46 protein-coding genes (1 of these 46 running past the window's edge) are annotated in these 57,671 nt (G+C 41.2%); 15 read left to right on the top strand and 31 right to left on the bottom strand.

What is annotated here, in order from left to right:
- Positions 1-546 carry the 3' portion of a hypothetical protein gene (locus tag F607_RS0105720; protein WP_027707315.1) on the top strand. 75 nt of this gene lie to the left of the window's left edge, so 546 of the gene's 621 nt are visible here — the last part of the coding sequence; its start codon lies off the left edge, out of view; its stop codon occupies positions 544-546.
- A 477-nt stretch (positions 547-1,023) separates the two neighbouring features.
- Here the strand turns inward: F607_RS0105720 and F607_RS32560 are convergent, their stop codons facing one another.
- The 5 genes from F607_RS32560 to prlC all read right to left on the bottom strand — a co-directional run bounded on the left by F607_RS32560 (position 1,024) and on the right by prlC (position 8,331).
- Positions 1,024-1,545 carry a tail fiber domain-containing protein gene (locus tag F607_RS32560; RefSeq protein WP_027707314.1) on the bottom strand — a complete coding sequence of 174 codons (522 nt, stop codon included), beginning with the start codon at positions 1,543-1,545 and terminating at the stop codon, positions 1,024-1,026.
- A gap of 555 nt (positions 1,546-2,100) precedes the next feature.
- Positions 2,101-4,731, bottom strand: a complete 2,631-nt coding sequence (locus F607_RS0105710) for a hypothetical protein (protein WP_027707313.1) — start codon at positions 4,729-4,731, stop codon at positions 2,101-2,103.
- A 670-nt stretch (positions 4,732-5,401) separates the two neighbouring features.
- Positions 5,402-5,872, bottom strand: coding sequence for a hypothetical protein (locus tag F607_RS0105705; protein ID WP_027707312.1), 471 nt, complete (start codon positions 5,870-5,872; stop codon positions 5,402-5,404).
- Positions 5,873-6,011: 139 nt separating this feature from the next.
- On the bottom strand, positions 6,012-6,293 hold the full coding sequence (locus tag F607_RS0105700; protein WP_027707311.1) for a YheV family putative zinc ribbon protein: 282 nt from the start codon (positions 6,291-6,293) through the stop codon (positions 6,012-6,014).
- Positions 6,283-8,331 (bottom strand): oligopeptidase A, encoded by a 2,049-nt coding sequence (gene prlC / locus F607_RS0105695; RefSeq protein ID WP_038290241.1) that lies wholly within the window; start codon positions 8,329-8,331, stop codon positions 6,283-6,285. The genes F607_RS0105700 and prlC overlap by 11 nt, the downstream gene beginning before the upstream one ends.
- A gap of 352 nt (positions 8,332-8,683) precedes the next feature.
- On the opposite strand from prlC, the gene F607_RS0105690 reads away from it, so the two are divergent.
- Both F607_RS0105690 and F607_RS0105685 read left to right on the top strand, forming a co-directional pair.
- On the top strand, positions 8,684-9,223 hold the full coding sequence (locus F607_RS0105690) for a gamma carbonic anhydrase family protein (protein WP_027707309.1): 540 nt from the start codon (positions 8,684-8,686) through the stop codon (positions 9,221-9,223).
- 31 nt (positions 9,224-9,254) lie between these two features.
- Positions 9,255-9,674, top strand: a complete 420-nt coding sequence (locus F607_RS0105685; protein WP_027707308.1) for a DUF1801 domain-containing protein — start codon at positions 9,255-9,257, stop codon at positions 9,672-9,674.
- A gap of 162 nt (positions 9,675-9,836) precedes the next feature.
- Here F607_RS0105685 and F607_RS0105680 read toward each other — a convergent pair whose 3' ends face one another.
- Complete coding sequence (locus tag F607_RS0105680) at positions 9,837-11,774, bottom strand: hybrid sensor histidine kinase/response regulator (protein ID WP_027707307.1); 1,938 nt, start codon at positions 11,772-11,774, stop codon at positions 9,837-9,839.
- Positions 11,764-13,182: an ABC transporter substrate-binding protein gene (locus F607_RS0105675; RefSeq protein WP_027707306.1), complete on the bottom strand. Its 1,419-nt coding sequence runs from the start codon at positions 13,180-13,182 to the stop codon at positions 11,764-11,766. Before F607_RS0105675 ends, F607_RS0105680 begins: the two co-directional genes overlap by 11 nt.
- Before the next feature lie 579 nt (positions 13,183-13,761).
- Between F607_RS0105675 and def the strand changes: the two genes are divergently transcribed.
- Entirely contained in the window at positions 13,762-14,370 is a 609-nt protein-coding gene (def, locus tag F607_RS0105670) for a peptide deformylase (RefSeq protein ID WP_051310958.1), read from the top strand.
- A gap of 14 nt (positions 14,371-14,384) precedes the next feature.
- Here the strand turns inward: def and F607_RS0105665 are convergent, their stop codons facing one another.
- Complete coding sequence (locus F607_RS0105665; protein ID WP_157365385.1) at positions 14,385-14,921, bottom strand: hypothetical protein; 537 nt, start codon at positions 14,919-14,921, stop codon at positions 14,385-14,387.
- Between the two features lie 254 nt (positions 14,922-15,175).
- Between F607_RS0105665 and F607_RS0105660 the strand changes: the two genes are divergently transcribed.
- Both F607_RS0105660 and F607_RS0105655 read left to right on the top strand, forming a co-directional pair.
- The gene (locus tag F607_RS0105660; protein WP_027707303.1) at positions 15,176-15,715 is read left to right on the top strand and encodes an RNA 2'-phosphotransferase; all 540 of its coding nucleotides are present in this window, start codon (positions 15,176-15,178) and stop codon (positions 15,713-15,715) included.
- A 491-nt stretch (positions 15,716-16,206) separates the two neighbouring features.
- Positions 16,207-16,641 carry a SitI3 family protein gene (locus F607_RS0105655; RefSeq protein WP_027707302.1) on the top strand — a complete coding sequence of 145 codons (435 nt, stop codon included), beginning with the start codon at positions 16,207-16,209 and terminating at the stop codon, positions 16,639-16,641.
- 17 nt (positions 16,642-16,658) lie between these two features.
- On the opposite strand, the gene F607_RS0105650 is transcribed toward F607_RS0105655, so the two are convergent.
- The 14 genes from F607_RS0105650 to F607_RS0105585 form a co-directional block, all read right to left on the bottom strand.
- Positions 16,659-17,117, bottom strand: a complete 459-nt coding sequence (locus F607_RS0105650) for a hypothetical protein (RefSeq protein ID WP_027707301.1) — start codon at positions 17,115-17,117, stop codon at positions 16,659-16,661.
- Positions 17,118-17,152: 35 nt separating this feature from the next.
- A complete protein-coding gene (locus F607_RS28300; protein WP_051310956.1) occupies positions 17,153-18,523 on the bottom strand; it encodes a hypothetical protein in 1,371 nt (456 codons plus the stop codon).
- Between the two features lie 10 nt (positions 18,524-18,533).
- Positions 18,534-19,400 (bottom strand): outer membrane lipoprotein-sorting protein, encoded by an 867-nt coding sequence (locus F607_RS0105640; protein WP_051310954.1) that lies wholly within the window; start codon positions 19,398-19,400, stop codon positions 18,534-18,536.
- The gene (locus F607_RS0105635) at positions 19,384-21,744 is read right to left on the bottom strand and encodes an efflux RND transporter permease subunit (protein WP_027707299.1); all 2,361 of its coding nucleotides are present in this window, start codon (positions 21,742-21,744) and stop codon (positions 19,384-19,386) included. Before F607_RS0105635 ends, F607_RS0105640 begins: the two co-directional genes overlap by 17 nt.
- Before the next feature lie 12 nt (positions 21,745-21,756).
- On the bottom strand, positions 21,757-22,962 hold the full coding sequence (locus F607_RS32555) for a CDP-alcohol phosphatidyltransferase family protein (RefSeq protein WP_051310952.1): 1,206 nt from the start codon (positions 22,960-22,962) through the stop codon (positions 21,757-21,759).
- 22 nt (positions 22,963-22,984) lie between these two features.
- Positions 22,985-24,592, bottom strand: a complete 1,608-nt coding sequence (locus tag F607_RS0105625) for an AMP-binding protein (RefSeq protein ID WP_027707298.1) — start codon at positions 24,590-24,592, stop codon at positions 22,985-22,987.
- An 18-nt stretch (positions 24,593-24,610) separates the two neighbouring features.
- A complete protein-coding gene (locus tag F607_RS0105620; protein ID WP_027707297.1) occupies positions 24,611-25,873 on the bottom strand; it encodes a GNAT family N-acetyltransferase in 1,263 nt (420 codons plus the stop codon).
- Entirely contained in the window at positions 25,870-28,707 is a 2,838-nt protein-coding gene (locus tag F607_RS28290; protein WP_051310949.1) for a PEP/pyruvate-binding domain-containing protein, read from the bottom strand. Before F607_RS28290 ends, F607_RS0105620 begins: the two co-directional genes overlap by 4 nt.
- A complete protein-coding gene (locus F607_RS33445; protein WP_084611119.1) occupies positions 28,697-31,129 on the bottom strand; it encodes a phosphotransferase in 2,433 nt (810 codons plus the stop codon). Before F607_RS33445 ends, F607_RS28290 begins: the two co-directional genes overlap by 11 nt.
- Positions 31,130-31,469: 340 nt before the next feature.
- The gene (locus tag F607_RS0105605) at positions 31,470-32,402 is read right to left on the bottom strand and encodes a UbiA family prenyltransferase (RefSeq protein ID WP_027707296.1); all 933 of its coding nucleotides are present in this window, start codon (positions 32,400-32,402) and stop codon (positions 31,470-31,472) included.
- A 679-nt stretch (positions 32,403-33,081) separates the two neighbouring features.
- Positions 33,082-34,368: a phosphate regulon sensor histidine kinase PhoR gene (phoR, locus tag F607_RS0105600; protein WP_027707295.1), complete on the bottom strand. Its 1,287-nt coding sequence runs from the start codon at positions 34,366-34,368 to the stop codon at positions 33,082-33,084.
- Between the two features lie 20 nt (positions 34,369-34,388).
- Positions 34,389-35,078 carry a phosphate regulon transcriptional regulator PhoB gene (phoB, locus tag F607_RS0105595; protein ID WP_027707294.1) on the bottom strand — a complete coding sequence of 230 codons (690 nt, stop codon included), beginning with the start codon at positions 35,076-35,078 and terminating at the stop codon, positions 34,389-34,391.
- A 133-nt stretch (positions 35,079-35,211) separates the two neighbouring features.
- Positions 35,212-36,081 carry a 4-hydroxybenzoate octaprenyltransferase gene (gene ubiA, locus F607_RS0105590; protein WP_027707293.1) on the bottom strand — a complete coding sequence of 290 codons (870 nt, stop codon included), beginning with the start codon at positions 36,079-36,081 and terminating at the stop codon, positions 35,212-35,214.
- 12 nt (positions 36,082-36,093) lie between these two features.
- Positions 36,094-36,738 carry a chorismate--pyruvate lyase family protein gene (locus tag F607_RS0105585; protein WP_027707292.1) on the bottom strand — a complete coding sequence of 215 codons (645 nt, stop codon included), beginning with the start codon at positions 36,736-36,738 and terminating at the stop codon, positions 36,094-36,096.
- 186 nt (positions 36,739-36,924) lie between these two features.
- On the opposite strand from F607_RS0105585, the gene F607_RS0105580 reads away from it, so the two are divergent.
- The 4 genes from F607_RS0105580 (at position 36,925) to F607_RS0105565 (ending at position 39,011) form a co-directional block, all read left to right on the top strand.
- Positions 36,925-37,101, top strand: coding sequence for a rubredoxin (locus F607_RS0105580; protein ID WP_038290231.1), 177 nt, complete (start codon positions 36,925-36,927; stop codon positions 37,099-37,101).
- Positions 37,102-37,154: 53 nt separating this feature from the next.
- Positions 37,155-38,279: an FAD-dependent oxidoreductase gene (locus F607_RS0105575; protein WP_230400366.1), complete on the top strand. Its 1,125-nt coding sequence runs from the start codon at positions 37,155-37,157 to the stop codon at positions 38,277-38,279.
- Between the two features lie 81 nt (positions 38,280-38,360).
- Positions 38,361-38,636: an HU family DNA-binding protein gene (locus F607_RS0105570; protein WP_027707289.1), complete on the top strand. Its 276-nt coding sequence runs from the start codon at positions 38,361-38,363 to the stop codon at positions 38,634-38,636.
- Between the two features lie 6 nt (positions 38,637-38,642).
- On the top strand, positions 38,643-39,011 hold the full coding sequence (locus tag F607_RS0105565; RefSeq protein ID WP_211233598.1) for a helicase: 369 nt from the start codon (positions 38,643-38,645) through the stop codon (positions 39,009-39,011).
- Here F607_RS0105565 and F607_RS0105560 read toward each other — a convergent pair whose 3' ends face one another.
- From F607_RS0105560 to F607_RS28270, 4 genes are all read right to left on the bottom strand, one after another.
- Positions 39,012-40,394 carry an HDOD domain-containing protein gene (locus tag F607_RS0105560; protein WP_027707287.1) on the bottom strand — a complete coding sequence of 461 codons (1,383 nt, stop codon included), beginning with the start codon at positions 40,392-40,394 and terminating at the stop codon, positions 39,012-39,014. It abuts the gene before it with no gap.
- A gap of 227 nt (positions 40,395-40,621) precedes the next feature.
- A complete protein-coding gene (locus F607_RS32550) occupies positions 40,622-42,010 on the bottom strand; it encodes a serine protease (protein ID WP_051310948.1) in 1,389 nt (462 codons plus the stop codon).
- 396 nt (positions 42,011-42,406) lie between these two features.
- A complete protein-coding gene (gene recG / locus F607_RS0105550; RefSeq protein ID WP_038290228.1) occupies positions 42,407-44,515 on the bottom strand; it encodes an ATP-dependent DNA helicase RecG in 2,109 nt (702 codons plus the stop codon).
- Positions 44,516-44,530: 15 nt separating this feature from the next.
- The gene (locus F607_RS28270; protein WP_084611118.1) at positions 44,531-45,529 is read right to left on the bottom strand and encodes a hydrogen peroxide-inducible genes activator; all 999 of its coding nucleotides are present in this window, start codon (positions 45,527-45,529) and stop codon (positions 44,531-44,533) included.
- 209 nt (positions 45,530-45,738) lie between these two features.
- Here F607_RS28270 and F607_RS0105540 point away from each other — a divergent pair, with 209 nt between their 5' ends.
- On the top strand, positions 45,739-46,578 hold the full coding sequence (locus tag F607_RS0105540; RefSeq protein WP_027707285.1) for an SDR family oxidoreductase: 840 nt from the start codon (positions 45,739-45,741) through the stop codon (positions 46,576-46,578).
- 81 nt (positions 46,579-46,659) lie between these two features.
- Here the strand turns inward: F607_RS0105540 and F607_RS0105535 are convergent, their stop codons facing one another.
- The 5 genes from F607_RS0105535 to gmk all read right to left on the bottom strand — a co-directional run bounded on the left by F607_RS0105535 (position 46,660) and on the right by gmk (position 51,269).
- Positions 46,660-47,409 (bottom strand): substrate-binding periplasmic protein, encoded by a 750-nt coding sequence (locus F607_RS0105535; RefSeq protein WP_027707284.1) that lies wholly within the window; start codon positions 47,407-47,409, stop codon positions 46,660-46,662.
- A gap of 142 nt (positions 47,410-47,551) precedes the next feature.
- Positions 47,552-47,944 (bottom strand): RidA family protein, encoded by a 393-nt coding sequence (locus F607_RS0105530; RefSeq protein ID WP_027707283.1) that lies wholly within the window; start codon positions 47,942-47,944, stop codon positions 47,552-47,554.
- A 52-nt stretch (positions 47,945-47,996) separates the two neighbouring features.
- A complete protein-coding gene (spoT, locus tag F607_RS0105525) occupies positions 47,997-50,117 on the bottom strand; it encodes a bifunctional GTP diphosphokinase/guanosine-3',5'-bis pyrophosphate 3'-pyrophosphohydrolase (protein ID WP_027707282.1) in 2,121 nt (706 codons plus the stop codon).
- A gap of 208 nt (positions 50,118-50,325) precedes the next feature.
- The gene (gene rpoZ / locus F607_RS0105520) at positions 50,326-50,574 is read right to left on the bottom strand and encodes a DNA-directed RNA polymerase subunit omega (RefSeq protein WP_027707281.1); all 249 of its coding nucleotides are present in this window, start codon (positions 50,572-50,574) and stop codon (positions 50,326-50,328) included.
- A 77-nt stretch (positions 50,575-50,651) separates the two neighbouring features.
- Entirely contained in the window at positions 50,652-51,269 is a 618-nt protein-coding gene (gmk, locus tag F607_RS0105515; RefSeq protein ID WP_027707280.1) for a guanylate kinase, read from the bottom strand.
- Positions 51,270-51,675: 406 nt separating this feature from the next.
- Between gmk and tssI the strand changes: the two genes are divergently transcribed.
- The 4 genes from tssI to F607_RS35965 form a co-directional block, all read left to right on the top strand.
- Positions 51,676-55,974 (top strand): type VI secretion system tip protein TssI/VgrG, encoded by a 4,299-nt coding sequence (gene tssI, locus F607_RS0105510; RefSeq protein ID WP_027707279.1) that lies wholly within the window; start codon positions 51,676-51,678, stop codon positions 55,972-55,974.
- Positions 55,958-56,680 (top strand): hypothetical protein, encoded by a 723-nt coding sequence (locus F607_RS0105505; RefSeq protein ID WP_027707278.1) that lies wholly within the window; start codon positions 55,958-55,960, stop codon positions 56,678-56,680. Before tssI ends, F607_RS0105505 begins: the two co-directional genes overlap by 17 nt.
- 112 nt (positions 56,681-56,792) lie before the next feature.
- Complete coding sequence (locus tag F607_RS0105500; protein ID WP_027707277.1) at positions 56,793-57,395, top strand: hypothetical protein; 603 nt, start codon at positions 56,793-56,795, stop codon at positions 57,393-57,395.
- Positions 57,396-57,503: 108 nt separating this feature from the next.
- The coding region (locus F607_RS35965; protein WP_038290221.1) for a transposase at positions 57,504-57,671 on the top strand (168 nt) is incomplete at its 3' end.

The following is a 57,671-nucleotide window of genomic DNA, read 5'->3' as shown; positions in this document are numbered from 1 at the left end:
TTTTTGCAAAGCGAAGCTGAAGATTTAAGCTTAAAACTGCGGATTCCACAGAATGATGTACAACTCTATGTGTTCAGCCTTACGCTTGATTACGTCAGACTAGTACCAAAATTTCTGGAAGGTATAGATAAGTTATTTAAAAAATACCATATTTTAGATGACTGGTTGCCAGTGTTAAAAGTGATTGTTAACTTTTTTATTTCACCAATGGACTTGGTGAAGTGTAAGTCTGATATTCATCAATTAATGCTAGAATCTTATCTCGCAATGAGAATACTAGAAGAAATAAGTGATTTTTTTTTAGAAAGAACATTTACGCCACTGCTTCCTGAAAAAATTGTTTACTTGAATGCAACAATGCACAGTATCATTGGTGATTCTGTCGCTCAAGTTCTTGATGCAGTGGTCATAGATATAGTTAATTCAAAATTTCCTGGCCATCAACAGCTAAGTGCTGAACTACACGATTTTTTACTGAAGTTAACAAACAAAGAACAAGAATTACTTCCAAAATGGCCTAACATAAACTATCTTGGTTTCAAGTAATAACTGCAATTCTTAAGACCCTGAAAATATTTCTGTGTATCCGCCCAGTTTTAGATATAGGGTTTAAGTCTATCTTCAAACTCAATCATAAAACGATTGAGTGCAGCCTTCAAGTTTCGAATCGGCATTGTCCACTTTTTTTATGCTTGGTTTCTAGGCTTTGTTATCTTTATTTTTCACCCCAATCACCTATTAATATAATCTCATGAGACTTTGTTACTCTATAGCCGCACATAAAACCATTCGTATTGGGTATACGTGAAACCAAGCATTAGTTTTTGGTTTGTGTTTTACTAAAAACGAATGAAGTCATGTACTGAATACCAATTGTTATCCTCACTTTTTGGATCATCTAATGCGTGACAAGGTTTAAATGTCATTAGTGTAAATATAATTATTAGTGAGTAATATTTATTCATATGTTTATTCCATTTACTATATAGATCAGCGTACGATAGAGGTTATAAAAGATTAATGTTAATAAGCTTTATCAAGATTGCTTGTTTTTAAGTCATTAATTTCCTGTTTTAGTTCTTTAATGGCTTCAATCATTATGGGAATTAAGCCAACATAGTCCACTTGCAAATAACCACATTTATTTGATACTAGTTCAGGGAAGACAGTTTGAACATCTTGAGCAATAACACCGAGCCGTTCACTCTGTATTTGTGCTAGCTTATTAAACTTTGCAGAGCAATTTTTTTGGTCAGATACAGGTAACGATTGAATTAAGGCATTGTGTTCTTCACTCATGGGTATGTCATAGTTATAAGATATGCTATTGATTATTAATTTATCTAAGCTCTTTTGAAGTGGAAGGACATTAGTTTTAAGTCTATAGTCGCTATATCTAAGCATAGCTTCTTTTAATTGTTTCATAACGTGATTGATATCGCTATTAACTTTCTCGCCATTTATTAACGCTGTATCTGTGTTGGCATAGACCTGATTAAAAAATAAAAGTACTAAAGTAATAAAACTAGCGTATAGTCTAAGCATTTTCTGAAAACCGCCTAGTTGTCTTACAATTTAAAAAGATATTACTTGTTAGATGTTTTTGGGAATTTGATATACATCACTATAAAAGGCTGAGGTTTAAATGAATACGATCGTTTTACTTGAAACCAAGGTTAATGATTTAGGAAAATATTTGAGTTTGTTCATGGTGCCTCTTCTAGCTGTGACTTTAGGTTTGTCACTAGCTGAATACATGGCATGCTTTTGGTGTGATTCAAGTAGTGTGAGTTTTCACTTCCTTAACTATGTAAATAATTAGTAAGATCTCGACTTTGGCCATTATTGAATACATATGGCAGCTAAAAATAAGCTATTAGAAACAACAGGCTAGAATTAATTCATATCATGGTTTTCATTAGACATGAGTTAATTCAGGCTATAATCTCAAATAGTATTGCTCTACCTACAATGACTTAGCTTCTAAATGGCCAAAGTCGAGTATATATAAAACTGTTTTGTGATAGACTTGATCTATTGATTAATTTTTTCCTAATTTTTTGGTTGCAGCATCCTTGCGATACAACCAAAAATAATAACCTAGCTATTGTTTATGGGTAAGGACACAGCTTCATGGCTAGTGCGGGAAAGGTCAACAGAAACTCCACTGGAGTCTGAAGACTTATCTGTGAAGCTTGCCATTGATTGAACTAGCTGTTTACTGTTATCTTGAATTGATGTGGTTTCAGATAGTTCATTTGCAGGCCGCCAAGGTGTCATTTCGACAATCTCTGCTGGAATATCACCACCCATGTAGAAAATCTCTTGCTCAGTTCTACTGCTATATACATGGATAATGGCATTTTTCAAACGTCCAGGTGGTAATTTCCCTTCTTTTACTAAACGCGGTCCTTCTTCTAACAAAATGTCTTCAATACTACGAAACATATCTGGGTTTTGAGTTGTATCAATTTTATATACTCGTCCACTAGGGCGAGTATTTGCCACTGAGCGAGCCAAGCTCGCATCACTGGATAAAGAAAGGCTTTTTCCTCCACTACCCCCTGAGTTTGATGTATGTTTGATAAGGTCTACTAAAAACTCATCAGTTGTAGGCGCTGCTGCTCCTAATGCCCGGGGTAGTCCTGCTCCTGAGGGGGCTCCAGATTGGCCTCGATAAAGTGTATCTGGGATAGACCGATTAGCTCCTTCCTGTAGGCTTGCTTTGAGTCGGGCTAAGGTTATGCTGCTCGGGACATGGACATGTTTACCGGCTAAATTGACTACTTCTGAATATAAATGATCTAGAATTTGAGTGTTTGTGGCTTCTCCAAAAGCAAATCTACTCACTGAGCCTAAGAGATCAACAGATTCATCACTAGCCTTTAAAACAGACCTAAGCTTAGTTACTAAGCTTGTGGTACCTGATACTCCAGCCCTGACTACTGTTGTTGCAGCATTTTTTGCTGTAAATACTGGTAGCACAAAGTCTGTTAATTCTTTGCCGGCTCTGCGTAAAAAGGAGCTGGTTTTTGTCGATTTTAATAAGGTGCGGATAGCTGCAGAGGCTTTGGCGGCTCGGCTAGCTCCTTGCAACGTTTTGGCTGCAGTAATAGCAGCTCGGATTGCTTTGATACCACCTACTGCCCCAACTCCAACAGTGGCTAAGGTAAATGTTAAATCAGCGACATCAAGCGCAATATCTTTAAATTCAAAATTGTAGTCTTGATCAAAAATTTCATTATGAATAACTTCATAAAAGGGGATAATCGCTCTACAAAATAACTCGAAGCCATCGGCCTGATAATGGCTTGTTTTCCATTGGCGGATGACTTTCTGATAATAAATAGATGTATTATGCTCTATTACTTTGTTGAGTGAATTTAAATGAGCATGTTGATTTATTTTGTTTTCTTCTACAGTATTGTTAAGCTGATTAATTGGATAAAAGTCTCGTTTCCAGCCTATATGCTTTTCACTTGGCTTGAGGTTTAAGGCTATAGCGATTGATGTATAACCGGGTTCTCCTTTCACCAGTGGATTATAATCTTTGTTGTACCAAAAAATTGAGTTATCGGGCCTAACTAAACCAAAATACCCAAATTTGGTTTCAAATAAAATAGAAGGTGGACCTGATAAACCTCCACCGACAACGATGTCCTTTTGTGTTTTTCCAAAATTATTTACATTAAGCCCATCCATAGGGTTATATTTAAATTTTACTGTTTCAATAAACAGCGGAATTTGCCAAGCTCGCTTAAGGCTGCCATCAATTGATAGACGTTCACATTCAATGTTTATTTTCAATGAATTAGCTGTTTTAGGAATAGCTAGGCCTAATCTAACTGCTTGTTCAGTCGGAATATTATTATGGACAAGTTGAGACTCTTGATATGTTTTTGGATAAAAGTATAAATTACCGTCAGGTTTCACTAATCCAAAATGTCCATCTGCGTCTTTGAATAAGTAGCTTTCTCCATCAAGACGGTCGATATCTTCTGAATCAATTATAAGACGACCATCTAAAGAAGCTGGCATTGGTATTGTTTTTACTTTTTCTGTTATCCTGGTTATTTTCCAAACAGCTTGAAAAGGCTGATCTCGAAGAGTCCACTTAACGCCATTTCTATTTAAGATGCTGTAGGCCTTTCCACTCACATAGCGCTCTAAATTCTGTGAAATATAGTTTGAAAACTGGTCGTAGTACTTATGCAACACACTGGGATCGTTTTTATAATGTGTAATGACCTGCTGTTTAGTGAGAATTTCAGTTGATAAATTCGTTCCACTTTGGGGTCTGAGTAATTCAGCTGCATAATTCTCATCAGGATAACGACGATTTACCTCTTCTTCCGCTAATTGGGTTCTACTTTTAAACAGTGGTAATATTGGCGGTTCAAGCGCTAAAGACCAACTGTCTTTAAAAGCCTGTAACCGTTTTTCAGTATTATCGTTGCCTAAAAGCCCTGTAAAGTCATTATTTTTAGCCCAAACTAAGCTTTCTTGATTATAGAGTAAAACTGATTCATCTTTTTCTAGTTGTGTAGCATTTGCTTGCTCTGCTTTAGAATGAATATCATTGGCTATTTCAAGAAGTTGTTCATCTTCTTTGTTGGCTGCTGCATCACCTAAAATCTTTTTTACTGCAAATACTCTAGCGGCAACCAATGATTTCTGGTCTAATTGTAAATCTCCATTCAGAGTAGGTTGTGTTATTGTTACATCTGTCATAAAAAAAATTTTCCTAAAAATACATTATTGAAAAAATAAATTGCACGATATTGCAAATATATAAAAATATTTATATGATGGCTGTGTTAATAAGTTATATTTCTCAATCTATGGGTTAACTTAATACAAGGCAATGATGATTAATGACTAAGATGAAATCCGCTTGGTTGCCACTTTTATAATCTAATAAATATGCTGCTAACTTTAATGAGTTAGTCTTTAAGGGCAAATTTATATTTTGGACGAGTAAGAAAGTCAAAAAATAAACGGTTAAAACATAGCCTTCTTAGTCGTTAATTTTTATATGATGTGTTTTTAAGGGGAGTTGTTGGGAGCTTTTACAATATATAATGTATTTTTAAGTTCTAATTTTGCTTGATAGGCTATAGTGATTAGATATTCAGTATTGAATAATATAAAAGTTAGAAGATGGTATGATGATAAATAGTTGGTTTTCATCATTTTAAGTAGTGCCAAGTATTAAATGGTTTATGATATAAAAAAATGAATGTTATATTGAGTCGTTTAATTTTATTAACTCAAACTGTTATTTGATTGTTACATAGATTAAAAGAAAATGATATTTTAAAATGGAGTACTTAATTGCCAGTATTATTTCTTGTTGATTTGAGTCAAGAAATGGGTTTTCAGTAATATGTGATTACTCGAATTAATCAATCCACTTAACCGTTGTAATTATGTGTGTTTTTTGGTCATCAAGCAGGTTGGATAATGACCGAACACATGTTTGCTCATTTCTGAGTATAAACAGCTTATTTTTTTTCAAAGAGGTGGTATTGTCGGTGATTGATAGATCCTCATCATCGCTTAATTCTATCAGATATAGGTGAGTATTAATGTATTTTTTCTCATTTCCTGTAATACTACCAGCGACAGTAATTTTCATGGTTGGTGTTTCAATATAGCGGTGAATAGTTCCTGTTGAGTTTGCAGGAACAGTAACTGTTAATAGCTTACGAAAGCTACTCATATCTGGCTCTGCAAAAGATACAGTATCTTCTAATTTATCACTTAAATTTTCACAGTTAACAGCATGAGACTCAAACCACGAAAATTCTAATTGGTAAGCTAGCGCTGGGCAGGCAGCAAACCAAACTAAGGTCAGACATAATTTATTCATATAGAATCCTGAAATGCTATATTTTTGAGTTACCCATATAGCATATATATGGTTCTTTATAAATATATGAAATATACCCTTTTAAGCTATATAACTGATAAAAAGGGTATAGTATTACTGGTGGTAAACTCAGTATGAATTAGTCAGTTTTATTGTTTTTTTCTGACTGTTTTTTTAGCCGAGGATTTGGGAAGAATTTAATAGGTTGAGGAGGGACATCTTCTTTCTTTTTATCCTCAGGAGTGACTCGGGTGGGTATTTCTACTTGGTCAGGCTTGATGATAAGGATATCGGAATATCCACAGGCCACACATTCTCGTCGTTGTTGGCCTTCTTGCTCGAATACAACTATTCGATCCATTTCTGCACAGCGCGGACAAACCGCGCCAGCAATAAAACGTTTCTTGATATTATGCGACATCAGCAATAATCCCACTGTGTCTGAGTAATGGTGTTATGTCGGGCTCTCTGCCTCTGAAGCGTTTGAAGAGGTCCATGGGTTCTTCTGAACCACCACGTTCTAAAATAGATTCAAGGAAACATTTACCTGTTTCTTTATTGAAAATCCCTTCTTCTTCAAAACGCGAAAAAGCATCCGCAGATAAAACTTCTGCCCATTTGTAACTGTAGTAACCTGCCGCGTAGCCACCTGCAAAAATATGACTAAAACCATGTTGAAAGCGATTAAATGCTGGGGCTGGTACAACCGCAACTTCTTCTCTTACTTGGTCTAACACCTGTTGTATATTGATATTGGGTGTGTAGTCTTTATGTAAAAGAAAATCAAAAAGTGAAAACTCTAATTGACGAACCATAAACATCGCTGACTGAAAGTTTTTCGCTGCCAACATACGCTCTAACATGTCTTGAGGTAAGGTTTCACCCGTTTGATAGTGACCTGATATTATTTGTAGTGCTTCTGGCTCCCAACACCAGTTCTCTAAAAACTGACTGGGAAGTTCCACTGCATCCCAGGCGACGCCATTGATTCCTGACACGTCAGAGTAATCAATTTTGGTCAGCATATGATGCAGCCCATGGCCAAACTCATGGAATAGTGTCGTTACTTCGTCATGAGTTAACAGTGATGGTTTGTCGCCAACAGGAGGGGTAAAGTTGCAGACCAGATAAGCCACAGGTAACTGAAGGTGTTCTGCCTGTTTAATGCGGACACGGCATTCATCCATCCAAGCGCCACCGCGCTTATTAGCACGGGCAAACAGGTCTAAATAAAATTGTCCTATTAAGGTTTGCCCACGTTTAATTTGATAAAAACGGACATCGGGATGCCAGGTATCAACGTCAGAGGTTATTTCAATGGAAATATCAAACAGTTGTTGTACAACACTGAACATACCATTGATGACTTTTTCTACAGGAAAGTAGGGGCGTAATAATTCTTGGTTTATTTCATAACGCTCATGTTTAAGTTGCTCAGCATAGTAAGCAACATCCCATGCTGCCAGCTGTTCAATTTTATCAAGTGAGTGCGCAAAGTGTTGTAACTCAGAGAATTCACGCTGTGCCTGAGGTCGACTCCGCTTGGCAAGATCATGAAGAAATGAAGTCACTTGCTCAGTTGATTCTGCCATCTTAGTGGCAAGTGAATACTCAGCGTAGTTTTTAAAGCCTAGTAACTCTGCTAATTCCTGACGAAGCGATAAAATTTCGTTCATCAGTGGACTGTTATCAAACTCGCCAGCATTAGGACCTTGATCAGATGCTCTAGTACTGTATGCAGTGTACATTTCCTGTCGTAATGTACGGTCTTTAGCGTAAGTCATTACTGGCAAATATGAGGGGAAGTCAAGCGTTAACAGGTACCCTGTTTCCCCTTTAGCTTCTGCCAATGCAGCAGCTTGTTCTAATGCGCTATCTGGCAGACCTGCCAGCGCTTCTTTATCTTTAAGTAATTTGCTCCATGCTTGTGTAGCATCCAAGACATTTTCGGCGTATTTGCTGGTGAGCTCTGACATTCGTTGACGAATTTCACCATACCGCTGCTTTTTTTCACCTTCTAAATCGACACCCGATAAATGAAAGTCACGCAAGGCATTTTTTATGACTTTTTTTTGGGCTTTATCCAGAGATGAGTATTCAGGAGAGTCAGCAATATCTTTATAGGCAGTATAAAGCTTCTTATGTTGTCCTAGCCAAGTGCCATATTCGGATAGTTTGGGCAGGCAGGCATTGTACGCTTGTCTTAGTTCATCACTGTTCAAAACGGAGTTTAAGTGACTAACGGGTGACCAGGCTTTGGATAATTTATTGCCCATGATCTCCAGCGGTTCAACCAGGTTTTCCCAGGTAAAGTGGCTGACTTCTGCAAGTGTTTTGTCGATGTGGTTTTTACATTCCTCAATAAGCAGGCTGATAGCTGGCTCGACATGCTCAGGCTTAATTAAGGAAAAGGGCGGAAGTTCATAATCAGTTAAAAGGGGGTTGTTTGGTGATGTCATAAAAAAATCGATCCTTTGGAATTCCATACCCATCTTTGTGGATATAGCTAGGTAGCGTCGCAATATGCCAAGTTGGAGATTATTATAGACTGCTTGCGAAGCTTTCTGTTGTATTTAGAGATTGGGGTGAAACAGCCGTTTTTCAAGAATATTGGGTATTAAAGGGCATCGCTAAACGGGAAGCTGTTAACAGGCCATAGTCATTGAGAGGGTGACAGAAGGTATTCTATTGCAAGTGTATTGATTGTTGAAAAGGATGTAGGTTGCTAAAATATCGGTTTTGTTCACAGTTAAAAACATCATGAACTGTGGGCAAGACTGCTCCCATCCTGATTTTAGTGGAACCAGCAATATGAGTTATTCACCATTACGTTCATTTCAAGATAAATCCCCTGTTGTTGCTGATAGTGCTTATGTTGATCCAGCTGCTGTTGTGATTGGGGATGTGGTCATTGGTGAAGATTGCTCTATATGGCCTGCGACTGTGATTCGGGGGGATATGAACTGGATTCGTATCGGAGATCGAACCAGTATTCAAGATGGTTCTGTGTTACATATAACCCATGCCAGCTCATACAACCCAGAGGGGTATCCTTTGCAGATTGGTAACGAGGTAACGGTTGGGCATAAAGCCATCTTGCATGGCTGTACCATTGATGATCAGGTATTGATTGGCATGGGTGCAACCATTATGGATGGCGCACATGTCTGTTCTCATGTAGTTGTTGGTGCTGGTAGTGTTGTTCCTCCTGGTAAAAGATTAAATAGTGGATACTTATATGTAGGCACGCCTGCACGCCCTGTGAGAGAGCTGACTGACATGGAAATGGAATACTTTCGTTACAGTGCAGATAATTACGTAAAATTAAAAAATCAATATTTATCATCGTAAATTTATATTGCCAGAATGGCGTTAGCTTCAAGTGAATACAATATCAAGCGAGCAAGTATCAGCTAAGTTTAATTCATATCCTCCTGACATCCGGCAGAAGTTGCTTTATTTGCGTAGTTTGATCTTTGAGGCGGCCAATGAGTTAGATGCCAGTATCACTATTGAAGAAAGCCTTAAATGGGGCGAGCCAAGTTACTTGGTAAAAGGTGGTAGCACGATTCGAATTGATTGGAAGGAAAAAAATCCAGATTACTGTGTTGTATATTTTAATTGTAAAACAACATTGATAAGTACTTTTAAGGTTCTTTATCGGGATATATTTCATTTTGAAGGGAACCGAGCCATTATGTTTAACATAAAAGACTCGATTCCCATTGCCCCATTAAAACACTGTATTTCAATGGCCTTAAGGTATCATCGTATAAAGCATTTACCAATGCTGGGTGGCTAAACACAGGTGGCTATACCTATACCCTTCATGAATGATTTCTAGGTTTTGTTATCTTCACTCCTCACCCCAATCAGCTATTAATATAAACTCATGGGTAATATAGGCTCATGGGACTTCGTCACTCGATGGCCGCACTTAAAAACCATTCGTATTGGGTATATATTACACGGCATTCTCTTTTATAAGTGAATCAATTATTTTCAAAAGGTGTACTTTTAAAAGAGGCTTGGGTAAAAAACCTTGAGCCCCTACAGCATGAACATTGTTACTGTAATCAAGTGTAACACGGTTGGAATGGATAATAATTTTTGCTGTTGAGCCTTCTGACCTTAGGTTTGTAACCGTATCAAAACCATCTAAACTCTCTTCACCGAGATCTATATCCATGATAATAATATGGAACTTGTTTTGTTTATCAAGTGCTACAGATTCTTGGCATGAGGAAGCAAAACATAGCTCAATTTTATCTGCCAGCAATGTGTTTTCAGAAAAGTGTTTACGAATTATATTTCTGTAAAGAGGTTCATCATCTGTTACTAGGATTTTTATTTTACGTTCTATTGGTGAGTTAATGATGCTTTGTTCAAGGGTATATTCTTCGCCACTATTGTCTAGGGGGTGTTTGTAAGTGCTGGAGTTATGTCGGGTTTGCCTTATTTCATTGGCAGATACGGGTAAGCAGTGCTTAATATCAAGCTCATGATTTTCACCAATAGGAAGTGTGAAAATAAACTCTGTGCCAATATTGGGGGTTGAAAGGCAAAGAATGTTACCACCATGATCTTCCACAATTTTTTTAGCGATGGCTAACCCCAAACCTGTTCCCCCTTTCTTGCCTTTAGTAAAAAAAGCATCAAATAGACGGTATCGGTCTTCTTCCGATATGTAACTGTTATTATTGCCAATCGTTATTTTTATAAATTTATGGGTTTGCTCTGAGTGAAACCAAAGCTTTCCTTCATTATTCATTGCTTGAATTGCATTACCAATGATATTTGAAAATAACCGGTGCACTTTTAACGTGTCAATTTTTAACTTATTTGTATGATTGAGTTGATAATAAATTTGTATTTTTGCGTGTTCGTTATACCTTAAGTTTTCAATAAGTGCATTTTCAATAAGTGCTCTTAAACTAGACTCTTCAGTGGTTAAACTTGAGTCTGCACCAACTTCCATTACATCTTGAATCATGCCATTAACCGAAGCTATGGCTCTCCTGATATCAGGTATAGCTTTATTTGCTATTGTTTTTGCCTGCCAGGGATCTTCAAGAGTATCAATTATATCCAGTGTGCCTTGCAGCATTGAAAATGGTTTACGAATATCATGAGCTAATATTTGGCTGGTTCTTGCGACAGCCTTGTATTGTGCTGCTTTAACAACTTCTTTTTGATACTCAAGCATTCGGCGTATTAATATTTCACTTCCTTCGTAAAGTATACTGACTTCTTTGATGATTTTCCTAAACCAGCTGTTTGGTAAGTTGGGTATTATCGATTGATCTGAAAGCGTAGATAGATCAGAGTGGGTAAATACGGCAGAAAGTTTATTAATAGGATTAAAAGATAAACAGGAAACAACGATTAGGAAAAAAGTACTAATGGTAATGCTGAAAAATAAAGAATTTCGAATAGTGCTGGTATACTCGTCATAAATGTCTTTAACAATATCACTTGAAAAAGCTACTGAAATAGTTGCAGCTATAGTTTCAGAGGATGGTGTACTTTCATTGAAGAAAATTCTGCTGGTGATTGTCATGCTGTTCGATTGAAGTCTTTTGCTTAGATTGCAGAGCTGCCTTCCATCTGTTGATAATATATTGATTTTGGTAATAGATTCGTCATAAAGTAAAAAGGAATGACATTTTTGATTTACCCCTTCTTCATTCCCAGATAGCACATCATTTCTAATATTGTTGGCGAAAAAATCTAATGCATTTTTATTTCTGGTTTTAAGGGTTGACTCTACTGCCGTCTCTAAACGGGGTTGCCCCCAGTTTAGAAATAGTAAAAAAGAAGTCATATTGACAAGCGATACCATTATAGAAATAAAAATATAAAATGGTATCTTCTTGCTTTTGTTCTTCGGTTTATTTGTCATGTGATATTTTCCAGATTTCAGCAACAAATCTGAACTCACTATTGGGTAGTTTTATATCCTTGGCATGAATAATAGGTACGTAAAACCTAAATAAAGGAATTGATCCCCAGCTTTCTTCATATTTTGAAATAACAGAGTCATAGGCTTCTGTTCGCTCTTGGCTTGAGTTGAAGGGTCTTTTACTATCGATTTCATCAGATATCCATTTAGTGCTATAAACACCATAACGTAAGGGGGACTCTTCAGAGATTGAGTTTAAGAAGCCCTCTGGATCAGAGAAGCCTGCCATAAATCGACCACCGATAATATCGTAATCTGGGTTTTTAAGGTAATGCATGAGCTCTTGGTCGTTACATAACACCAAATCAATACTTAAACCTATGCTTTCAAGCTCATTTTTTAGAGAGGATACAAACTCACTGGAAAAAGCTCTTTTCATTAATACAATTTTGATACGTTTTCCTGTAATCTGACTACCCCATTTTTTTAACAGTTGAGTTTTATCGATGGAAGTATATTGGTGAGAATTGTAATAGTTATAGGAAAGAACACCCTTTGGAAGAAAATAGGGGCTAAACTTGGTGAGCATATTACTGTGTTTTTTAGCTTCACCTTGAATAAAACGCCCAAAATCTTCACGAAATGCTTTGTTTGTAAAGAGAGTTTGCTTCGTATTGTAATACATGTGTGACGTAGCTAAACTATTAATTTTACTGATTCTTAGCCCATTACTTAAGTTTTCATCCAAAACATCACTCACTGAAAAACCTAGCATAAGTTGAATTTTGTTACTTTTTAGTAAAGAGTAAGTTTGCTGAAAACTGCTACTGTGTAATACTAAAATTTTATTTTTTTCCTTGCTGTCTCTGTGGGTTAGCTCCCAGCCACTCAAATTTGTTTCTTTATCTGTGTAGGGGGCTGGAATCATTGGACCTGAAAACACTAATTTGTCATTTACAGTTTTGTACACTGAAAAATTACCCATCGCCAGAACCTTTAAAAATGGCGGGAATGGGTTTTCCAGGTTAACTTGTAATGTATTTTTATCGATTATTTTTAAGTTGCTTAAGATGTTATTATTAAATAGTGGCGCATCGCCAAATGCTTCTTTTAGATAGCGTTTTACAATTGACTTTGTGTTTGGGTAAAAATGTTGAGATATACTCAGGGCGACATCTTTGGCAGTTAGAGGTGTTCCATCATGAAAGGTTGCGTTTTTATCCAGGTAAAAGGTATATTTTTTACCATCTTCTATATGCCATCTTGTTGCAAGGTCACCTTGAAAACGACCTTTCTCATCAATACGAATGAGCGATTGGCTAATTGCTTGAACAATAAGTAAATGTTCGACCAACCAGCAGTGAGTTGGGTTAAGAGACTGGGGAAGCTGATAAAAAACCATTTTCATGGGGGAGTACATACCTTGTGTATTTGTAGAGCCTTCAGGGTAATAGTTTGTGGAGGCATAGCTTTTTACGGCAAGCAAACATATTATTATGAATCGTCCAATATTCATTTTTATAAAGAAATATAATGGTCATCAAGGTTGTGTGCTTTAGCTATTACTGTACTTTAGCTGAGGGGCACTAATTATGGGCAATGGTTTATTTATGTGTATTTCGTTTACCTGGGGATGCAGGTATCCTTACAGATTGATTTTCAAGGAAGGGCTGTTGAAAGTTACCTGTTAACTTGCTGCTAGGGATATAGCCTAAGCATATGATCTGATAGTGTCCCTGAAAACCAGTCATCTTGGATTGATATAAATACTATTGTAAGTAGCCATACGCCACTAGTAATGTACTAGCTAAAAACAATTTGCTAATAGACGTAGACGTGCATACCAGGTAATAAAAGTGAAGCTAAAAACTTTACACGACTATATTTTGTTTTTTATACTGTGTCAATTAAAGTCAGTTGTCGTAGAAAATCTTTTGCTATGTCTATCTGTAAATTGGCAAGAATGCTGATAATAGGGTTGTGTGTTATGAGTCAAGGATGTATTAAGCATGGTAGTGAAAGCAGTCATGAAGCGAGTCAAAGCAGCAAACCCTTGTTTAACCATCCTGAGCTGTTTACCCACTCCAGATCAGTTGCTCAAAATAAGACTTTACGTAATGTAAATCAGCCAATTCATCCAGAGTCTATCCCCACTGACCTTGTGGTTAAAATGAAGCGTATCTTGGAAGAGTCTGGTGGTATAGGTATAGCGGCACCCCAAATAGGTATAAATCAACAGGCCATCATTATCGTTAGAACAGATAAGCCTGATAACCCAGTACAGGCGTATTTTAATCCCAGGTTGACCTGGGTAAGTGAAACATTAAGTAAAGACTATGAGGGCTGCTTATCTGTTCCCGATGGTGTAGGGCTGGTTGAAAGGCCATCAGAAATTACAGTTCGCTATCTTGATGAGACAGGCGAAGCACAAGAAGAGACGCTTTCAGGCATCATAGCCAGGGTTTTTCAGCATGAGATTGATCACCTGAATGGTATATTATTTATTGATAAGAAATTAGACCAGCCTTTATTATCAGTAGAGGAATATATGAAAATGAAGGCAGAAAAAAGTAATACGGTTATTGATGTACAATAATTGTTAGGTGGTTTTTACGTAGTTGGCTTGGTATTTTTTACAAGGATATGAGTAGGGAAGTCCTTGCCAACAGTTTCTTTTATCCAAGGTGTCTCTTGAATCTCCGAAGCAAGGCTGCCTGTGGATAAATACAGTGCTGTGTACCCTTGACAGTGCAAGGCACTTGCAATCTCAAACCCGTCCTTTGTGCTGTTTGGTAGCTGTATGTCGATAAAAATAGGAGTTGATTTATCAACATTTGGCAGCATCTCTTCTAACGCCTGGTATGTGTTGAGAAACAAGCCGTGTAAACCATACTTTTCAGCCTTTACTTCCCATAACGTCCTTATAATGAACTCATCTTCAATCTGAATAAAGTCTGGATTTGTCTTTTGATCATTATGCTTAGAAGACACATGTTGGCTTTCTGCCTTAGACTGACACTGTGCTATTTCATCCTGTATAGGGCTACTAGTTTTGCCCGAAGCTTCACTCAAGTCATATTTACCATCTTTTGACTTTAGATTGCTCTGCATACGACGAGCTGTTGGAAGCTTAAAAAGTTGCCGCATGCTTGCTAAAAACTTTTGTATATTATCTGAGCTAAACATAACATGGGTTGTTTAAACATGGGTGGTATTTTAAATTTGATTTTGCCTTATTTGGAGAAGTATTACTATCTATTCGTGCCAAACAGTATTTGTGAAAAAACAACTGACAGGTTCATCACAAGCATTGCTTATGTTTGTATCTATATGTAACTCTTATGACGTTATTAGGCCATTTGTTCAAAACTTATCACGAGTCCCTTAAAAAAGAGCTTCCTATGGATCAACAGCTGAAAAAGATATCAAAATATTTGAGTTTTTTATTACGCCATAAGCCTGACTCAATCGGTCTTAGGCTAGATAACCAAGGTTGGGCTTCAATTGACGAGTTAATTGAACTTACAACAGATATTAAATTGAGTCGAGAGATTATAGAAATTGTAGTCGAGACAAATGATAAGCAGCGTTTTAGTATTAGTGATACAGGCACTAAAATCAAAGCGAATCAAGGCCACTCAATAACTATAGACTTAAACTTAGCGCCAACTGAACCGCCTGCTCATTTGTACCATGGTACCGCTTCTCGTTTTTTAGAAAGTATTTTGGAAAAAGGGATTACGAAGCAACAGCGACATCATGTGCATTTAACTGAATCGCTAGCGGTCGCTAAGGCTGTAGGTAGCCGGTATGGTAAGCCTGTTATTTTGTGCATTGATAGTCAGGCTATGGTTAAAGATGGATTTGACTTTTTTAAAACGACAAATAATGTATGGTTAGTTGATGAAGTGCTTCCTGCTTATTTAAAAGTTAGTGAATAGGTCTAGACTGTAAATTATAAAGCTATGGGTTTGCTCCGAACTGTCTAGTGAAGGACAAAATACTCATCATTTTTCGCATCTTTTATTTAAAATACTGACATAACCTAAATACCAACTGAGTGACAGCAAGTAAATTAGTAATTATAAATGCTTAGCCTGGTGACCCTTAATATACAAATTTGCTATATACCCTTGTTTTATCATGCTTACTGACCTTGTGTTGAAACTTTTCCTGCTTGAGTTTGATATTAGTGATTATTAATATACTGTTTTATTGAGTGCCAATTTGCGCTTTTGGGAATCAAGGTTTAACTTTTATAAAAAAAGCAGTCTCTAAAGAGTAAGGTGGCTTAAAATATTATCAGCTCATTGCTGGACACGAATGTTGCTTTTAAGAATCATTTGTTGGCTTTGACTTGTATTGAAAGACGTGATTCTTAACAGGCTTTAATTAATCCTTCAGTCAAATAAGTAAGCTAAGGGGGAAGTCCATGACACCTTCTTTTGATTTCTTTATTAAGGGAGCAGGAAAGGAAGCGATCAACCAGCTGATTGATGAACATTACTTGAAGTTATCACAAGATAAGAGGGAGCTTATTTCATTTGCAGTAGAACATAAAAGTGAAGATGAATTCATGGGTGAGGAAGACTCATGGGCCAGTATGATTAAGGACGATTATGGTTTTTTACCTGATATCCAGATTATTTTTTATCCAAAAGTGGACAAGCTAGATGAAGCTGCCATTATCGCCGTATATCTCATTAAGCAAATACTTAACCATTTTGAGGGAGATGCAGTCCTAATTCATGACTTTGATGCTGATATGCTAATTAGACGCAATGGCGAAATTAACCTTACATCAAAAGATGAGTGCTGGTCTGAGTCACTGTTAAATGCGCTTACGCAAGATACAAGAGCTGCCTGATAAATACCCTCACTCGTTTAAAATACAAGTACATTAGCAATAGGCTGATGCCAGTTGATTAAAACTAATAAGGTGCCCAGTAAAGATAGGGGGATAAAGATTATCCCTCGTTTAATGGGTAGTATGCATATCAATGAGCCAACGGTTGCACACTTGATCATGTAGGTTACAAGGTTTGTCATAATATCTGGAGTGAGCTCAATCCAGATCCCTTGGCTTTGTGCTGCTTTGGCTAATAACAAGAACGTACCCAGTACCATTACAAACAGGCAGCAACTGATAGCAAGTATCAAGCGTTGAAGTGCCCCAGAAATATAAGCGGACAGCCCTACCTTTAGTTTGTTAACTGTTCCAGCGTTTATTCTGCCAAGTTTAACTGCACTTTCTTTACTTTCTTGGGTGAGATCTGCTTTGGTGAGACCTGGCTTGGTGATGTCTAGTTTTACGTCACAGGGCTTCACTAAATTTACTTTCATGATGCTTGTTGTCCATTAACTGGTTGAGTCCCTGCTTAAAAATACCAGCTAATTTCTGCTCTGAAATAGTCCTCCTGTTGTAAAAATGAAAGTTTGTGACTAGGATCCTGATTTAATGTGTTAAGCCAGTCCCAGCCACTTTGTGGCATATGTTGTTGGTGAGAAAACCAACGGCTTTCTATGGTAAGTAGCATGTTTGGAGCAAGCCTGTGCTCAACTTCCAGGCTCCAGTTTTTGCTGTTTTCATCAATAATCACCCCAAGTAAAGCCTGTGTGCTGGCAAAGTTATTCATGGTCCAGCGGGTACCCAAGAACCAGCCATCATGCACCCGATCAATGGGAGCATCATTACCTCTATCGTCAAATAGCCATTCTACTAACAGCCCCATATCAATACCGGTATTAAAGGCATTCACAGCAGTGTACTCAAAGCCAGTAGTGACAGCAGTATTGCGATCCCATTGGCCAATGCCAGAGTCACTCAGTAGCTCCAGTTTGAATGCCCAGTTTTGCCAGAGATATTGAACCTCCAGCCCCGTTAAGTCGGTAATATCGTAGACGGGTTGAAGCTCAGGCGAATAGTAAGCATGTTTGTCATTGTGAGAGAGCGAAGATAGTGTGGGTTGTGGTGTTTCCAAAGCAAACCAGGGATCACGGCTGGTGCCATGAAAATGAAAGAGGGCAAGGTCAAGCTGGTCAACGGTATGTTGCCAACGCAAAGCCCAGTCAATGTGTTTTTGACCCGCGCCGGATTGATATCGTGCATCACCTATTTTAACTGGCATACGTAAACGGCCTTTTCGGCCAGGATAGGTTCTTTCCCGAAAGCCTGGCAGCATATAACCATTGATAGCCCCAGTAGTATAAAAGTAAGCCAGATTCAGCATAGGTTGGCCAAGCTTGTCTTCACCATCAATGTTTTCAATTAAATCCGTTTGATTTAACACCGCTAACAGGTGCCTGCTTTCAGTCACCCCCCAAAACTGTTGAAGCACCCCAGCTCGGAGCAGCCACTGGTCTGCGGACTGCGACTGATTCGAAGGTTGCCAAAGGTTTGAGGGTTGCCAAATATTTGAAGGTTGATAATCCCAGCTTAGTTCTCGGATATCCCAATGTGTACGCTTCTTATCCACAGCATCATAACGTGCGAAAAGATCAAGGCGGAGAGGGCTGGTGCTCTCAGTAAAGGTATGTTGTGCTTCCAACTGCCAGCGGAGTGAGATATTTGAGTTTTTCTGTTCGGGATAACCTGTATCGGGAAAATAGCTTAGCTCAACACCTAACTCTGGATCCCACAGTGTATTTTGCTCATAAGCAGATACTTCTGAGGTTAGGCAGGCTACAGAACAAAGTATTATTAAAAATACACGGAGTAGCAGGGTGCTGACGATACTGCGATTCAACATCTTATAATGCTCAATGGGTTTGATTACGCAGTTGGTACTGGCTGAATTGGGTAGTGGTTAGACCATTTTTAAAGTGATAGCCACTGTACTCTAGAATCGTTTTTTTTCCTGTTTGGTGATTTTCCATGATGCTGCGCAGAGGGCGCCAGTAAGCATTGGCATACTGCTGGTAGTCTTCAAAAAAAAGGGTTTTCAGCAGCGAGTGTTTTCGATCATAAAAATCAATACGCCAAATGCGGTAGGCTTGTTTATCCAGCCAGACATGCTGTTTACTGTAACCGGAATGAGCATCTTTTGGCGTACGTTCCAAAAGCCAGGCTGGCTTGCCTTCAATTTGAGCGCTCTTTAGTAGTCGATAGCTATAGTCATCCACCTCCTGACGAATCATATCTTCATAGGCAAACTCGCTCCCCACAAAAGGCCCTGAACGGTCGTGAGCAGTAATGCGTTTTACCCGGCGTAATGCAGGCAAGTAGAGCCATTGGTCATCACTGGCTTGAGGATGAGCATGAGTGAGTAGCGCTGTTCCCTTTTGGTCACGAGGAGAAAGAAACAGCGTTAAGCTACGATCACCATCTTTAGTCATTTCCAGTGTGCTGACGGCTAATGATCGCTCTGCCCTCCGGCCCATGGCATCCAGCAGTATCATTTTCACATTCACTTGCATATCGCTATAACCAAGGTCCTGCATATCTGCAAGTCTGGCAATTTCGTAACCACGTTGTTTAGCTTCAGTCAAAGCTTGTGTTGCTTGTTCTGAGGTGGCCGTTGCTGCTAGTGCACTAATGGAGACCGTTAAACTACTGGCTAACACCGTGAGGCTTAATGTAAGCCAATAAATAGCTTGTTGATAAGAGGCTTTACGAATGAGATGCATGCTCTAATTCCTTGATAACTGAAGGTTGCGTTATTCGTTGATCCAGCAGGAACAGCAGTGGCGGTAGCAATAACAGATCAATGATCAGGGCAAAGATAATTGTGATGGCGGTTAATAAACCCAGTTGCGCATTGGGGGTGTAATGGCTGGCAGCCAGTACAGCAAAGCTGGCTGCCAGTACGATGCTGGTCTTCACAATTGCCACTCCACTGCTTGCCAGTGTGGTGCTGAGTGCAGCTGCAGGACTGAGACCTTGCTGTCGTCTAGCATGAAGATAGCGGTGTAATAAGTGAACCGTATCATCAACGACTAGCCCTAATGTGAGGCTGGCGACTACCGAGATGCTTAGCCCAACCTGCCCAGATAACCAGCCCCATAAACCAAATGCCATAGTAATTGGCAGCAGGTTAGTGAGCATACCCAAGCTGCCAACCTTAAGAGAGCGAAGTGCAGCGATAATGATGAAAGATATCAAGAAGAGAGCCACTAAGGTGCCGTAATACATGGCTGGGATATTATTGAGGGCAATGTGGGCAAACATCATGTCGATACCAATACCCTGGGTATCTGAAGGTAAGTTTTGTTGTGCTTTTACGATGTTAGGGGCTTGTTCTGCAAGCCAACGCTGTACTCGTTGATCAAAAGCCAGAATAGCAGCGGAGTCTGTTAGCCAAAGCCGAACGGTCATCCGGGTTGCATCATGATTGAAACTGATTCGGTTATTCAGGTCATGCCCATAAGGTAAGGACAGCTCGTAAAGCAACTGATATTGAGCAATTAGCTCAGCTTTTTCGGGAATGTGGTACTTAGCAGGATTATCGCCATGTAGGGCTTGGTTCAGACGCTTAATGATGTCGCTATAGGTCTCAACGTGTGCCACTTCGGGCTGCTGTCTAAGCCAGTGACTGAAACTGGCTAGAGATTGTAGATAACTGGGCTGAAAGATGCCCTCTGCTTTCGCTGCGGGCAAAATGTAGTCGATACGATGGAGACCTGTTAGGTGCTGGTCGATAGCTTCAGCGTTTTGCCGAAACTCAAAACTGTTATCGAAGAAAGCAATGAAGGTCTCATTAATCTTATTTTGGCTTATACCCACGATGAGCAAGAGTGAGAATAAAAGGCTTGCCGCTAAAAAAAAGTAGGGGTGCTGGGTCAGCTTTTCTGCCAGATAAGGCATAAAGCGACTAACAACCGATTGCTTTGGCGAAACGGGAATAGGTTTGATCAGCAACCAGGCAGGCAGCATCACTAGGGCTAATAAAAGAGCAGCACCAACCCCTATCGCGACGACATTACCTAAGTCATGAAAGGCAGGAGAAGAGCTGAAATTCATCCCTAAAAAGCCAATTATCGTGGTGACACTGGTTAAGATGACTGGTCGGCTGGTGAGGCGTAATGTTTCGATGATAGCAGCTGAATGACTGAGTGATTGCCGGCGGTGATACATAAAGCCGTTTAGTAAGTGAATACAGTCGGCAACAGCAATAATCATAATCATGCTGGGGGCAAATGCTGTTACAGGAGAAATAACAGGGTTAAACCAGCCCTTGATACCAAACGCTATGGTTACAGAGAGTGTGACTATACTGAGCACCAGCAGCATTGCCCGTGTACTACGCAGCAATATCACAAGAATAATAATGAGTACCCCATAGCTTAGCGGGATAAGCGTCAATAGATCCTGCTCAGTGGCAACAGCAAAAACCTCATCCGCAAAAACTGAACCACTGGCAAAGAAGTGCAGCTGAGGGTAGCGCTGCTCGAAATCTGCTAATAACTTACGAATGAACGAAGTAACCTGGCGGGTCTCAGCAATGGGGTTGTCGGGTAAGTGCAAGCCAACACTGACGGCAGCCATGGTTTTGTCATTACTGAGTAGGAGCTGATTAACTGCAGGTTCTTGTTGGAGACGCTGCAGGGCAGTTTCTATTTCAGTGGCAGAAAGTGAGGATGGGTTGTCCAGTAATGGTGCAACCTTAATATCATCCCCTTTCGCTTGAATAAACTTGTAGTTGGTGACAGAAGTGACACGTTGTGAAAAGGGAATTTGCCAGGCAGACTCGGTTAACTTATGGAGTGCTTGTAAGGCTTCAGCGGTGACTGCATTGGCTTTGGGGTCTTTATGCTGAATAACCAGATAGGCATTTTGGGTTTTACCATACTGACTTTCTAAGTTTTTTAGAGCCAAACGGTATGGGTCATCGTCAGCGTAGTAAACTTGATAGTCAATTGAGATCCATAGTTTGGATAATCCACTGCAGGTGATTGCAACTAAAAGTAGGCAGAGACAGAACGCTGTTTTGGGGTAGCCTACAAGCCAGCGAATAAGCATATTCTGTAGCATGTCATTTTCCCCTTAAAACTGGCTGCTTTTGAGCTGCTTGTGATACAGCCAACGCTTAATGGCCAGTGCTGTAAGAGGTCCTGCAACAAGAATTATGACGCAGGTGCTAAGGGGATAGCCAAGCATTAAGCCACAGAACAAGCTGATACCAATGGTTGAGTCCAGCTGATCAAGGGCAATAAATAATCCACGATACGCACTGTTTTGGTCGGCAGCACCACCAGGCGGAATGTTACAGCGCCGCTTTAGCCAGGAGTTAGGAAGTTCTGCCAGGGTATAAGCCAGGCCAAGGCCACAGCCAACCAAAGCAAAAGTAAGGCTATTCCAAGGTGGATTAAGGTCAAGCAACGCCCAGAGTAGGTAGCTTAGCCAGGCTGCTAGTCCGGTATAGGCAGACATAAGTAGCACACCCCGCCAGGTTTTATTAGCCCCAAACCATTTAGCATGAATAGGCTGGGTGAGGCTCGGCAGGTGTTGCTGTTTTACACTCCACATATGACCAACACCCCCTACTATCACTGGTAGTATGAGTTGCAGCGGCCATAACAGCAGAGCTGAAAGCGTCAGCTGTTGTTGATAAGTGGTTAGGGTTTGGTGTTGATAAATATCCAGCAGCAGCAGAATCAGTGCACTTCCCCCTAATACCGCCAGCATCAGTTTTGGACTGCGGAACTTATGAAAGGTAAAGCGGCTGACCATCGCCAGTGACATTGCCAGGAGTAATAGGGTGAGCAAGTCGAATAAAAGGCCCTGGCCAAACCAGAGATACAGAGGGTAAACCACTAACAGTAACAGTACGCTCCAAAAAACCGGTAAACCCAGATAAGCCAGCGACTGCTCGGTATTTTTCACATTGCCTATTTCATTGAAAACGGCGAGGCGAACAATACCCGCAGCAATGAAAGTGATGAGCGCTATGACTTGAAGTGGTTCAGTAAACCCCATCAGATAGAGGAACAGCATTGGGGCAACCAGGTAGTCTAATGTATCAACAAAGCCATCAAGGTAGCGGCCAAATGGTCGTTCTGTTTTAAAGTGGCGAGCAAGCAGACCATCAAAGGCATCACACAACATAGCCAAACACATACAGCTCAGTGCAAGGGCGAAGTGTCCGGATAGCATGAAACCAATACTCAAACTGATCCAGACCACACCGGATAAGGTTAGCCAGTCAACGATATTGAGACGAACCAGGAAAAAAGAATGAGGGCTATCCATGTGTATAACTTCCTTAGCTACACTAGCTCAGTTGTTGGCGTAAGAGTTGGCGGTCTACTTTGCTATGATGCCGACGATCAAATGGCAGTTGGTTCATCCAGCTGAGCCTGGGTAGTGGCACCTCAAGCTGGTGGCAAATGCGTTGAACTTCGTCAGCAATGTGTTGCCGATTGGCTTTGGCCGAGGCAACTAAAGCTAGGGTAGCTTTGCCTCGGCAAGCAACCAGTATGCCGTTAATAACCCCTGGCAGCATTTCCACGCGACACTCAAGTGGGTAGGGGTAAATTGTCATGTCGGCCAGCTCGATGATGTCTTTGATACGGCCGGTTAGCCACAGCCGGCCACGGCCATCGAAATAACCTGTATCACCGGTACGATGCCAAACTTGACCATCAGCTGTCGGAACTTTGAGTGATTGAGTTAGTTCTTCGTTATCCACATATTGCTTAATGACATGAGGCCCTTTAACCAGTACTTCACCAATAACTCCAGGTGGTAGTTTTCGCGCTAATAGCGTTCCCTCATCCAGCCCTTTTGCAGAATCCATGGTGGGGACAATAAGCACTTCAGCAACGGAAGCAGGTTTACCCACCAGATAACCATTGGGGGAGCTTTCATTAATCACTTCATCGATAGAGACACTGGTGATAGGCTCAGCTTCAGTTGCCCCATAAATCACTTCAATGCGTGCGTTAGGAAAGGCCAGCTTCATTTGTCGACAGAGCCTGACAGAAACACTACAGCCGCCAATCGCAATGTAATTAATCTCAGTCCAGGTTTGCTCTTTGGCGAGTAAGTGTCGTGTCAGTATCTCGACCAGCCTAGGAAAACCAATGATCCGTGTGACATTTTGCTGCTTTGCCTTTTGCATTAGCTGTTGCAGTTGATTTGGTGTGAGCCGGTTACCGTTGAGGTTCACAAATAACGTGCTGACACCACTACTAAGAAAGTGCAAAGCCATTACTGGCAGCTGAGTCATAACAGTGGTACCAGGCTGATCACGCCACAATCGTTGTAAGGCTTGATGTTGGGTTATCAGGCTTTGATGGGTACGGGCAGCACCTTTAGGTAAGCCTGTACTGCCAGAGGTGTAGGTGATAAGTGCATTATCATTATCTGAACAGTCGAGAAATGGGTTGGTACGGGCTTGCTGGGCAGTTTGTTGAGGGCTTGTTTGTAGCAGCTCTTCAATACTCACCGCAGGGATTTGCCAAAGTGTAGGCATTAGCCAACGCCAGCGAAGTAAACGGCGTTCTCCTACTATGGCTAGGCAGTGGCTTTTTCGCAGGGTTTGTCCAATACGCTTACTGCCCATTTTAGGGTCAACAAATACGGCAATGAGACCCAGGCTGAGCAATGCGATTAATAGTGCATAAAGGTTGATGCTGGGTCTGAGTAAAACAACCACTCGGTCTTTTGGCTTAAACCCATACTGGGTAAGGGCTTGCTGGAGCTGTTGAACGTGTTGATTAAGCTGTCCATAGCTGATGGCTTTATTACTTTTCTTGGTTTCGTCCAGCTTATTCAACAACAGTAAAGCAGTTTGCTCTGGGTACATCGCCATCACTTGCAATGGTAGCTGTGCAGCATTTGTTATCTTGTTGTGAGCGATAGTGGGTACTGCTGACATAGCCTTACTCCTTGGTCGTCATGCAGGGGATATCTGATAGGGGTTAAGTGGCTTACAGAACAAACCATATTGATGGGTTTCGCAGTCTGGTCCATCACACAGCAAGCTGGCAAGTTTTGCTGAGTCATTGTCATCTCTGATAAGCGCTGCTCCCATACCCTGGTAGCGCTGCCGGATGGCATGAGCTGCGGTCAGGCATAGCCAGGCAGCAATACCTCGGTGCTGATGACTTGGTAAAACGCCTGTGGTTTTAATCAAACAAGTAGGTTTTTTCAGCAGAGGGGTGTGCTGATAGTAGTTCAGTTGGTGTTGAGTGAGTGGCTGCCTGTCTGGGTGCTGGTGTTGATAGCCCTGACTCAGAATGGGGCCATAATCGGGAGTGCATACTACAAAACCAACTACGTCTCCTCTTTTTTTATCTGTCGCTAACCAAGATGAATAGGGACAAAGCCGATTGGCCAGGGGTTGTAAAATATGGGATTTAAACAGCTGAGGGTTTATTGAGGTATAGGCTAGGTTATGGGAGAAAGTATGCTCAACTAATGGGTATAGCTTATCCTGTAGCTGGTGTAAGCACTCACTATTAAGTGGGCTAAGCTGAAAACGTGGTGTTAAGCGCTGATCGAGTTTGTTTCGTAGCTGCTCATTTCGCTGAGTATTAAATTCAAGCTGATGGGTAAACTTACTGTGGTAAGTGGTGTGAGGTTTAAAGCCGAGCTGTGTGAGTAAGGAGGCATAATAGCTGGGGTTCCAAGGCTCACTCGGAAAATAAGTAGTATCGAAATGAGACAAGCGCAGTCGATACCGGCCAAAGGTAGAGAAGTTGATAGGACCTAAAAGCTGCGTAGCACCTTGCGCTTTAGCCCAGGTTTCTAGTTGCTCAAATAGTGCCTGATTAGCATTGAGCTGCTCTGTAGTTTCCCAAAAACCAAAGTAAGCTGTTGGTTTTCCATCGATAACTTGTTGTGGGTGATAGAAGCCTGCCAAACGGCTTGCATTGGGTAGGACGCCAAGCCAAGCCTGTCCCGCCTGAAAAAAAGGGTTCTGAGTAGAAAATAGCTGTTGTAGATAGGCTTGTTGCTCAGGAATCCAGTTCGAATCCTTCTGGTAGATATGGCTAGGCAGATTAAGGAAGGCTTCTGGAAGAGGTTGATCTGCTGACCAAGGTTCCGCATGGAGTGCGTGCCCTGGCATCACAAAAGTAGGACTATCCGTTAAGCTGAAAGGTGGTACCTGGCTATTAGAGGTGGAAGTTAACGCTTCTGTTGTAGTGTTGATCATGCTGAAATCTCCTCTAGCACGTCCTTGGCTTTACTGTCCCGCTGCTTTGTATCCTGAGAGGTTGGGCTGAGTTCAGCATCTGTTTGCTTGGTAGCTTGAGGGTTTTCCTGAAGTTGGATGCTACCCGTTGTGCCATTCATCGTGACCCACTGACCTGTTTCAAGGTGCTGGGTAAGGCCTGGAATATTAACAATGGCAGGTATCCCCAGCTCTCGGGCAACAACCGCAGAGTGAGATAATGTCGAGCCACGTTCGACTAATATGCCTGCTGCAGTTGGGAACAGTGGTGCCCAGCCTGGGTCAGTGCGAACGGTACAGAGGATATGACCTTGCAAATCTAAGTCATCATCTGGGCTGAATATTTTTTTGATTGGAGCAGTAACCTCTCCAGGGTAGCAACCAATACCGTTTAACTCCTGGGCTTCTAAAGTTGTTTCGTTGCTATGAGTCGATAAACAGCCAGAAGTAGCTGCTGGCTTAAATGCGTTATGCAGATAAACCGGTCCAATCGTTTGAAAATGGTGAGGCAGGTCCTGCTGCTGGTATTGGCAATATTCGGCTTTTCGTGTCGAAACAAGGGACTGCCACTCAGTTTGTACAGCCGTTCCTTGCATGTATTGTTCTAACTCAGTGACGGTAAGATAAAAAATATCTTCAGGCTCTGCAAGCACACCATAAAAGGCAAGCTGCTGGCCAACTTCCCGGTAAATATCGCGTATTAAACCTATGGCTCGGGTTCTTGCAAGACGCATACTTTCTCGATTTTTTACGGCTTTTCGCCATAACTTTAATAGTTTCCAAATGCGGTGATAATGACAGCGGTATTTTCCTAAAGGCAGTAACATGAGCTGTTGACGGACTGTAGCTTCCGCCTGGGTGCGCAGATCGCGTTCAGTTTTACCTAAGGTGGATAAACTAAGGTTAGGGTGAGCGATGTAGTTTTTTAGCAGTGCCACCAGGAAGCGAGGGTCTTGGCGAAGAGTGGTCGACTCAAGCTTAAGCTCTCCCATGCACCGGTCACCAAATGCTTCAATATAGTTTTGGCAGCGTTGATAAAACTCAGGGTAACGGTACTGAATCGCAGGCATCACCTCATCATTTGCTAATCCGCTAAGCAGTCGAGCTAATCCTGGTTTGTTACGGATGTAATCACATAACTTCATGAGGTGCTTGGTTGGCTCCGTGCTGGCCAGCGTTTCACCAGCAAGCAAATTATTTTGCAGAGCCTCAGCATTGTCGATTCCCAGCGCTTGTAGCTGACGATGCAAGCGGCCGTTAGTCATCATTACCATAAAGTCATTGATAATAGGTGTTTGCCAGTTATCTAGCAGTTGACGTTGTAACCACTCTGCATGTGCCATCAGCTCAGCAATAGACCGGGTGTGCAGTTGGGCACGATTAACTTGCTGATAAATACTTTCAAAATGAGACTCAAAACTCCTGACCCGTCGATCCATGTTCATAAAGCCCCAGCATAACCGGCTTAAGGCATGAAGACTGTCTGGTAAGCGGACGAGGCGTTGTCGCCAGTTGTCTGGCTGGTCTTCTATAAAATCCACAGGATCTTGCAGGCCCATCATCCGCTCCATGTCGGACTTATTGGTTTTAAAGCCTGGCAGAATCTGTAGGGCGGCATACCAATGGTTAATATTGTAATAAACCCGGCCTTGTATCAGTCCCAGCATATGACTTAGTGCAGGCTGTAGGGCTTGCAGTTTGTGTTTTGATACGCCTAATAACTGAAAGGTTTGCTGATAAACCGTGTGATAGGCTCTTAATGCGAAGGTAAAAGTGAGTGGTAGCGTGATACCACAATAGCTTTCCTGAATATTGGAGTTATCCCAAACTTGCTGCTGACCAATGGGGTTTTCTGGTGCAGGCAGGGATGTGATTGGTCTTGTTTGCAGCCAATAAAGCTGATCATTGACAAAGGTCCACTCTAAGTCTTGCGGACGACCCAGTTGACGAGCAATCTGAAACCCCTGCTGTTTAATGCGTTGAATTTGTTGAGAAGACAGGCAGGGCTTTGTTTGTAAGGTTTCAGCAACAGGCAGGCGCTCGGTACCCTGGCCTGAATTTTCAGCATAGACAATTTGATACTGTTTTTGATGAATCTGAGGCTTAACCTCTTCACTGAATAAATCAACGGTAAATTCATCACAGTCCGCAGTACCTGCAACTACGCCTTCAGCTAAGCCATAACAAGCAGATATCAGTCCGTGCTTACGGCTACCGTTTATTGGGTGAGCTGTAAAGAAAACACCAGAACACTCACCCTCTACCATGGTTTGTACGATGACAGCCAGTGTGGTTTGCGAAAGTGCTCGTTGGTGTTGCTGGCGATAGCGGACGGCTCTCTCCCCAAAGCCACTGGCCATTACCTTAATAACGGCTTGTGCAATATCAGGGTAGCTTTCCAGACAAATATAAGAGTCCAGCTGTCCTGCGAAAGATAAGGTGGTCGAATCTTCATCCGCAGCAGAAGAACGAGCCGCTAATCGGCCTTTGGGTAACTCAGCTAAAGCATGCTTGAGTTTTGCCGCAAGATGAGGTGCTAGATTGGATACTGATAGCTGCTGGCATAGATAGGCACACTGTTTACGTTGCTCTGCAGGAGAGAGTTGATCAAGCGTGCGAACCTTATCAGTGAGCTGGCAATAGGCTAGCTGCTGTTCAAAGGATGCGGTAGTTAACACTATCCAGGGTGGCACTTGATATTGGTGACGAGTCATCCAGGCCAGGTTATAAGCTTTACCGCCCAGAAAGCGTTTATTAGCACTACATGCTGTTTGAGCATCCATCACCAGTTGATCATAGGCTGTGTCAGTCAACATGATGCTGCCCCCCAAGTTGAGTGGTAGTGGACTCCAGGGCATTGATCATGGCTAAGGTTGTTGCTGTCAGGCGGGCCATGAATGGGTAATCTTGCAGAGTATTTGCCAGCCAGTAATGAGCAAGCCGGTTAACAGTAAAGTCCAATAGGCTGTAGTGAAAGCCCATATGCCACTGAGTTTTGTCCAAAGAGGTGTTTGCTGCTTTTGCTAATTGCTGTCGGTGGTACTCGCTGAATTTGGATAAAAAAGCGGGGGTTACTTGCTCAGGTTTTAAGGTAAATGCTAATAGCTCAACGCAGTCACGTTGCGGTAAATGCCAGGTGGCTAACTCCCAGTCCCAGGCGCATAGCTTTAGCTGGTTATTGGTTTGGCGAAACGCCAAATTACGTGGATTAAAGTCGCCATGGATAAGCGTTTTGGGTTGTCGGTCCAGAATACCCCACCACATAGGCAGGTTTTCCAGAATAAGCTGCAGTTGTTGCTGGTCTTGTTCAGAAAACCATTCAGGAAACTCGCTAAGACCATGGTTTTGCAGCAAACGCCATAGGGGCTGAAGCTGTACCATTGTTGTCTGGTTCATTGCGCAGATATTGAACTGGTCAAAAACCTGTCGCTCTTGCCCCAAAAACAAGCTATGAAACTCAGCTATGCCTGTGATTGCTGCCATGATATGCGACTCATGCCAGCCTGCCAGGTCATCAACAGTATTCATCAGTGTTAATGAATCCAGCCACTCCAGTGCTAATAAGAAAATTTCTCGTGACTGGTTTTGGTACTGGCCAAAGCACTGGGGAGCAATACTTGTAAAACGAGAGTCGTTCAGCTGATAAAGCTGCATCTCCCGTTGGTGGCAGCCTTTGAAAAAAGTTGTGCCGCCAGCACGTTTGATTTCTTCTGCTAAGCGTGGGTCACAGAACTGAGCGAGGGTGCGCAGTGTATGAATTGCCTCTTCATCAGTAGGCTTAATTTTTAACATAACCTGGAGTGGTTGATGCTGGTGCTGGAAGTACAGCTTGGCAGGTAATAAGCCCAGAAACTTGGTAGTATGTTCTGCTGTTAACCGGCAAACGATACTTTCTGCATGACAGGGAGCTTCGCTAATTTCTATATGCTCCAGAGTGTTGAAGAGTTCTCCCATGTGTTCCTGAAAAAATGCAGGCGTTAGCTCTTCTTTACGTAAAAATTTTATTGGGCGGTTTCTACCTAAACGGTCGTGGGCTGCAGCAAATTGACCGCTGGCAATGGCTGATAGGGTGGATAAATCCAGTGATAAACTAAAGCCTGCGATAATTTCTGCAAAGCGGGCTGAACGATGGCTTCCAGCACAGTCCAGTAATGCAAGACACTCTTGCTGCTGAGGAAGACCTGTACCACCTCCGACAGTACCTACCACTAAACCGGGTAGTAATAGACAGGCATAGATTCCTTGTTCCGTTTGTTCAATATGAAGATGAGCCAGGCTAGACTCATGAACGCACGCTATATCTTGCCCTGTTGCAGTAAAAATAGCGGCAATGATATTCGCTACGTTGGCATTAACGCCTGGAATACCTGCTTGAATACTGCCTGTGATACCTGCTTGATAAGCTGAAACTAATTCTTTGGCAGAGACTTTTAATATTTGCTGTAAGATATTTTCTGGAATATGGGCTTCAGCAATAACACGGGTACCGCGTCCAGATAAAAAGCTTTGATAAGACGTTTTTTTATCACTGGCCAAATTGGCTTCAATAAAAAACTGTTCGATTGTATGGCGTGGTTGATACTCTTGCAAAATCCATTGACATGCATGCCAAGTACAACTGGTTGTCATATTTTGCCCAGAGGCATCACCAGTTTGGTAAATAAAATTTAAATGAATCATACGCCCGAGAATTAAAGGCTTTAGTTCTATTAATTCAGCATGTCGAGAGCGTTGTCGTGTTTTTTCCTTAATGGTAATAAAGTGTTTTCTTAGCCATTCTGAAAAATGTAAGGCACTTGCCAGACAGTCAAACTTAAAAAAAGGTGTACGGATCATTCGTTGTGACAATACTGCAGTATTCACACCGCCACTTTTAGATAGTGCGGTAGCACCGCGAGTTGCGGAGGCAACAAGAGCGCCTTCTGTGGTTGCTAGTGGAGTGTAAATAGTGCCGGTTACATGTTGTCCATTAAATAAAAGTGGGCCTGAAAGCCCTATGGGAACTTCTACAGAGCCAACAAAATTTTCAATATTAAATCGTAGTTGATCAGCTCTTAAGGAGGTTTTGTCTACACCACTAAGTAACTGCCCCGATTTTTCTCTCAGGAAATCTAAACGAGTTTGTCTTGCTTCTTCACTGTAACGACCACGAGCAGGAATTCGTTCTAATGAATCAGTACCTGATAGCGATAAAGCTTCGTCTGTCGTTTTTGGTATTACAATTTTGGGGGCAGTCATACATCCTTTCCTGCTATTTATACCCTGTTTCAAGAAATTATTTTTTTGACAAAAAGCTATATGGTTTTGGTGTAACTTAATGCGCTTGTAATTGTAGATTATGCATGATTATACCCTTCACGAATGATTTCTAGGTTTTGTTATCTTCACTCCTCACCCCAATCACCTATTAATATAGGCTCATGGGATTTCATCACTCGATGGTCGCACCTAAAAACCATTCGATTTGGGTATATGTCAGAGTCTCATGGTTCCGCATAGTACTATTACAAAGCTTATTTAATGTATATAGCTTGTTGTATAGTTAATTGCTGAGGTTACCTGTTAATATATTATTAAGTTAACCAATCAGGCTTGAAATTATAATCATCCATAAAGTACAGAGAATATGAATGCCTACGGTAGTTTCATTGTATCGACGTGCTTGAATACTAGGTGAGTTTAAAAAGCGAGTAAGAAACCATAAGCTTAGTAACAGGGTGCTAGTAATAATAGTATAAAGCCACCAGCTGCTTGTTAAGAAATAATAAATTAACAGCATAGCAAAGAGGCTGACTGAAAATACGCAACAGACAACCAGGGTGAGCGCGCGTGGTATACCGAGCACTGATGAATAAGTCGGAATATTTTCATTCTCTTCTTCATCAGGTTTTATTTTACGAACAAATTCGAATGCAAAACCTGCGAAGAAAAAGAAGAGCATAATAAGTAAAATTAAATTTATGTTGATGCTGTTATGGCCTGCTAGAAAGTAAAACCACAAGCCAATAAGTGGCATAATTAACATATGAGAAAAACTATAGCTAAGGAGATGCTGATTTAGCCACTTTGAACTAAAAAATTCAAACGTCATGAGGGTTAGCCAGCCAAGCATTAATAACCATGACTGTAAAGTATATACAGTATTATTTTCAACAGATAAGCTCGATAAACCTGTAATAGCGAAAGCAATAATACCAATCACTTTTAGGTGAGATAAGCGAATATACCCTTGTTGAAGAACTCGCTCGGCGTGAAATGCGTTATCTATTTTATAATCTTTATGTTCATCTAAAATACGCAATAATAAAAAAATACTTACAGCGGCAAAACAGTTGGCTATATCATGCCATATTGGTATTGCGTCAGATGAGCTGTGTTTGACAATGGCTGAGACTGCCAGGTAGAGTGAAATTGCTAATGAGGCGTTGGCTAATGGAAAGCGCTCTTTTGCCCAGGCATGTATTCGATAAACCAAAGGAGAGTCATGAGAAAGTGTGCTTGCCTGTGCCATGTAAAGATCTCCTGTTTCCCTACGATAAATGAATGGAGATTACTCCTGTTGTTTCAGCATGTGTCCCCCTCCTCGAGTGCCTTTTATTTTATAAAGCTATTTGAGTACGTTGCCCAAAGCTTATTTTTATCATATACCCTTCACGAACCATTTTTAGGGTTTGTTGTCAGCGCTCTTTACCCCTAATACTTTTTATATGACAATAAACCATATTCACGTTTACTGATATTATTGTCTTATATATTTTCGGCTTACCCTAAGCTAGTTTAAGTTGTGTTATACACAATAATGGTCTTGAAGAGTGATGAGCGAAAATACTTATCACACTGGCGATGCATCAATACGGCTAAATGATGATACTAAAGTGCAACCCTGATCAACATATTATGACTTAAGATCCAATTCTCATTATATAAATATTTAAAATGTATACAACATGTTTGTTATTGTTTTTTTTGTGTTAATTATTTTGTTAGACAAAGCTCTTGTATGTAATTATCTGAAATTTTTTTGGATCCTGAATTTTATGGAGAGTATAAGCATTGTACAGAATTTAATAGGTCAGGTTGGACCCATCAAAAATACTTCATTGTGGGTATTTCTCATAAAGCAGCGATGATTTGACTAAATGATTGTCTAACAAGTAAGGAAAGTGAGTTTGAGTGCAGATAACAGATAATTATGCTGCATTTTCCATCAAGAGCTGAGTGGAAAAATGACAGGTAAATGTACTACCTCTACCTAATTCACTGATGATTTCAAGATGACCATAATGTCGCAATAGAACATGTTTGACGATAGCGAGTCCCAGTCCTGTTCCTCCTGTCATTTTAGAGCGACTGGCATCGGCTCGATAAAAGCGTTCAGTCAAACGAGGAATATGCTTAGGGTCGATACCAACACCATCATCCATCACTGACAAGTGAGCACCTTTTTCGTCTTCCCACCAGTGAACATCAATAGCACCTTTGGCTGGTGTGTATTTAACGGCATTGAAAATTAAATTTGAAAACGCACTGTGTAGCTCACGTTCGTATCCCATTAAAATTGCATTTGGGCTACAGACAAAACTAATTCTATGTTGCTTTTCCCCACTAAGTGCTTTGGCATCATTAATGATGTTAGTGAGCAGTGTTGCTATATTAACTTCTTGTGGATCACTGATTTTATCGCTGGTTTCCAAGCGTGATAACAGCAGTAAATCACTTACCAGGTTTTCCATTCGATCAGATTGCTGTTGCATTTGCTGAATTGCACGAAGCCAGCGCTCGGGAAGACTGTCAGCATTATCGGCAAAAGTTTCCAAATAACCGCGGATAACGGTTAGTGGTGTACGCAATTCATGGGATACATTAGCGACAAAGTCTTTGCGCATTTGCTCAAGGTTATGCAGGCGTGTGATATCACGTGCTAACAGTAAACGATCATTTCGACCAAACAGTGTAATGGTAAAGAGCAAATGGATTTGCTCAGTAATGGGCGAGGGTATTTCTAACGGATCTGCATAGCGCTTTTCTTCAAAGTATTTACCAAAGGCAGGATCACGTATTAGGTTCGTGATGAGCTGACCTCGATCTACAGGTGAGCGAAATCCTAATAGCTTTTCCGCAGCATGGTTCCACCACTCTAAGTTGCCATGGCTGTCAATCATCACTACAGCATCTGATAGTGCTGCTGTTGAGTCTTGGACTCTGTCAATCACTGCTTGTAAGCGCGCACGGGACTTTTGATGACTTCGTTGTAGCCGGTAAATAGCATCAAAAATATCGCCCCAGATACCACGACTTTCTGGAGGTTCATTATTGGTGAGCTCACTTTCCTGAAGCCAGTGGTTTAATTTATAAACCTGTAACAAGGTCCAGAAGAGGTAACTACTTAAGGCTACAACTAGGGTCCAAGCAAGCTCATCAATGGCAAGCCCAAAGATGACTACAATGACTGCCCCAAAAAACAATCGTTGTGGCATGGTTTTCCAATCTTTGCTGACTAACCTTTGGTGGAAAAACGATAACCTGTGCCACGCACCGTTTGAATCAAGCGGTCATGGCCATTGCCTAGTGCTTTACGCAGGCGGCGGATATGGACATCAACAGTACGTTCCTCAACATACACATTGCCACCCCAGACTTGGTCAAGCAGTTGACTGCGGGTATAGGCACGTTCTTGATGAGTCATAAAAAATTGGAGCAGGCGGTATTCAGTGGGGCCCATATCAGTAGGCTTGCCATTGATGGTCACTCGATGACTGACAGGATCAAGTTCAAGTCCTTCAACGCGTATGGGCTCTTGTGGTTCTTGAGCGCCTGAACGACGTAAAACTGCTTTTAGGCGAGCGACGAGTTCACGTGGTGAGAAAGGCTTAGTGATGTAATCATCTGCGCCAACCTCTAGACCTTGTATTTTGTTATCTTCTTCTCCTTTTGCGGTTAGCATAATGATAGGAATGCCAGCCGTCATTTCGTCCCTTCGTAAGCGCCGAGCCAATTCTATTCCGCTAGTACCAGGTAACATCCAGTCCAGCAGAATGAGGTCTGGCTTTTTGTCAATGATAATACCGTGCGCATCTTGTGTATTGTCTGCTTCCAGACATTCATAGCCAGCCATTTCGAGGGCGACTGCAATCATTTCCCTGATTGGGGCTTCATCATCAACAATAAGTATTTTTTTGCCAACCATGTTCAAGCCTTCTCTTCGCTCTACGGGTCAGCAACTCATTACACAGACTGTTTGTTACAATTAAATGACAAATAAAAGGCTATTGATTGAAACCTTTTAGGCATTTAGCAGATATGCCAAATGGTCCTAACTGTTACCAAAAAGCAGTCATAGTGCCCAGGAAAATGAGTAATCCGACCCAGTGATTATTCAAGAACGCAAGAAAACAACGCTCTCTGTTACGTCCATGTGTCAAATAGTGCTGGTAAATAAATAGCAAACTTGCAGCAATTAGACCAGTATAGAATGGCCAGTCAAGCTGTTGGATAATGCCTACAATCACCATCAACAGTAATGCAAGTAGCTGTAAAATAGCAATTATCAGGTTATCCGCCTGGCCAAATAAAATTGCAGTGGACTTGATGCCAATTTGCAAATCATCATCACGATCAACCATAGCGTACTGGGTATCATAGGCTACTGTCCATGACAAATTCGCGGCATAAAGTAACCAGGTAGTCACTGATAGCTCTCCGGTCTGTGCGGAAAATGTCATTGGAATACTCCATGAGAACGCTGCTCCCAACACAACTTGTGGGAAGTGTGTATAACGCTTCATGAAGGGGTAGCAGGTTGCAAGTGCAAGTGCACCAAAAGATAGCAGTACAGTATAAGTGTTCGTTTGCAGAACCAGCAGAAAAGAAAATAGTACTAAAACAAAAAATAGCCAAATTGCTTCTTTCGCTGAGGCTTTACCTGTAATTAATGGGCGTAGTTGTGTTCGTTTAACATGCCCATCAAAGTGACGGTCAGCGAAGTCATTAATAACACAGCCTGCACTGCGCATTAAAAAAACACCTAATGAAAATATAATGATCAGGCTTGTATTGGGTAATCCCTGTGCAGCAATCCAGAGGCTCCAAAGGGTCGGCCAAAGTAAAAGGTAGGTACCAATCGGGCGGTTGAGCCGCATGAGCTGACTGTAAGCCCATAGGCGGGGCCATTGTTGCTGGATTACACGCATATTGACGTTGTTTTAATGGTCGTTTGAAGGCGATGAGGTGGTAAGTATATCACTTGCAGCTGGCTTGCCAATTTGTTCGTTTTCGATGCTGTGAAGCAAAAAGGGTAAAAAATATTCAGTGATCATGAGTGGCTTTTGACTCAATAAAAATCTGGATCGTCGTCCCCACACTTGTTCTGAAGGTAACGGTAAGTCGTGCTGAATAGGTAAATCAGCGGTTTTTAATGTTGTCAGCTCAAATTGTGGTAAGCGTATAATGTTGGCATTACCAAATAAAAAATGGCCAAGGGGCTGCTCTTTGATAGTAAGCAAGTCCTGGTAATTACCACTCAGTGTTTCTTTGGGAATGACAGTCCTTGCCAGTATGCAAGGCTGCTGTCTGACAAACAGTGTAATTTCACGGATGTTGGTTAACGTATCTGGGGTAATAACCAAATACTGTTGCTCTTCTTTAGTTGCTGTGAGCCATTGTTGTCTATGCAGGTGAACAGATACCTTGCTATTGAAGTGTTTTGCTAATTGTTCTGTCAAGGAGCCTGGGTGAGTCAGCCAGTGTTTAAGGTGAGGGCATAACGGATCGTGAGCAGGCCACTTGTGGGTAGGCTGCCAGCAATGTTCACTAAAAAACTGCATATTGGAATAGCGGTTAAGGTTCATAATTCACAGCAGGATGCTTGAAACGGTTTGATGTTGCAAGGTGCAAACAGCAGAAAAATAACTTTCATGTTAGTGATGGTCAATAGCATGACAACAGAGTCATGTGTTGCGTATGGAACCACTATACACCATACGTTATGCTGGCATTAGCCATCAATAATGGTTTAGTGAGGAAATCGAGTGAGCATGGAAGCATTTCGTAAGTGGCAGTGTACAGTCTGTGGCTTTATCTATGATGAAGCTGATGGCTGGCCTGATGATGACATTCCCCCCGGAACCCGCTGGGAAGATGTACCTGAAGAATGGATTTGTCCTGATTGTGGTGTATGCAAACAAGACTTTGAAATGATTCTTCTTGAATAATGTTGGACTGAATTTGACTTTAAAAATTTATAAAGCAACAGGTCATGTGTGTCATGGAACCCCTCATTATAATTGGTACTGGGTTAGCGGGTTATACCCTTGCAAAAGAATATAGAAAGCATGATTCATATTCACCGCTTACGTTGATCACGACTGATGATGGTCGTTATTACTCTAAGCCAATGCTGTCTATTGGTATGAGCCGAAAACAAATTGATACGGCAGATGCTCAGGAAATGGCCGAGCAGTTAAATGCCACTATCCTGACAAATACCCGTGTGACTGCAATTGATCCTCAGCATCACCTGATCAAGATAGGCAATGACGAACTTCGTTATCGCCAGCTTGTTTTAGCGTGGGGTGCTGATGTACTCCAGCTTGATGTTCAAGGTGACGGTACGGAGGAGATATACTCTGTTAACAACTTGCAGTCTTATGAGATTTTTCGCAAGGCAGTATCAGGTAAAAAACGTGTTGCTATTATTGGTAGTGGTTTAGTGGGCTGCGAGTTTGCCAATGATTTGATAGCGGCTGAACATCATGTGGAGTTGATCTCTCAAAGCCATAGCTTAATGCCTAAGTTGTTACCAGCTGATGTGGCTGCACCGTTGCAAAGTTGTTTGCAAACACTTGGTGTACGCTTTCATTTTGGCGTTGGTTTAGAAGAAGTAAACCGTATAGAGAACGGACTGGAACTGACCCTGACCAATGGCAAGCTTATTCATACGGATGTGGTGTTATCAGCAATAGGTATCAAACCTCACATCACAATGGCGCTTGAAGCCGGGCTTGAGGTTAATGAGGGTATTCAAGTTAATCATTTATTGGAAACTTCTGCACCTGATGTATTTGCTTTGGGAGACTGTGCAGAAGTAGAAGGACATGTCCTGTTGTATGTCATGCCGCTTATGGCATGTGCCAAAACATTAGCACGTACTTTAGCAGGGCATCCTACGCCATTACGTTATGGACCTATGCCCGTGGGTGTTAAAACGCCTATTTGCCCTGTTGTTGTTTGTTCACCACCTAGAGGGTGTACTGGGCAATGGCAGATTCATGCCGAAGGTTTAGATGTTAGAGCGTGTTTTGTTAAGGATGAAAAACTATTCGGGTATGCGTTAACAGGACGCTATGTGAAAGAAAAATATGCGTTAAATAAGCAGCTAACAATAAACTAATGGGCGCTATCAAAAGGATATTAGCAAAAGGCCGGTATCAAAAAATAAATAATACTTATAAAAAAATATGAGGGACAGAGTGTGCATAAGCCAGAGTTAATTTCTGCAATTGCTGATCATACATCAATGACGAAGGAACAAGCTTCTCATGTATTAACTGCAATACTGGATGAAATACAATTGGCCCTCAGTCGTGAGCGTGATGTTGTGCTTATTGGCTTTGGTACTTTTTCCAGGCAACATCGAAAGGCACGGATAGGAAAAAACCCGCAAACAGGACAGCCAATAGAAATTCCAGCAACCAATACTGTGAGTTTTAAAGCAGGTAAAAAATTAAAAGAAATAGTGAATGGGTGAAGTAAGATGATAAAGCTGAAATTGTTGTTATGGGTTATGGGATTATTGATGGGACGAGCCAGTAAACGCAATGAAAAATTACGAAAAAAATTAGATGATAAACAATTAACAGTGCAATTTCAGACAGATGATCAGCGTGTTGCTCGTCACTTTATTATAGAAAATCAGAAAATTTTGAGCCGGTCAGGCGTAGCCGATCAGCATGACTTTGCCATTTCTTTCAAAGATGCAGGAACGGGGCTTGCGGTATTAACTGCAAAAAACTCTCAGCTTGCTTTTATGCAAGCCATTCAAGAAAAGCAATTAATTGTGACGGGTGATCTAAGCCAAGTAATGTGGTTTCAAGGGATTGCTAAATACTGGTTACCTCGATAATTACGCTGATTTAAAAAATTGACTGAGTTGTTCAATTTCGCTTTCGCACTCAACAATTGATGCAACTGCATTAGCTGCATTTGCAGGGTTTAACTCTAAATACTCATATAATTGAGGAATAATGCCTTCGTCAGGCGCATCACCAATGCCATGCTGACGCAATAGTCGGCCAGTAATATTTAATAAGTGTGGATATTCTTGATGAGTACCAGAATACTCGGCCTCATTTTGGTAGCGAATGGCTGTGCAAACCTCTTCAGGCATATCCCATATTTGCATTAACCAACCACCAATCTGGTCACGAGATACACCAATAATATGCCGTTCAATATCAACATGGTTAATATGTGGATTCGCTTCTATATGACGGCAAATAAGCGAAAAATAAGGTGGAAAAACATAGGCTAACACTAAATAACCAAAATTATGGAGTAATCCACATAGATAAGAGAGTCCGAGTTCAGGACGTTTTTTTAACGGAATTTGGCGTACTAAGGATTCGACCGATGTGGCAGTAAAAGCAGCCTGGTGCCAATACGGCGTGAAGCCATGGGGGTGATCTTTAGGGGGTTGTAAAGCTTTACCCAACGATAGGCCAATTGCCAGGTTAATCACCAAGTCAAAACCCAGTACTCTGACAATAGCATCTTCGATGGAGCGTACTCGACCAGGGGCCGCATAGTAAGGAGAAGAGGCCCAGCTTACGACTTGTGCTGCCAGGCTGGGATCACGTTCCACAATGTCAACAAGATCTTTCACGGCTGCATTTGGATCAACACGAAGTTGAATAATACGTTGTGCTGTTTCAGGTAAAGGTGGAATTTCAATGGTTTGCTCTAGTCTTTGCTTTATTCGAAGAGAGGTAAAGTTTTCTACAGCTAAGGTTAATTCTTTAACATCAGTATTTGTATCTGTAGTAAGTGGCCGGTTTGGAATTTTTTCTGTTACCTGCATTGGCGTGGCGTTTTGCAAAATTTGCTTGAAATCCGCCATTCTTATCTTGATAAAGTGGCCTAACTGACCTGACTCTAAGTAAAGCTCATTATGGTCAAATAAACGATCATCAACAATGGTTGGAAATCCAGTGAGCTGTGGAATACCGGGCAGCGCATCAACCCCTTGGCTTTGCAAAATATGCTGTAGATTTTCCGGAGCAATAGCAGTGAGGTTTCGACCTAAGCGCTCATTTAAAGTGTTTAAGTCAATGAGGTGATCGTGAGGAAAGATAAGCTGTAATTTCCCCTCATTATCCTCTAACACAACTGACACAGCAACGTTTGGTGGTAGGGTGTTAGCTGGCCTCATAATTTGCTCATGTCCTGTAATACCATATGAAATATGCTCGCTTTCCAGCAATTTTTGTACTTGCTCAGGAATAGGCATTGGACTAGTACCTTTCCGACTAAACGATTAAATCTTTCAATTAGTGTAGTCAAAGAGCTACTGATCGTAGTAAAGAATGGCAAAAAACTATGAAACCATTTTGCATTCAACAATAAATAAGCGGAAAAAATAATTGAATGCTCTGTTACTTAAAAAGTAGAAAAGTTACTTAAAAAAGTAGGAAAAACTAAAAACAGAAACCCCAGAGTAAAACTCTGGGGATAAGTTTAAAAGTAGGATGGAGGGGGAGGTGGTGGTGGCAAGTCATCATCTGAATCTGGCCAGTCTGGATCATCGCCATCACCGGGTGGTTGTGGTGGCACTGGGATGCCTGGGTCATCATCATCGCCATCACCGGGTGGTTGTGGTGGCACTGGGATGCTTGGGTCATCATCATCGCCATCACCAGGTGGTTGTGGTGGCACTGGGATACCTGGGTCATCATCATCGCCATCACCGGGTGGTTGCGGTGGTACAGGGATATCTGGGTCATCACCATCGCCGTCACCAGGTGGTTGCGGTGGCACTGGGATGTCTGGATCATTAGGGTCATCTGGCCAACCTGGCCCATCAGGATCGTTGGGGTCACTTGGATCATTAGGATCTGGCCAGTCAGGCCCATCAGGATCGTTGGGGTCGCTTGGATCATTTGGGTCCGGTGAATCAGGATCGTTTGGATCGGGCCAGCCAGGACCATCAGGGTCATTAGGGTCACTTGGATCGTTAGGATCTGGCTTGTTAGGGTCGTCAGGATCACTCGGATCAGGTGTACCTGGATCTGGGTTAGGGGTAGTATCCAGTTCTACGTATTTTTTAATCCAGTCATTATAATTCGCGACTTTGGTATAAACGCCAGGGTAGCCTGGTCGAGCACAGCCAGAACCAAAGCTAACAACGCCAACTTGGTATAAGGTGTTATACCATTTCACAAAAAGTGGTCCGCCGCTATCACCTTGACATGAGTCTTTTCCACCCTGGCGATAGCCCGCACAAACCATGTTATCTGTCAGTCCATAATAAGCCTGCTGACATTCTTGTTGAGAGACAATCGGTACATCAACCTCGCGTAACTTGTTCGGAAGTGCTCCTCTGAAGTTTGCTTGTGTGCTACCCCAGCCAGCAACAGTAGAAGTTGCACCTGGTTGTGCTGCCGAATGATGGATATTAGTATCAGCAAGCTTTATTGTGCTGACATCAGCTTTGATAGGGCGACTTAATTTTACTAATGCAATGTCATTATCTGATGAGCGACTGTTATATCTAGGATGTGAAATAAACCGCTCAATAGGAATAACTTCACCTTGCCGACTATTGGTTCGGTCAAAGCGTCCCACTGTTACGTTTCTGACTCCCTTACAGTGGGCTGCGGTTAGAACCCATTCCTTGTTAAGAATGCTGCCACCACAACCACCAAGCCATGCCATAAATTTTCGTTCTGCAAAATTTGACTCTCGTCCACCGACTATTTCCTGTGTCGGTTTTGAATTTTTTGCCTGTTGGTAGTTGGGATTGATAACAAGCTGTTCGGGTGCGGCATGAACGACACTTGCTACTGCAATAAATAATGTGGATAAGGACAGTTGAATTGTCTTTATAGGGGGTGACTTATCTTTCATTGGCTAAGCCCTGTTAATGGGTGTAAATCTCGCTTTTCAAATTGGGTGTTTACTCTTTGTAATGTGGATTCCTTTATAAATGTGCTTTTTTAAAGGTGTCCATATATTTACCGGTAACACTATTACCGGAATAAAGTCACAATAATTTGGTGAAAAAACAAAGAGTATTGTTGGTGCTTATAATTAATTTGTTTTTTTAGACTAATTTTATTTAAGGTGAGAAAATAGTAACTGTTACACCAAAGAAGAATATTTTTAATAAAGGCGAGGTTAATTTTGTTTTTTTAGTTTGCTCTCATAGTAGATATGTATAAGAGTAGAATTTTATTATGTGGTTTTTATCCCGGTATACTCTTCGCGAAATTTTATTTATATGCAACTTATATGTAACCTGATTTATACCCTTGCGTAGTTTATTACTTCTTGATCTAACCAGCGCTCAATAATGGTATCGACGCGCTCAGGATAATGAGTTAATAATAATTGGGCGATGTGTTGCACTGTGGGTAATAGTGCTTGGTCACGTAGAATATCAGCAATTTTTAAGTTGGCGACACCTGTTTGACGTGTACCCAATACTTCTCCGGGACCTCTTAACTGTAAGTCTTTTTCGGCAATTAAAAAGCCATCATTGGTTTCGCGCATAATACTTAAACGTTCACGACTTTGATGTGATAGAGGATGGTGGTACAACAACACACAATGACTGGCAACTGAGCCACGGCCAACGCGGCCACGTAATTGATGTAGTTGGGCAAGCCCTAAACGTTCTGGGTTTTCAATAATCATTAAGCTGGCGTTGGGAACATTGACACCGACTTCTATAACAGTTGTGGCGACTAATAAATCAAGGTTACCCTCTTTAAATGCTGCCATTACTGCGGCCTTTTCATTGGCTTTCATTCGGCCATGAATTAATCCAACCCGAATTCCTGGTAATTGTTCTTTAAGAAGCTCAGCCGTTTCTTCTGCAGCTTGACTTTCTATTGCCTCAGACGTTTCGATCAACGTGCAAACCCAGTAAACCTGTCGCCCTTCTTGGATTGCATGCTGTACTCGTTGTATAACCATGGGTCTACGAGTATCAGGTATCGCGACAGTATTGACGGGGGTTCTTCCTGGGGGCAATTCATCAATGACAGAGCAATTTAAATCAGCATAAGCACTCATGGCGAGGGTTCTGGGAATGGGGGTTGCGGTCATAATAAGCTGGTGAGGAGTATACTGATTACTTTCGCCTTTTTGTGTCAAGGCTAAGCGTTGGTGAACACCAAAGCGATGTTGTTCATCAATAATAACCAGTGCCAGCTGATGAAATAAAACATGCTCTTGAAAAAGTGCATGTGTGCCTACCACCAGTTGTGCTTGACCAGATTGAATGGCTTCAAGTGCAGTGTTTCGCTCTTTAGTAGACATTTTTCCAGTAAGCCAACAGACGCTGATACCAAGTGGCGTGAACCAGTTCGAGAAGTTTTCCAGATGCTGCTCAGCCAGTATTTCTGTAGGGGCCATAATGGCAGCTTGTTGACCATTGGCGATGGCATGTAACGTTGCAAGTGCTGCGACTACCGTTTTGCCTGATCCAACATCACCTTGCACTAAACGCAGCATAGGGTGATGGTGAGCCAAATCAGTGGCTATTTCATCATATACTTTCTGTTGAGCTTGGGTGAGTGCAAAGGGCAGGCAGCTTAAAAAACCTGGAATATACTGGGTATCGGCGGGCAATGGTGCACTTTTTAATTGTCGTTTAGTAAAACGTAATTTCAATAAATTCAAATGGTGAGCCAACAGCTCTTCTAGGCATAAGCGCTGTTGAGCTGGATGACTACCTTGTTCAAGTTGACTGATATTGGTGGACGGTGGTGGGTTGTGCAGCACTGTTATTGCTTGGCTCAAAGGCATTAGCTGAGGAGGGAGAGCTGCTTCATCAGGTAATAACTCTTTAAGTTGTGGTAGGTATTTGAGTGCTTGCTGACAATACTGACGTATTTTTTTTTGCGTTAACCCCTCTGTTGTCGGGTAAACGGGTGTTAATGCCGCCATGTCAGCAGAGGGAGAGAGTGAAGCGGTAGATGTATTAATAAATTCATATTCTGGATGGATTAATTCTAACCCGTGTTGTCCACGTCGAACTTCTCCAAAACACTGGATAAGCCGGCCTGACTGAAACTGCTGTTTTTGGGCAGCAGCAAAATGAAAGAAGCGAAGCTGTAAACTGCAGCCAGAATCATCCTTTATTTTTACAATTAAACTTCGACGCTTACCGGGTGTTAAATGCGCACTTTGGATGGTGCCCTGTATAACGACTTCAGCGCTGGGCTGAAGTAGGTTAATAGGGGTTATCTGTGTTCTATCTTGATAACGAAAGGGTAAATGGAGGAGCAAATCCTGAATAGAACTTATTCCTAACCGTTGTAGTTTAGCCGCTGTGCTGCTACCTATACCGGAAAGTGCACTGATGGGTACTTGATGTAGTGGTGGTTGTGAGGGGGTGCTTTCCATTATTGATTACGTTAACTAAATGGATGCTTTTCCTTTATTCCTTTCTTTATCTGAAGGTGATGCACCACTCGTGGTGACAGCGTCATCTGTTGCTTTACATTCACCTTTGACAGCACACTGACGAATAGCTTGCGACAGTAAATCAATGGCTTTAGGACGTGGAAAGCTAACACGCCAGGCTAGAGCAATAGTCCGAAAAGGTGCTGGCGAGGTGAAAGATCGGGTGGTCAAAATACCGTCAGCGTAGTGACTGTTGTCAGCGGCAGACAAGGGCAGAACAGTAATACCCATCCCAGAAGCCACCATATGCCGTATAGTCTCAAGTGAGCTTGCCTCAATATCAGTCTGTAAGCCTTCAGTGTGATTAACACGTTTTTGTGTCAGGGCGGGGCAGGCTTCGAGGATTTGGTCACGGAAGCAATGGCCTTCACCAAGTAGCAATAGCTTATTTTCGGCTAACTGATCTCGTGAGATTTCCTGTTGCTTGGTTAAAGCATGCTCGGCAGGCAATAACACTGTGAATGGTTCATCAAATAAGGATAGTGTAACGACATCTGGTTCAGTAAACGGTAGGGCAATGATAATGACATCAAGCTCACCTTTACGTAATTTTTGGCGCAGTACTGCTGTAAAGTTTTCCTCAATATAAAGCGGCATTGAGGGCGTTAGTTCATGGAGCTGCGGTATTAAATGTGGAAATAAATAAGGGCCTACCGTGTAAATCGCGCCAATGCGAAGAGGCGTGGTGAGCTGGTCTTTACCGGCAGTGGATATCTCTTTAATGGTTGCGGCTTCTTCAAGTACTTTTTGGGCTTGCTCTACTATACGTTCACCTATAGGTGTTACACGTACGGCATTTTTTGTACGTTCAAAAATCGCAATGCCTAGTTCGTCTTCTAGTTTTTTAACGCCCACACTTAATGTGGGTTGACTAACAAAACAGCGTTCAGCTGCACGTCCAAAGTGCTGCTCTTGAGCAAGGGTCACAATGTAGCGGAGTTCTGTTAGTGTCATAGCGCTTACTGTACTTGATCTAATTTATATTCACATTACTGACAACTTAGTGTAGTCATAACGTTTTTTTATCCACAGAAATAGAAAAAAAGAAAAGTATTTTTCTTTTGTCATCGAGCCGTGGAAAGTCATACACTACAAATATTTGATTGATAAAATTAATTAGCTACTTATCTATAGTAGGTAATTTTAAGCTATTTGGACCTGATATGCATCGTAAATCTATCATAATTGTGGGCTGTGGCGACCTTGGCACTCGTTTAGGTATCCAGCTAAGTGAGCAAGGGCATGAGGTTTATGGGCTTCGACGTACAAAAAATGCATTACCTTCGTTGCTGAAGACTGTTTCGTGTGATGTCAGTTGTATGACATCACTTGCATCATGCTGGCCAGCAAGAACCTTTGATTATGTCGTCTATTGCTTGGCTGCTTCTGCTTACACTGAGGAAGGCTATGAATCAGCCTATGTGACTGGTTTACACAATGTATTAAAACAGTTGCAGGGTAACCCTCCTAAGCGAGTTTTCTTTATTTCTAGTACCAGTGTATATGAGCAGCGTGCTGGCGAAGTTGTAACTGAAGCAACGCCTATCAGCCCTAAACATTTTGCTGGGGTGGTTATGCAGAAAGCTGAACAGTTGCTTGAGAAGGTTTCTTATCCTACAACAGTTGTGCGTTTTGCAGGTATTTATGGCCCTGGTCGTGAGCGGTTGATAAAAAAAGTACAGTCAGGTGAAGTATGTTCTGAAGACACGAATCCCATCAGCAACCGGATTCATATTGAAGACTGTGTTGGTTTGTTAATGCATTTAATTAAACTCGACTGTATGGACCAGCCTTTACAGGATTGTTATATAGGTGTGGATAATCAGCCGGTGCCGCTACGTGAGGTAACGCTTTGGCTGGCTAAGCAGCTCGGCGTTACACCAAGCAAGGACGTTGCCATGGGACGAGGTGGAAGTAAGCGATGTAGTAACCAGAGCGTGCTTGATAGTGGCTATCAGTTCAAGTATCCAAGCTATAAAGAAGGTTACCAAGCGTTGCTATAACTAGGAATGCCAACAAACTATCATTTGGAGGCCCTATTTGGTAGATGTTTCCCCATCAAAATAAGACTGCCAAATAGCGTCTTATGTACCATTGTTACGAATAGCAATTAAGCCAGCATTAAACCGGTCACGAAGCTCTTCTGTTCGAAACGCTGCTTGGTAAACAGATGTTCTAGGGAAAATTTGATGGATATTGTATTCAAACTTATCGGTGTCTGGCAGCTTTAGCCAGTACCAGCGAAAAATGTTTCTATCAATAATAAGAGCATCAGCTCTATTTGTGAGTAGCATACTGATTTGTTGAGTTTGAGCATTTACTTCATGATAGGTTGTGGGTATTTGGTGGTTTTGATGAATGAGGTTTTGTAGCTCAGGACCGAGTAAGTGAGATGCACCTTGCCAGCTACTAATACGTAATCCTGCTAAGTCAGCAACATTGTTGGCAATAATATGGTTCTCTGTCTTGGTCACCAGTACATTAAAAAAAACTAAGTAAGGTGTTGAGTAAAATAAACCATCATTTGCTTTTGTGGTAAGTGATGAAGCCCCATCAAGCCGCTTTTTGACTTGTTGATAAAGTGTTTTCCTCGGAAATAACCGTATCACAACTTCTGTGTTTTGGGTGGCAAATGCCGCTTTTACCAGATCAATTTCCAAGCCACTTTCTTCATTGATGACATAAGGGGGTTTATCTTGACCAAACCCGATATGCACCATCTCAAAGGCTTGAAGGTTAGTATTAAATAACGCACAGCCAAAAGTATTAATGATAAAACCTATGAGTAGCTTGCTGGATAAACTCCTCAGTTTTCTCAAGTAACGGCTTTGCATGTGGAGACTAACAAAGGTAACAAATGATTTTAAATAGAGTAGTCTGCACTTGCAGAATAAGCTAAATGGTAAATATTGAAGGGAGTGAGAGGCTTATATTGGAAGGATACTGCTGCTGTTGCGAGCAGCAGTAAAACAAAGATTACTCAACCAGTTCCATAATACCGTCCATTTCTACCATCACTCCTTTAGGTAGTTCAGCAACGCCAATAGCCGCACGAGCTGGATAAGGTGCTTGGAAGTACTTAGCCATAATTTCATTTACGGTGGCAAAGTTGTTCAGGTCTGTCATGAAGATATTGAGTTTGACAATATCATTGAGTGAGCCACCTGCGGCTTCAGTAACGGCTTGCAAATTTTCAAAAACCTGTGTTGCTTGAGCTGCAAAGTCATCGTTACTTACGACTTCCATTGTGGTTGGATCGAGTGGAATCTGACCAGACAAATACACGGTGGTGCCCACTTTAATTGCTTGAGAGTAAGTACCAATGGCCGCTGGAGCTTTTTCTGTAGTGATGACTTGCTTGTTGCTCATGGAAAATCCTTCTGTTTAAACCTAAAGGTAATAATGGAAAACAAGAGGTCAATTACCCTTTTATTCGAATGATAGAAGAGACCCCTTTAATAGCTCGAAGACGCTTGATCGTTCTGGCTAGGTGCACTCGATCACGTACGCTAATAAGTAAGTGAATTACGCTAAAGCGAGCATCGCGCTCTTCCATGCTGATTTTTTCGATACTGGCATCTGTCGCATTCACTGTTGTGGCAAGTGTAGCGACGATACCTCGCTGGTGTTCCAACTCTACTCTTAACTCAACAGAAAACTCACCGGAAACATTTTTATCCCAGGCTACTTCAAGGCACTTCTCTGGGTTGTGCCTGATATCGCTGATATTGCGACAGGATTCTGTATGAATCACCATGCCACGACCAGCACTGACATGGCCTACAACGGGGTCCCCCGGAATAGGGTGACAGCACTTGGCGAACGAGACAACCATTCCTTCGGTACCGCGAATTGTCAGTGGCTGACTACTCGTATGCGTTACTGTTTCTTCTTCGGGAGGTGCAACTTCACTCACCAGGTGTCGTGCCACCAAATAGCTCATGCGATTACCTAAGCCAATTTCTTCCAATAATTGACTAAATGACGGCAGCTTTAACTGGGAAAGTGCATTTTGTTTTTGGTCGTCTGATAGTTTTTCAACAGTAAGGTTGTATCCTGATAGTGCTTTATTCAGTAAACGCTTACCAAGCTCAACAGACTCTGAGTGACGTTGATTTTTCAAAAAGTGACGGATATTAGATCGTGCTTTACCAGTCACGACAAAATTCAGCCAGGCAGGGTTTGGACGTGCACCTGGAGCGGTGATGATTTCTATGGTCTGCCCACTTTGTAACGGTTGGCTGAGGGAAGCTAGCTGACGATCAATACGACAGGCTACGCATGTGCTGCCAACATCGGTATGAACAGCATAGGCAAAGTCAACAGGAGTACAACCTTTGGGTAGCTCCATGATGTTGCCTTTGGGGGTAAACACATAAATTTCATCGGGGAATAAGTCAATTTTAACGTTTTCAATAAACTCTAAAGAGTCCCCAGCATTTTTTTGTAGCTCAAGGACTCCTTTTAACCACTGTCGGGTACGGGCATGGCTGCCAAGCAGGGCCTCTTCACCAGATTTATACAACCAGTGAGCGGCAATACCCTTATTGGCCATATCATCCATTTCTTGAGTTCGGATTTGAATCTCAATAGGTACGCCATGCATGCCAAACAACGTGGTATGTAATGACTGGTAGCCGTTAGCCTTAGGAATAGCTATGTAGTCCTTAAAGCGACCAGGAAATGGTTTATAAAGATTGTGTACGACACCTAGTGCGCGATAGCAGCTATCCACTGTATCAACAATAATACGGAAGGCGTACACATCCATTATTTCAGAGAACGACTTCCGCTGGTTACGCATTTTTTTATAAATGCTGTAGAGGTGTTTTTCCCGTCCGAGTACTCGGCCACGCAGCCCATGATCCTCTAAGTGTTTAGCGATAGCCTGTTGAATTTTATGAACAATTTCCTTGCGGTTGCCTCGGGCTTTGACGACAGCCTCTCGAATTAATCCTGCCCGCATTGGGTACATGGCAGAAAAGCCCAGCTCTTCAAATTCTACTCGGATATTATTCATACCCAGGCGATTGGAGATAGGTGCGTAAATTTCCAGGGTTTCTTTGGCAATACGCCGTCGTTTATCTGGGCGTAACACTCCCAGAGTGCGCATATTATGTAAGCGGTCAGCGAGCTTAACCAATATGACGCGAATATCCTTAGCCATGGCTAAAGCCATTTTCTGGAAATTTTCTGCCTGTTGTTCTGCTTTGGACTCAAATGGAATCTGGGTAAGTTTGCTGACGCCATCCACCAGCTGTGCGACGGTATCACCAAACTGTTCTGAAATAGCGTCTTTATCAACACTCGTATCTTCTAAGACATCATGCAACATGGCAGCCATCAGGCTGTGATGATCCATATGCATTTCGGCTAATATAGTTGCAACCGCCAGGGGATGAGTGATGTAAGGTTCTCCACTACGGCGCCGTTGACCATCATGTGCTTGTTCAGCATAAAAATAGGCGCGACGAACCTGATTAACCTGCTGTGGTGAAAGGTAAGACTGAAGCTTTTGCGCTAAGTTTAAAATGTTCGACAAGGCCCGCCTCCTGTGATCAAACTGCATCCATAATGGAATGTGTTTCTGGGTGTGGGAAGCGGGGTAAGTTCCTTCAGCAATTTTTGGGGAAAGTTGATTTCAGCGATAGAAATCAACTGTTTGATATATGCTCGCGCCCTGAGCTGAAATGCACAGGCAAAACACCCTAAAAATAATCCGTGAAGGGTATACATCTGGGTTATCCCAATTAAGCACCTCCTGAAAGTGAAAAGGCTACATCCTGATCATCTTCTTTCGGTTCATCTAAAATACTAGGACTCACATAGCCAGCAGCAATTTCCCGTAGTGCCATAACTGTGGGTTTATCGTCTTCCCAATCCAGCTTGGGATCTTTTCCACCTGTAGCTAACTGGCGTGCACGTTTAGTGGCAACCATCACCAGTTGAAAGCGGTTATCAACATTATCTAAGCAGTCTTCTACAGTCACTCGAGCCATTAAGAATCTCCATAAGCGAGGTAATTCAGTATTTCAGGCGGTCTGAAGGACCCGACAGTTTACTGAATCACCATTGTCTATGACAAGAGTTTTTGCAATAGCTGTTCATGTTTGAGCTGTTGTTTGTCTACTTTTAATCTTTGACTTTTTACAATGGTCTCAAGTTCGCTAAGTGCTTGCGAAAACTCATCGTTAATAATCAGATAGTCATATTCTACAAAGTGAGCCATTTCACTCTCAGCTTCAGCCATACGTCTGGCAATCACTTCATCATTATCCTGTCCACGTGTATTTAAGCGTTCCAACAGCGCTTCACGACTGGGCGGCATAATAAAAATACACAACGCATCAGGTCGTAAACGGCGAACTTGTTGGGCTCCCTGCCAGTCTATTTCCAGAATAATGTCAGTACCGCTTGCTAATTGCTCATTGACCCACTGTTCAGAGGTGCCATAGTAATTGCCGAATACCTCCGCATGCTCTAGAAAAGCACCATCAGCGAGCATTTGCTGAAACTCTGCTTGAGTGATGAAGTTGTAATTAACGCCATCCTCTTCACCTGGCCGTTTAGCACGCGTGGTATAGGAAACGGATACACGAATCTGGGGGACGCTCTTAACCAAGGCTGCAACCAAGCTGCTTTTACCAGCACCAGACGGCGCAGAGATGATATACAGGGAACCTTGAGTGTTCATGATACTCCTAAAGTCGTGTCACTTTTTAATGCCTCGAATACCCAAAACAAGTTAGGCGTTACGTTTGCTATCGGTATAAAGCTAGCAAATAACCGCGTCAGGTTGGTTGCATTTGCCTGAAATTTTAACCTTACTCTCGATAGGCTACTTTATAAGTCTAGTGTCTAATTATGCAAGATTTTAATTATTAATGGTATATATGGTCATAACGTTGGTTTGATTGTACTAGAATACATACAACAGTTAGTAATCTAAGTGGTATTCAACAAAATTTGTTGTATTTCCCTTCTGTTTTTTAAGCGCACTTCAAGCGCATCAATATATGTATTTTTACCTATAATTGAGAAAGGTATACCTAAAACGAAGGGTATCGCCAAGCATCTCTGTATTACCATAGGTAGATTTGATGTCACTAGCGGCAAACGAAACGATTTTCTATCTTAAGATTCCTTCATTAACAGACACTTTGAATGTTACCTCATTTATTGGGCATGAAGGAGTTTCTCAACTATTTCATTACTCAATAAATGCCGTAAGCATTAATGATAATATTGATCCAGTTAGCATGTTGCTTCAGCCTGTCACTTTAACAATAGTAGGAGAAGATTTTGAGCGACAGGTAAATGGCATTATTAATCAGTTTGCTCAGGGAAAAACAGCGGATAAATATACAGAATACTCATTCGATTTTATTCCAAAGCTATGGTATCTGACGAAAAGAACTGATTGCCGAATATTTCAGGCATTAACTATTCCAGAAATTATAAAGCAAGTACTGGAGGTGGCTGAGTTTATAGAGAAAGATGACTTTATTCAAAAGCTGACCGGTAACTATCAGCCACATGATTATATTGTCCAGTACAACGAAACAGACTTTAATTTTATATCCCGCCTGTTAGAACAAGAGGGAATTTTTTATTTTTTTGAACACCAAGTTGATAGTCACTGTTTAGTATTATCTGATCATAATGCTGCTTTTGGGCCTATTGAAGGTGAGTCTGTAGAATTTCATGGAAAAACAGGTTTAGTGCCAGATTATGAAGTTGTTGATGAATTACACTACACCTGCCAACGTACTATCGGTAAAGTTGAGCTGGATGACTATAACTTTACCAAACCAAATCTGGATTTATACGTCACAGCCAGTCAAGGTGATGAGTCACTTGTTGACTATCAATTTCCTGGTGGTTACCAGTTGCCTGAGCAAGGACAGCGTTATGCTCAACTCCGCCTAGAGGCATTTAATACTTTTGCTGAAAAGATCAATGCACAGAGTACCTGCCGTCGTTTGCTCCCCGGCTATGTGGTCGATTTGGAGCGTCACCCCAGAACCACACTTAATCAATCGTACATCATATGTCAGGTAATGCATGAGGGAGAGCAGCCTCAGGGGCAAGATGAGTATGCAACATCTGAAGAGGGTAGTTGGTATCGAAACCATAGTCTGTGGATTCCAAAAACAGTACCTTTTCGCCCTCCGATAAAAGCAAAAGCACCCAAAATGCCAGGTAAACAGTCTGCTGTAGTGACAGGGCCGAAAGGTGAAGAAATCTACACTGAGCGTTTTGGTCGTATAAAGGCTCAATTTCATTGGGATCGACTGGGCCAGCATAATGAGTATTCATCTCGTTGGATGAGGGTGATGCAAACCTGGGCTGGAAAGCAGTGGGGGGCTTTGTTAATACCTCGTATTGGGCAGGAAGTCACCATTGATTATTTACATGGAGATGTTAACCAGCCTGTAGTGACAGGTGTCGTCTACAATGGACGCAAAAATCCTCCATACCCATTGCCTAAGCATAAAACTCGTTCAGGATTTCGTACAGACTCCACTATCGGTAGTGGTGGGTACAATGAGTTAAGTTTTGAAGATAAACAAGGCGCTGAGCAAATACGCATTCATGGAGAGAAAGACAGTGATCTTCGTGTCAAGAATGACAGTCGTGAAGAAGTAGTGGAAATGCGACATCATGAAATTGTTGATAATCATTATTTAAAAATAAAACAAGACAATCACCTGAAAGTCGATCAGCAGCATGAAAGAGTGGTGAAAGGAGACATTCACCACCGAGTAGGTGATACTCAACACAGTCAAATAGATGGTGATCATCTACTGGATGCGGGACAGGAGTGGCAAGTAACAAGCGGCCATAAAATTGTTATTGAATCAGATCGAGAGGTAGTTTTTTACGCTGGTGGAAGTTTTATAAAAATTGATCACAGTGGTGTATATATTAATGGCCCAAGTTATAATTTGGGGGGTGGCTCTGCAAGTGGTGCACAGCAAGCCACGGCAGCTACTCCTGCAGCTCCTATGGAAGCAGATAAAGATTTCTCTGGTAATTATTCACTTAATCGTGCCAAGCTCACTGGGCAAAAGGCAAAACACTTTCAAGGTGAAGGTCTAAAGAAGATAGAGCCAGAGATTTATGATGAAGAATCTAAGCAACGTTGGATAAAAATACGAGTGGTTGATGAAAAAAATGAACCTTATAAAGGTGTTTACTATCAACTGCTTAGTTCAAATCAAAAGCAATTATTCGAAGACTTTATTCCTGCCGATGGCGTTATTTATAAAACTAAACTGGTTGATACACGCTATAAGTTAATACTAAAGGTCTGGGATTTAATTTGTGCCCGCCGCTTGAAAAAAGAGGCAGGTACAGAACCAGTACGCGAATGGTTGGAAAATCGACCAGCCTCGTGGCAATACCAGTTTCATGCCTATCCTGAAGATATAAAAAATGCATTATTAGTAGATATCGATGATGGTGGGAGATTAGTTGACGAAGAATCGTTTATTAGTAAAACTGCGGATGAATACTTTGGCGGTATAAATACAGAAATTGATGGCTTGGCAGTATGCCAACGACACTGTATTGAGATTGAATCGCTAGTGTCATATGTTCCTATTTTAGTGGATAGTCGAGATTATCATTATATTAATGCCTATAACATGGGTATGGGCTGCTTATGGGTATATTCTGATTGGGGAGAAAACGAGAAAAGCAATAATATAGGATCTTTGCAAGATGTATTAACCAAGTTAGCGCGGCACCAAAAAACAGAGTTAATAAACACCCAGAAGTTTAATTTTTTATTAGAAACAGCCCCATTTGCAGATCGTATGATGTTCCCCCGTTTATTTATAAATAAGCTTGTTGGAGCCGAAGCGCTAATTATTTGTCAAGGTAAACGGGTGATTATTTTTGTAAGAGGTACAGAAGGATCAGAGTGGCAGCTAAATAAATTAGAAGTGGTTTGGGGTAAACCTATAAATAGTGAGTTAGCAATAGAAATAGCTCCAGGTATTATTGCTAGGTATTTACTGAATATTGATCAGGATACAAAAGTTACAAAATCATTAAATATTATTTATGATTCTCCTGGATTTAAAGATGTTGTTACTGATGGAGATGCTGAGCAAGTACCATTTGTTCCTGCTCAGTCTAGACAAGATAAATTATTAGATGAGTGGGTTCCTTTTATAGATAGTAATGCTCCGCGTGTTCATAAAGGATTTAATCACTATGTAAAATCAATTTGGGGTTCTATAGAGCAGTACTTACTAAGACATAAAGAGCAAGTTAGTTTTTGTTTTATAGCCGGACATAGCCTTGGTGGGGCTGCAGCAACACTTATGGGAGCGATTATTCAGGAAAAAAAGTTATTTAATATGCCTGTATTATATACTTATGGAAGCCCTAGGGTGGGTACTAGACGGTTTGTTGAACGTTATAAATCAATTCCCCATTTTCGTCATGTTAACAATAGAGATATGGTGCCTATGGTACCTTTTCAAAGTATTAGTGGTGGGCTTTCAGATTTAGTGAGCTTTGTAAAAAGACAAAAAATAATTTTACAACACTTTGTAAGAAATGGTGTTACAAATCCTTTTTCGATTCCCGTTGTTGCATTATCAAGTACGATGTCAACGATAGCATCATCAGGTAAAACGGTACTGGATATGAAAAATATGGGTGAAGATCATTATCTTCACCATGGACAGTTACAGCAAATACTAACTATTGAAAATAGTCACTTTATCATTGGATTACAAAGCCTGGGTTTGACTCATCAAGGGTTAGCAACACTAATGTATTACCTAGCACATCAGCAATATGGACAGGACTTGCGAACGGATGGAGATAATTTAATTGAAGAAGGGATAAAGGTTTTAGATAATTTTTTCAGTCCTGAAATGGGGAATGGTTTGTTAACTATAGATAAAGCTACTTTGCAACAGTTAAATTTAGATCCAATCGAAGAGATTATCGAATCAGGTAAAAATCATAGTATGCCAGATGGTTATATACTAAATATGCAGTATGTTTTGAAGAAGCTTCTTAAACAAGATGATAAATATAAACATGATTTAAAGTTTGCAATAAATCATTTGTTGCAAACGAAAAAAACCTTAGTAAATTTCGTTAATAAAATGAAGGGTATAGGTGAGGAAAGTATTAGTGCATTGCGTGCATCATTGCGAAGTCCACATACAATTGATAATCGTGCAGAGTTACGCAAGAGTCTTGAGGAAAAACAGCATTTGCTAGACTTGGAAATTGACTTTTACATAACGCAAATTAATAAGATCGAATCTGATATTGCATTGTTTGACAAAATTTTAATTGGAGGGATTCCTGAAGATATGTTGGTAGTCAAAAATCTTGATAAGGATTCGATTTATGATCAACTTAAATAAAGTTAATAAAAAAATTTATTGGCTTTCTTTGGTTGCTAGTATATTGGTAGCTTGTATAATAGGCTGGTTTGGTAATGATATACAGTTCTGGTGGACTAAAGGTATACCTAAAGAATATTATCGTGCGAATAATATTTATATAAAGGATGTTCATGAAACAGTGTGGGGAGTTGACCTTGAAAATAACTTATTGACGGTTAAAGGTAAAAAAACTAAAGGCTGGTATGTTAAGGTATATGCAAAGTGGTCTTCATCTGGAGGTAAGTGCTCAACAAGGAGGGATTGGAGCGAAAAACCTGAAATGATACCAAGTAGATATAACTCAGAGTATTACGGGATTGATTTAGGAGAGGAGTATACTATTAGGATTCCTCAACAAGTTAATCACGATATTAATAAGTGTAATGATGAGATAGATGAAATTTATGTTTATTTCTACAATAGTGAAATTAGTATTAGTGTGCTTGCAATAAAATATTATGGAAGGAATATTCCTGTATCTAAAGGCAGGGTAGGTTACCCAAACCAAAAAAGGAAAAGTCACTGTTGGAAAAATCATAATAGTGTGTTTGGTGATGATACTCTAGTTGGCTTTTGTAAAACAAAGGTGAATGGACCTGATCCAAGTTATGTTTATTACGATCAAATAAAACCATATACTATTAATTTAGATTTTTGTTTTTTAGATGAAGAGCCTTTGGAATAGCTTAAGAGAGAACCAGAAAGCTTTATGGTGGTGTTTTGTAACTATTAGTATAGTTATATCTTGTATAGTAGGTTGGTTTGGGGAATCGATAAAGTTTAGGTGGACTAAAGGTATGCCGGATGATTATTATCGAAATGGAAATATTTATATTGGTAAATTAGATGAAAAAATATGGGGTATTGACTTAAAAAATAATTTATTAACAGTTAAAGGCAAAAAAACAAAAGGTTGGTATGTAAAAGCATATGTAAAGTGGTCATCTTCTGGGGGAAAGTGTTTGGCTCGTAAAGATTTGAGTGAAAATCCAAAAATGATCCCTAGGCGATATGAGGTTGAATATTATGGAATAGATTTAGGAAAGGAGTATATTATTAGTGTTCCTCAACAAGTTGATCATAATATCAATCGTTGTAGTGACACTATTTATAGCTTAAGTATTAGATTTTATGATAGGGATATTAGCGCAGGAGGCTTTACAATCAACTATTTCGATCGAGAATTTGAGAGTGGTCAAAAGTTTGGTTACCCAAATCCAAATCGGGTAAGCTACTGTTGGAAAGAGCCTGTGTATGACAATAGTAGTGATGTGTATGTTGGATTTTGTAAAACTGAAGAAAATGCTTCTTCCCCACATTATGTATATCATGACCAAATAAGGCCCTACACTATAAATTTAGATTTTTACTTTCTGGACGAAGAGCCTTCTGATAAATAAGTATAAAATTTTAGGCTCTATATGGATTCCTAGGGGGTAGCATATAATACAACCAAAGATGTATTATGCACGTCTATTTGGGTAAATTAAGTCAGTAATAAGCAAAGAATGATCAATATCAAACAACTGGTAAATGATGAGCAATGCTACCAGTTTATTCGTCAGAGACGTTGGCCTGATGGCGTCAGCTGCCCTCACTGCCAGTCTCAACAAGTAGAAGGCAATGGTAATCATCAAAAGCAAATTGCCCGAAAACGTTATCGCTGCCTAGCGTGT

It is taken from the genome of Zooshikella ganghwensis DSM 15267 (genome assembly GCF_000428585.1).
GTDB classification, from domain to species: domain Bacteria; phylum Pseudomonadota; class Gammaproteobacteria; order Pseudomonadales; family Zooshikellaceae; genus Zooshikella; species Zooshikella ganghwensis.
This window is presented reverse-complemented; position numbering and strand designations above follow the sequence as displayed.

Coding starts and splice junctions, on each gene's coding strand:
- prlC (WP_038290241.1), bottom strand. CDS start 8,331: ATGACATCACCAAACAACCCCCTTTTAACTGATTATGAACTTCCGCCC.
- ubiA (WP_027707293.1), bottom strand. CDS start 36,081: ATGCGTGTAATCCAGCAACAATGGCCCCGCCTATGGGCTTACAGTCAG.
- F607_RS0105560 (WP_027707287.1), bottom strand. CDS start 40,394: ATGCCTATTCCTGAGCAAGTACAAAAATTGCTGGAAAGCGAGCATATT.
- F607_RS0105505 (WP_027707278.1), top strand. CDS start 55,958: ATGATCAACTTAAATAAAGTTAATAAAAAAATTTATTGGCTTTCTTTG.
- recG (WP_038290228.1), bottom strand. CDS start 44,515: ATGGAAAGCACCCCCTCACAACCACCACTACATCAAGTACCCATCAGT.
- phoB (WP_027707294.1), bottom strand. CDS start 35,078: ATGGTTGGCAAAAAAATACTTATTGTTGATGATGAAGCCCCAATCAGG.
- gmk (WP_027707280.1), bottom strand. CDS start 51,269: ATGAACACTCAAGGTTCCCTGTATATCATCTCTGCGCCGTCTGGTGCT.
- F607_RS0105690 (WP_027707309.1), top strand. CDS start 8,684: ATGAGTTATTCACCATTACGTTCATTTCAAGATAAATCCCCTGTTGTT.
- F607_RS28290 (WP_051310949.1), bottom strand. CDS start 28,707: ATGTTGACTGACACAGCCTATGATCAACTGGTGATGGATGCTCAAACA.
- phoR (WP_027707295.1), bottom strand. CDS start 34,368: ATGCCACAACGATTGTTTTTTGGGGCAGTCATTGTAGTCATCTTTGGG.
- F607_RS0105625 (WP_027707298.1), bottom strand. CDS start 24,592: ATGTCAGCAGTACCCACTATCGCTCACAACAAGATAACAAATGCTGCA.
- F607_RS0105665 (WP_157365385.1), bottom strand. CDS start 14,921: ATGCGGCAACTTTTTAAGCTTCCAACAGCTCGTCGTATGCAGAGCAAT.
- F607_RS0105575 (WP_230400366.1), top strand. CDS start 37,155: ATGGAACCCCTCATTATAATTGGTACTGGGTTAGCGGGTTATACCCTT.
- F607_RS0105585 (WP_027707292.1), bottom strand. CDS start 36,738: ATGAACCTTAACCGCTATTCCAATATGCAGTTTTTTAGTGAACATTGC.
- def (WP_051310958.1), top strand. CDS start 13,762: ATGAGTCAAGGATGTATTAAGCATGGTAGTGAAAGCAGTCATGAAGCG.
- F607_RS0105635 (WP_027707299.1), bottom strand. CDS start 21,744: ATGCTACAGAATATGCTTATTCGCTGGCTTGTAGGCTACCCCAAAACA.
- F607_RS0105530 (WP_027707283.1), bottom strand. CDS start 47,944: ATGAGCAACAAGCAAGTCATCACTACAGAAAAAGCTCCAGCGGCCATT.
- F607_RS0105605 (WP_027707296.1), bottom strand. CDS start 32,402: ATGGCACAGGCAAGCACACTTTCTCATGACTCTCCTTTGGTTTATCGA.
- F607_RS28270 (WP_084611118.1), bottom strand. CDS start 45,529: ATGACACTAACAGAACTCCGCTACATTGTGACCCTTGCTCAAGAGCAG.
- F607_RS0105655 (WP_027707302.1), top strand. CDS start 16,207: ATGACACCTTCTTTTGATTTCTTTATTAAGGGAGCAGGAAAGGAAGCG.
- F607_RS0105680 (WP_027707307.1), bottom strand. CDS start 11,774: ATGACAAATAAACCGAAGAACAAAAGCAAGAAGATACCATTTTATATT.
- F607_RS28300 (WP_051310956.1), bottom strand. CDS start 18,523: ATGTTGAATCGCAGTATCGTCAGCACCCTGCTACTCCGTGTATTTTTA.
- F607_RS0105580 (WP_038290231.1), top strand. CDS start 36,925: ATGGAAGCATTTCGTAAGTGGCAGTGTACAGTCTGTGGCTTTATCTAT.
- rpoZ (WP_027707281.1), bottom strand. CDS start 50,574: ATGGCTCGAGTGACTGTAGAAGACTGCTTAGATAATGTTGATAACCGC.
- F607_RS0105700 (WP_027707311.1), bottom strand. CDS start 6,293: ATGTCGCATAATATCAAGAAACGTTTTATTGCTGGCGCGGTTTGTCCG.
- F607_RS32555 (WP_051310952.1), bottom strand. CDS start 22,962: ATGGATAGCCCTCATTCTTTTTTCCTGGTTCGTCTCAATATCGTTGAC.
- F607_RS32550 (WP_051310948.1), bottom strand. CDS start 42,010: ATGAAAGATAAGTCACCCCCTATAAAGACAATTCAACTGTCCTTATCC.
- F607_RS0105705 (WP_027707312.1), bottom strand. CDS start 5,872: ATGAATAAATTATGTCTGACCTTAGTTTGGTTTGCTGCCTGCCCAGCG.
- F607_RS0105540 (WP_027707285.1), top strand. CDS start 45,739: ATGCATCGTAAATCTATCATAATTGTGGGCTGTGGCGACCTTGGCACT.
- F607_RS0105675 (WP_027707306.1), bottom strand. CDS start 13,182: ATGAAAATGGTTTTTTATCAGCTTCCCCAGTCTCTTAACCCAACTCAC.
- F607_RS0105710 (WP_027707313.1), bottom strand. CDS start 4,731: ATGACAGATGTAACAATAACACAACCTACTCTGAATGGAGATTTACAA.
- F607_RS0105535 (WP_027707284.1), bottom strand. CDS start 47,409: ATGCAAAGCCGTTACTTGAGAAAACTGAGGAGTTTATCCAGCAAGCTA.
- F607_RS0105500 (WP_027707277.1), top strand. CDS start 56,793: ATGCCGGATGATTATTATCGAAATGGAAATATTTATATTGGTAAATTA.
- F607_RS0105620 (WP_027707297.1), bottom strand. CDS start 25,873: ATGATCAACACTACAACAGAAGCGTTAACTTCCACCTCTAATAGCCAG.
- tssI (WP_027707279.1), top strand. CDS start 51,676: ATGTCACTAGCGGCAAACGAAACGATTTTCTATCTTAAGATTCCTTCA.
- F607_RS0105660 (WP_027707303.1), top strand. CDS start 15,176: ATGGATCAACAGCTGAAAAAGATATCAAAATATTTGAGTTTTTTATTA.
- F607_RS0105640 (WP_051310954.1), bottom strand. CDS start 19,400: ATGCATCTCATTCGTAAAGCCTCTTATCAACAAGCTATTTATTGGCTT.
- F607_RS0105650 (WP_027707301.1), bottom strand. CDS start 17,117: ATGAAAGTAAATTTAGTGAAGCCCTGTGACGTAAAACTAGACATCACC.
- F607_RS0105565 (WP_211233598.1), top strand. CDS start 38,643: ATGATAAAGCTGAAATTGTTGTTATGGGTTATGGGATTATTGATGGGA.
- F607_RS33445 (WP_084611119.1), bottom strand. CDS start 31,129: ATGACTGCCCCCAAAATTGTAATACCAAAAACGACAGACGAAGCTTTA.
- F607_RS32560 (WP_027707314.1), bottom strand. CDS start 1,545: ATGCTTAGACTATACGCTAGTTTTATTACTTTAGTACTTTTATTTTTT.